This window comes from Lacticaseibacillus thailandensis DSM 22698 = JCM 13996, assembly GCF_001436135.1.
Taxonomy (GTDB): Bacteria; Bacillota; Bacilli; order Lactobacillales; family Lactobacillaceae; genus Lacticaseibacillus; species Lacticaseibacillus thailandensis.
Map to the genome: position 1 here is coordinate 1 of NZ_AYZK01000006.1, position 57,671 is coordinate 57,671.

The 57,671-nt window shown below is 53.1% G+C and carries 51 protein-coding genes; 40 read left to right on the top strand and 11 right to left on the bottom strand.

The window, feature by feature from the left end; translation table 11 throughout:
• The 6 genes from FD19_RS07840 to FD19_RS07865 form a co-directional block, all read left to right on the top strand.
• On the top strand, positions 1–936 hold a 936-nt coding region (locus FD19_RS07840; protein ID WP_156639680.1), incomplete at its 5' end, for an LPXTG cell wall anchor domain-containing protein.
• Positions 937–1,190: 254 nt separating this feature from the next.
• Entirely contained in the window at positions 1,191–1,664 is a 474-nt protein-coding gene (locus FD19_RS07845; RefSeq protein WP_056969640.1) for a PH domain-containing protein, read from the top strand.
• Complete coding sequence (locus FD19_RS07850; protein ID WP_056969642.1) at positions 1,654–3,123, top strand: PH domain-containing protein; 1,470 nt, start codon at positions 1,654–1,656, stop codon at positions 3,121–3,123. The genes FD19_RS07845 and FD19_RS07850 overlap by 11 nt, the downstream gene beginning before the upstream one ends.
• A gap of 126 nt (positions 3,124–3,249) precedes the next feature.
• Complete coding sequence (locus tag FD19_RS07855; protein WP_054750683.1) at positions 3,250–3,735, top strand: S-ribosylhomocysteine lyase; 486 nt, start codon at positions 3,250–3,252, stop codon at positions 3,733–3,735.
• A 470-nt stretch (positions 3,736–4,205) separates the two neighbouring features.
• Positions 4,206–4,694 carry an AP2 domain-containing protein gene (locus FD19_RS07860; protein ID WP_054750684.1) on the top strand — a complete coding sequence of 163 codons (489 nt, stop codon included), beginning with the start codon at positions 4,206–4,208 and terminating at the stop codon, positions 4,692–4,694.
• Positions 4,695–5,142: 448 nt separating this feature from the next.
• Entirely contained in the window at positions 5,143–5,700 is a 558-nt protein-coding gene (locus FD19_RS07865; protein WP_225353536.1) for an alcohol dehydrogenase, read from the top strand.
• A gap of 102 nt (positions 5,701–5,802) precedes the next feature.
• On the opposite strand, the gene FD19_RS09760 is transcribed toward FD19_RS07865, so the two are convergent.
• Complete coding sequence (locus tag FD19_RS09760) at positions 5,803–5,952, bottom strand: hypothetical protein (RefSeq protein ID WP_156639682.1); 150 nt, start codon at positions 5,950–5,952, stop codon at positions 5,803–5,805.
• A 211-nt stretch (positions 5,953–6,163) separates the two neighbouring features.
• On the bottom strand, positions 6,164–6,856 hold the full coding sequence (locus FD19_RS07870; RefSeq protein ID WP_054750686.1) for an N-acetylmannosamine-6-phosphate 2-epimerase: 693 nt from the start codon (positions 6,854–6,856) through the stop codon (positions 6,164–6,166).
• 507 nt (positions 6,857–7,363) lie between these two features.
• Between FD19_RS07870 and FD19_RS07875 the strand changes: the two genes are divergently transcribed.
• Positions 7,364–8,077 carry an EAL domain-containing protein gene (locus FD19_RS07875; RefSeq protein WP_225353537.1) on the top strand — a complete coding sequence of 238 codons (714 nt, stop codon included), beginning with the start codon at positions 7,364–7,366 and terminating at the stop codon, positions 8,075–8,077.
• A gap of 63 nt (positions 8,078–8,140) precedes the next feature.
• On the opposite strand, the gene FD19_RS07880 is transcribed toward FD19_RS07875, so the two are convergent.
• The 3 genes from FD19_RS07880 to FD19_RS07890 all read right to left on the bottom strand — a co-directional run bounded on the left by FD19_RS07880 (position 8,141) and on the right by FD19_RS07890 (position 11,970).
• Positions 8,141–9,109, bottom strand: a complete 969-nt coding sequence (locus tag FD19_RS07880; protein ID WP_054750688.1) for an aliphatic sulfonate ABC transporter substrate-binding protein — start codon at positions 9,107–9,109, stop codon at positions 8,141–8,143.
• Positions 9,110–9,218: 109 nt separating this feature from the next.
• Complete coding sequence (locus FD19_RS07885) at positions 9,219–10,754, bottom strand: AMP-binding protein (RefSeq protein ID WP_056969644.1); 1,536 nt, start codon at positions 10,752–10,754, stop codon at positions 9,219–9,221.
• The gene (locus FD19_RS07890; RefSeq protein WP_235804148.1) at positions 10,747–11,970 is read right to left on the bottom strand and encodes an acyltransferase; all 1,224 of its coding nucleotides are present in this window, start codon (positions 11,968–11,970) and stop codon (positions 10,747–10,749) included. Before FD19_RS07890 ends, FD19_RS07885 begins: the two co-directional genes overlap by 8 nt.
• 292 nt (positions 11,971–12,262) lie before the next feature.
• Here FD19_RS07890 and FD19_RS07895 point away from each other — a divergent pair, with 292 nt between their 5' ends.
• Positions 12,263–14,092, top strand: a complete 1,830-nt coding sequence (locus tag FD19_RS07895) for a heavy metal translocating P-type ATPase (protein WP_056969649.1) — start codon at positions 12,263–12,265, stop codon at positions 14,090–14,092.
• A gap of 491 nt (positions 14,093–14,583) precedes the next feature.
• Here the strand turns inward: FD19_RS07895 and FD19_RS07900 are convergent, their stop codons facing one another.
• The gene (locus FD19_RS07900) at positions 14,584–14,769 is read right to left on the bottom strand and encodes a hypothetical protein (RefSeq protein ID WP_054750689.1); all 186 of its coding nucleotides are present in this window, start codon (positions 14,767–14,769) and stop codon (positions 14,584–14,586) included.
• 182 nt (positions 14,770–14,951) lie between these two features.
• Here FD19_RS07900 and FD19_RS07905 point away from each other — a divergent pair, with 182 nt between their 5' ends.
• Entirely contained in the window at positions 14,952–15,758 is an 807-nt protein-coding gene (locus FD19_RS07905) for a tyrosine-protein phosphatase (protein WP_056969651.1), read from the top strand.
• A gap of 62 nt (positions 15,759–15,820) precedes the next feature.
• Here the strand turns inward: FD19_RS07905 and FD19_RS07910 are convergent, their stop codons facing one another.
• Both FD19_RS07910 and FD19_RS07915 read right to left on the bottom strand, forming a co-directional pair.
• The gene (locus tag FD19_RS07910) at positions 15,821–17,608 is read right to left on the bottom strand and encodes a glycerophosphoryl diester phosphodiesterase membrane domain-containing protein (RefSeq protein WP_056969653.1); all 1,788 of its coding nucleotides are present in this window, start codon (positions 17,606–17,608) and stop codon (positions 15,821–15,823) included.
• A 272-nt stretch (positions 17,609–17,880) separates the two neighbouring features.
• Positions 17,881–18,417 (bottom strand): phenolic acid decarboxylase, encoded by a 537-nt coding sequence (locus tag FD19_RS07915; protein WP_056969698.1) that lies wholly within the window; start codon positions 18,415–18,417, stop codon positions 17,881–17,883.
• Between the two features lie 127 nt (positions 18,418–18,544).
• Here FD19_RS07915 and FD19_RS07920 point away from each other — a divergent pair, with 127 nt between their 5' ends.
• From FD19_RS07920 to FD19_RS09970, 6 genes are all read left to right on the top strand, one after another.
• The gene (locus tag FD19_RS07920) at positions 18,545–19,093 is read left to right on the top strand and encodes a PadR family transcriptional regulator (protein ID WP_054750693.1); all 549 of its coding nucleotides are present in this window, start codon (positions 18,545–18,547) and stop codon (positions 19,091–19,093) included.
• Between the two features lie 164 nt (positions 19,094–19,257).
• Complete coding sequence (locus FD19_RS07925; RefSeq protein WP_054750694.1) at positions 19,258–19,785, top strand: O-acetyl-ADP-ribose deacetylase; 528 nt, start codon at positions 19,258–19,260, stop codon at positions 19,783–19,785.
• A gap of 807 nt (positions 19,786–20,592) precedes the next feature.
• Complete coding sequence (locus FD19_RS07930) at positions 20,593–21,801, top strand: metal-dependent hydrolase family protein (protein ID WP_056969655.1); 1,209 nt, start codon at positions 20,593–20,595, stop codon at positions 21,799–21,801.
• Positions 21,802–21,872: 71 nt separating this feature from the next.
• The gene (locus FD19_RS07935) at positions 21,873–23,552 is read left to right on the top strand and encodes a peptide ABC transporter substrate-binding protein (protein ID WP_056969658.1); all 1,680 of its coding nucleotides are present in this window, start codon (positions 21,873–21,875) and stop codon (positions 23,550–23,552) included.
• A gap of 226 nt (positions 23,553–23,778) precedes the next feature.
• Complete coding sequence (locus FD19_RS07940; protein WP_338034390.1) at positions 23,779–24,816, top strand: M20/M25/M40 family metallo-hydrolase; 1,038 nt, start codon at positions 23,779–23,781, stop codon at positions 24,814–24,816.
• Between the two features lie 30 nt (positions 24,817–24,846).
• Complete coding sequence (locus tag FD19_RS09970) at positions 24,847–25,143, top strand: M20/M25/M40 family metallo-hydrolase (protein WP_338034391.1); 297 nt, start codon at positions 24,847–24,849, stop codon at positions 25,141–25,143.
• Positions 25,144–25,282: 139 nt separating this feature from the next.
• Here FD19_RS09970 and FD19_RS07945 read toward each other — a convergent pair whose 3' ends face one another.
• A complete protein-coding gene (locus tag FD19_RS07945; RefSeq protein WP_054750697.1) occupies positions 25,283–25,693 on the bottom strand; it encodes an iron-sulfur cluster biosynthesis family protein in 411 nt (136 codons plus the stop codon).
• A 214-nt stretch (positions 25,694–25,907) separates the two neighbouring features.
• On the opposite strand from FD19_RS07945, the gene FD19_RS07950 reads away from it, so the two are divergent.
• The 14 genes from FD19_RS07950 to FD19_RS08020 all read left to right on the top strand — a co-directional run bounded on the left by FD19_RS07950 (position 25,908) and on the right by FD19_RS08020 (position 40,606).
• Positions 25,908–26,087 (top strand): ribbon-helix-helix domain-containing protein, encoded by a 180-nt coding sequence (locus FD19_RS07950; protein WP_054750698.1) that lies wholly within the window; start codon positions 25,908–25,910, stop codon positions 26,085–26,087.
• A gap of 295 nt (positions 26,088–26,382) precedes the next feature.
• Positions 26,383–26,694: a PTS sugar transporter subunit IIB gene (locus FD19_RS07955; protein WP_054750699.1), complete on the top strand. Its 312-nt coding sequence runs from the start codon at positions 26,383–26,385 to the stop codon at positions 26,692–26,694.
• A gap of 6 nt (positions 26,695–26,700) precedes the next feature.
• Entirely contained in the window at positions 26,701–27,051 is a 351-nt protein-coding gene (locus FD19_RS07960) for a PTS lactose/cellobiose transporter subunit IIA (RefSeq protein WP_054750700.1), read from the top strand.
• Positions 27,048–28,289, top strand: a complete 1,242-nt coding sequence (locus FD19_RS07965; protein ID WP_056969659.1) for a PTS sugar transporter subunit IIC — start codon at positions 27,048–27,050, stop codon at positions 28,287–28,289. The genes FD19_RS07960 and FD19_RS07965 overlap by 4 nt, the downstream gene beginning before the upstream one ends.
• An 18-nt stretch (positions 28,290–28,307) precedes the next feature.
• Entirely contained in the window at positions 28,308–30,221 is a 1,914-nt protein-coding gene (locus FD19_RS07970; protein WP_054750701.1) for a BglG family transcription antiterminator, read from the top strand.
• 18 nt (positions 30,222–30,239) lie between these two features.
• The gene (locus FD19_RS07975) at positions 30,240–31,688 is read left to right on the top strand and encodes a glycoside hydrolase family 1 protein (protein WP_054750702.1); all 1,449 of its coding nucleotides are present in this window, start codon (positions 30,240–30,242) and stop codon (positions 31,686–31,688) included.
• A gap of 580 nt (positions 31,689–32,268) precedes the next feature.
• Complete coding sequence (locus FD19_RS07985) at positions 32,269–33,552, top strand: carboxylate--amine ligase (RefSeq protein WP_056969663.1); 1,284 nt, start codon at positions 32,269–32,271, stop codon at positions 33,550–33,552.
• Entirely contained in the window at positions 33,542–34,000 is a 459-nt protein-coding gene (locus FD19_RS07990; RefSeq protein ID WP_054750704.1) for a universal stress protein, read from the top strand. Before FD19_RS07985 ends, FD19_RS07990 begins: the two co-directional genes overlap by 11 nt.
• A gap of 300 nt (positions 34,001–34,300) precedes the next feature.
• Positions 34,301–34,894, top strand: a complete 594-nt coding sequence (locus tag FD19_RS07995; protein ID WP_054750705.1) for a TetR/AcrR family transcriptional regulator — start codon at positions 34,301–34,303, stop codon at positions 34,892–34,894.
• Between the two features lie 86 nt (positions 34,895–34,980).
• Positions 34,981–36,045: an AI-2E family transporter gene (locus tag FD19_RS08000; RefSeq protein ID WP_054750706.1), complete on the top strand. Its 1,065-nt coding sequence runs from the start codon at positions 34,981–34,983 to the stop codon at positions 36,043–36,045.
• A gap of 220 nt (positions 36,046–36,265) precedes the next feature.
• A complete protein-coding gene (locus FD19_RS08005) occupies positions 36,266–36,958 on the top strand; it encodes a 2,3-diphosphoglycerate-dependent phosphoglycerate mutase (RefSeq protein ID WP_056969665.1) in 693 nt (230 codons plus the stop codon).
• A gap of 173 nt (positions 36,959–37,131) precedes the next feature.
• Positions 37,132–37,377: a hypothetical protein gene (locus tag FD19_RS08010; RefSeq protein WP_054750707.1), complete on the top strand. Its 246-nt coding sequence runs from the start codon at positions 37,132–37,134 to the stop codon at positions 37,375–37,377.
• Between the two features lie 212 nt (positions 37,378–37,589).
• Entirely contained in the window at positions 37,590–38,480 is an 891-nt protein-coding gene (locus FD19_RS08015; RefSeq protein WP_054750708.1) for a phosphate ABC transporter substrate-binding protein PstS family protein, read from the top strand.
• A 515-nt stretch (positions 38,481–38,995) separates the two neighbouring features.
• A complete protein-coding gene (locus tag FD19_RS08020; RefSeq protein WP_056969666.1) occupies positions 38,996–40,606 on the top strand; it encodes a DUF262 domain-containing protein in 1,611 nt (536 codons plus the stop codon).
• A 189-nt stretch (positions 40,607–40,795) separates the two neighbouring features.
• On the opposite strand, the gene FD19_RS08025 is transcribed toward FD19_RS08020, so the two are convergent.
• Positions 40,796–42,910 carry an AAA family ATPase gene (locus tag FD19_RS08025; protein WP_056969668.1) on the bottom strand — a complete coding sequence of 705 codons (2,115 nt, stop codon included), beginning with the start codon at positions 42,908–42,910 and terminating at the stop codon, positions 40,796–40,798.
• A 328-nt stretch (positions 42,911–43,238) separates the two neighbouring features.
• The gene (gene cls / locus FD19_RS08030) at positions 43,239–44,696 is read right to left on the bottom strand and encodes a cardiolipin synthase (RefSeq protein ID WP_054750711.1); all 1,458 of its coding nucleotides are present in this window, start codon (positions 44,694–44,696) and stop codon (positions 43,239–43,241) included.
• Between the two features lie 274 nt (positions 44,697–44,970).
• On the opposite strand from cls, the gene FD19_RS08035 reads away from it, so the two are divergent.
• The 11 genes from FD19_RS08035 to FD19_RS08085 all read left to right on the top strand — a co-directional run bounded on the left by FD19_RS08035 (position 44,971) and on the right by FD19_RS08085 (position 57,446).
• Complete coding sequence (locus tag FD19_RS08035; RefSeq protein WP_056969670.1) at positions 44,971–46,692, top strand: ABC transporter ATP-binding protein; 1,722 nt, start codon at positions 44,971–44,973, stop codon at positions 46,690–46,692.
• Positions 46,693–48,480, top strand: a complete 1,788-nt coding sequence (locus FD19_RS08040; RefSeq protein ID WP_054750712.1) for an ABC transporter ATP-binding protein — start codon at positions 46,693–46,695, stop codon at positions 48,478–48,480.
• A gap of 134 nt (positions 48,481–48,614) precedes the next feature.
• Positions 48,615–49,301, top strand: a complete 687-nt coding sequence (locus FD19_RS08045) for a VTT domain-containing protein (protein ID WP_054750713.1) — start codon at positions 48,615–48,617, stop codon at positions 49,299–49,301.
• A gap of 138 nt (positions 49,302–49,439) precedes the next feature.
• Entirely contained in the window at positions 49,440–50,159 is a 720-nt protein-coding gene (locus FD19_RS08050; RefSeq protein ID WP_054750714.1) for an ABC transporter ATP-binding protein, read from the top strand.
• Entirely contained in the window at positions 50,159–51,328 is a 1,170-nt protein-coding gene (locus tag FD19_RS08055) for an ABC transporter permease (RefSeq protein ID WP_056969672.1), read from the top strand. The genes FD19_RS08050 and FD19_RS08055 overlap by 1 nt, the downstream gene beginning before the upstream one ends.
• Positions 51,329–51,429: 101 nt before the next feature.
• Positions 51,430–52,122 carry a TetR/AcrR family transcriptional regulator gene (locus tag FD19_RS08060; RefSeq protein ID WP_056969675.1) on the top strand — a complete coding sequence of 231 codons (693 nt, stop codon included), beginning with the start codon at positions 51,430–51,432 and terminating at the stop codon, positions 52,120–52,122.
• A gap of 249 nt (positions 52,123–52,371) precedes the next feature.
• Positions 52,372–55,179: a cation-translocating P-type ATPase gene (locus tag FD19_RS08065; RefSeq protein ID WP_056969677.1), complete on the top strand. Its 2,808-nt coding sequence runs from the start codon at positions 52,372–52,374 to the stop codon at positions 55,177–55,179.
• Positions 55,180–55,414: 235 nt separating this feature from the next.
• Positions 55,415–55,645 (top strand): cold shock domain-containing protein, encoded by a 231-nt coding sequence (locus tag FD19_RS08070; protein WP_056969679.1) that lies wholly within the window; start codon positions 55,415–55,417, stop codon positions 55,643–55,645.
• Between the two features lie 12 nt (positions 55,646–55,657).
• On the top strand, positions 55,658–56,050 hold the full coding sequence (locus FD19_RS08075) for a hypothetical protein (protein ID WP_056969681.1): 393 nt from the start codon (positions 55,658–55,660) through the stop codon (positions 56,048–56,050).
• A gap of 59 nt (positions 56,051–56,109) precedes the next feature.
• Positions 56,110–56,853 (top strand): Cof-type HAD-IIB family hydrolase, encoded by a 744-nt coding sequence (locus FD19_RS08080; RefSeq protein WP_056969683.1) that lies wholly within the window; start codon positions 56,110–56,112, stop codon positions 56,851–56,853.
• Between the two features lie 101 nt (positions 56,854–56,954).
• A complete protein-coding gene (locus tag FD19_RS08085; RefSeq protein WP_054750720.1) occupies positions 56,955–57,446 on the top strand; it encodes a thioredoxin domain-containing protein in 492 nt (163 codons plus the stop codon).
• Positions 57,447–57,671: the final 225 nt, after the last annotated feature.

The window sequence follows — 57,671 nt, forward strand, 5'->3', positions numbered from 1 at the left end:
CACAGTCAGTCCAAGAGTGCTTCATTGAGCAGCTCCGAATCTACGTCAGAGGATAAGAGCGAATCTGAATCGGCAAGTCGTTCACTAAGTGAAAGCATTAGTAAGAACCCATCCGTGACGCCGTCACAATCGGCCTCCGCTTCCAAGAGTGCTAGTGAGAGTACCAGCAAGTCACTGTCTACTTCGATGAGTGCATCTACATCGACGCAGGCATCGCGGAGCCAGTCACTAAGTGCTTCACTGAGCGGCAGTCGTTCAGGTGAACACTCCGGTAGTCAGTCGTTGAGCCTATCACTGAGCGCAAGCCAGTCGAAGTTGACGTCGCAGAGCAAGTCGGCCGACAAGAGTCAGTCCACGAGCGTTTCAACTTCGCAGAGTACGGAGCAGTCACGGAGCACGTCACTGAGTGGGTCGGTTTCTGGCAGCCTGTCGAATTCCAAGGCTAATAGTCAGAGCAAGTCGGTCAGCGTTTCAAACTCGATTGAGACGTCGAAGTCCAAGTCCACTAGTGTTTCTGACAGTCTCAGCACCGTTCAGTCACGCAGCGCTTCGTTGAGCAAGTCTTCGTCCCGTTCTAAGTCCCTGTCGGTAGCGGCTAACCCGAAGCCAGCTAAGTCTCAACAGACTGGCACGACTGGTGGTCACCGTCTACCACAAACAGGTGGGACCTTGCCACAAACTGGCGGTAATGGCGTTTCAGTTGCAACCGGCACTGGTCACTATCTGCCACAGACTGGTGGTAATGGTATTGCGCTGGCCGCTGGCACGACTGGCAGTCACCGTCTACCAGGCACTGGTAGCACAGCCCACGGGCTACACACGTTACCACAAACTGGTGATAGTAATTCCGACCAGTTAGCGGCAATGGGGATCGAACTACTCAGCGTAATCGCTCTGTTGGGATTGATCTTACGTAGGAAGCACCAGGAAGATTAACAATCATCATCGCACCTCGGATGGTGAATAAATGAAAAGACACAACGGTCCATTTCGACCCTTTGACGAGGCGGATGGTCGTTGTGCCTTTTTTGTGTTGCCAAAAGCTGAACCTGTTAAAAATAATGTTTACTGGTGTGAACGAGTATAACTTTTTCCCCGGCTTTTGGTGTTATACTTTGAATAACATTAAAGCGGATGACTATTGAATAACACTGTGCGGAGACTTTACGGACTCTGGGGGAAGAAGAGCAATGCAAACAACACAACAATTACCGGCACAAATCAAGCGAATCTGGGCGCTGAGTGCCGTGGGGTCGTTATGCGCCGGTGTGGTGATTACGGCGGGTTTGGCGGTGGCAAATCACCTATGGTCGTGGCCGCTGTGGTTAGTGTGGGCCGCATTGGGCTTGACCGTGGCTGAATTTTTGGTGGAATTGGCGTTAGTTCCATACCGTTACCGGTTTTCAGAATATTCAATCACGGATAACGCGGTGGAGATCCAGTCGGGCTTCGTTATGCGTAAACGGATTGCCATCCCCATCGCCCGAATTCAGAACGTTACCCTGAAGGCAGGGCCACTGATGCACTGGCAACACCTAGAGCAGGTGGTGATTGCGACGGCCGCGACTACGCATGACATAGAGGGTGTGGAAACGGCGGTCGCCACGCACCTGCGTGAACTGATTATGGCGCGCGCAATGGAGGTACAAGACAATGACCTCTAAACCACGGCACCTGCATCCACTTGCCATGCTAGTTGATAGTATTCAGTTGCTGTGGATGCTGATTGTTTTAGTCTTCGTGGATTTGGTGAGTGATAACGCCGCGCGGGCCAGCCTAATCAACGGGGCCACGCGGTGGTTAGTCCTCGTGATTTTGGCGGTGGTGGCGGCACTCGCGCTATTTGTGGTGCTGCCGTATTGGCGTACTACCTATGAACTGTCCAATCAGGGCATTACCCTCAACCAAGGCGTTCTGCGCCGGCAGCACCGGCACGTCACGTACGCGCGCATCCAGACGGTGCAGCATCTACAATGGTTCTTCATGAAGCCGTTGCACTTGGAAAAGGTGCAGATTGAAACCGCCGCGCGTGGCGGGGGCTCGGGCGAGATTGTACTCACACTAGTGCCGATCGCCGTCGGCCAAGAAATTGAGGCCCGGCACCAGGCTGCGCGGGCCGCCAACCAAACGGCAAATATTGAGGTGCCGGTGGCTCAAGAGATGCCTACCACTCCGGCAGTGCGGGCAACCACCTACCAGCTGCCCATGGACGAGTTAATGCTCTTTGGCATCACGTCGTTGGGGTTCGTACCACTCCTGTTGCTGCTCATCGCGGTGGGGTCACGGGTCAGTGACTTTTTTCCGGGGCTAGTCGACTGGGCTTCCCGGTTGGTTACCCGGTTACCGGTTCTGGCAGTCATCGTCGTCGGGCTCCTCGCGCTGGTGGGCGGGATCATAATCGAGTTCGCACGCATCTTGATCCGTTACTGGGGCTTTACGCTCAGTTTTGACGGTCAGCAGCTGCATTCACGCAAAGGGTTACTGCAAACCAGTACCGTCACGGCGCATGCGCGGCGGATTCAAGCGGTGCGGTACAAACAAAATATTATCCGTCAGTGGCTACACGTGGGGACGGCCCAAGTGATTTTGGCGGCAAACGTGGCCAATAATGAGGATGACAAGGACATGGTCATTTACCCGCTAGCCCACCAGGACAAGGTGTGGATGTTGTTAAGTAAATACGTCAACTGGTTACCAGCCCCGTTACGCGCGCTCCACGTGGTGAGTACGGGATACTGGGCGTTAATTCGTAATGCGATGATTTTACCTGCTATCGTGGTGTTGCCCTGCCTAATTTGGCTACGGCCATGGGGGTGGTTCAGCCTGGCGCTGCTGGTTTGGGGTGGGGTGCAGGGACGTTACGCCGCCACGCGCCGTGGCTACGCCATTCAGGGCCACTTTGCGTGGTTACAAACTGGTCGGTGGTTTGAACGCGAGCTCCTGGTAGTACCGCGCATCCGCGTGCAGTCCCTCACGGTGCGGCAATCCTGGTGGATGGTGCGCACGGGGTTGGCACACGTGCGGGTGATTCTGCGACGGGGCGATGGCGATTACCAAGTGGATCTGCGCTACGTGCCGTTGGCAGTTGGTGACGCGTTGTATCGCTGGTATATCGGCAATTAAAGGCCCAATTAGTTGGACCCTGTGACAGTAAGCGGCATTGGCGGTAGAATAGTATTAATGATTCGCCGTAGTTGAGACGGTCAGCAATTTCCCGACTTTTCGGGGCAGAAAGGAAGCTTTTGATTTATGACTAAGCCACAGACAAAAGTAGAAAGTTTTCAGTTGGACCACACGGCGGTTAAGGCGCCTTATGTACGTTTGATTACCGTTGAGACCGGGAACAAGGGCGACAAGATCAGCAACTTTGACCTGCGCCTCGTTCAGCCAAACGAGAATGCCATTCCTACGGCCGGCCTGCACACCATCGAGCACTTGCTGGCAGGTTTGCTGCGTGACCGCATGGACGGTATCATTGACTGCTCACCATTCGGTTGCCGGACCGGTTTCCACCTGATTACTTGGGGTGAGCACTCCACCACCGAGGTCGCCAAGGCCTTGAAGAGCTCATTGGAACAGATTGCCAATGACATCAAGTGGGAAGACGTTCCGGGCACGGACATCAAGAGTTGTGGGAATTACCGTGACCACAGCCTGTTCTCCGCTAAGGAATGGTCCAAGAAGATTCTGTCCGAAGGTATCTCCGACGACCCATTCCAGCGTAACGTGATTTAATTATCCGGTCTACCAAGTAACGGGGTAGATTTAGCCAAAGCCGCAGTCTGACAGTGTAACGCTGTGTGGACTGCGGCTTTGTTATTGCCAGGGGAACATTAACATAAAATGTCAAAAAATGAGAATTTTGGCTAATGGTTGACCCGTAAGAAATTTTAAAAGTAATGGGCAAAAGGTGGTTCAAATACGGCTAACAAGTGTTATTATTATTGTTAATGAGGGCGACAGGCGCGCACCGTGTGTGGACGTCTGGACAGCTTACCCGTTTTGCCGGGTGAACCAAGTATGACGCGGGGCCCTGAGGTGTTTTGTGTACGCTTTTGCCTATATGATGCAGGCAAGCAGTGGTTATCGCCAGATAACAACTGCTGTTCGCGGTGGGGGTCGCGTGTACACAAAGCCGCGTCATACGTCTTCGGGGAAGTAGGTCACGGTCGAGGTAGCGTGCTGTGATTGAAAGGATGACGAAGATGAAACGAGTTGACATGACCGGACGCACCTTTGCCCGGTTAACCGTGTTGAAGTACGCTGGCAATGATCCGCACACTGGTAACGCCCAATGGCTGTGTCAGTGTGTCTGCGGCCGCCAGGTCGTTGTGGACGGTTACCGTTTACGCAAAGGGATGACTCGCAGTTGCGGTTGTTTACGTTCGGAGGTTGCGCGGCGCAGCATTATGCACAATGAAGCCACGCGCGCTCAAATGCAAACGAAAAACTGCACTGAAGATATTCGTTTCGGCATTATGATGACGCGTCGTCGTAGTAACCACAGCGGGGTTGTTGGCGTTTGTTACGACAAGAAGACCGATATGTGGGTAGCGCGGATGATGTACAAGGGTAAGTTGGTATTGAACCAACGTTCCAAGGACTTCGACACCGCGCGGCGTGCACGAATGGCTGCTGAAATTGAGTACCTGGGGCGGACGCAAAGCGACGCTCTCGAGCAGGCTATTAGCTAATCACAGCACCACACCATTGCGGTGATGATATTTACAATTTGGGGAACGGGTATGATGATGGTCCGCTACTGCACGTGAACGTGTAGTGGCGGACCATTTTGCGTGGTTAGTAGTGTAAGTCATGGTGTGCTTGTTGCAAGCGTACCCGCATGCCGGATGTGTGAAATAGGATAGTACCTGTGACGGTGTCAAGACTGTTTTTTACATTTTTTGTATATGCTCGGTAAATGCGTGGTGACGGAGTTCGTGGAATTGCCAGGCGTTATTTACCTGTAACATAAGCGGGGAAGTAGTGGAAACACGATACTGTCCGTGGCATAATTAGGATAAGGCGGTGAACCAGTCTGGGGGGATTGGTCATTGCTAGTCGTCGGTCGTTTTCAGTACAGCTTGGGGGCTGTACGGGGCCGAGCAACAATACTAGTAACAACAAACGGGAGTGAGTTTATTGACAAGAATTGATTTGACCGGTCAGCGGTTTGGGCGCTTAACGGTGTTCGAATTTGCGAGTCGTAACCCATTGAATGGTAATGCTAACTGGCTATGCCGCTGTGATTGCGGGAACGAAGTGATCGTTGATGGTTACCGGTTGCGGAAGGGCCAAACGCAAAGCTGCGGTTGCTACCGGGCTGAGGTTTCGCGTAAGAACATCCTGTCTCAGGAGAAGACGCGGGCCCAGATGGTCAAGCACCACATCAGCGAGAAGGCGCACGTGGACGGGATGACCGTTTTGCGGAGTACCAACAGCAGTGGCGTGGTGGGCGTCAGCTTTGACAAGCAGTCTTCCAAGTGGGTTGCCCGGATGATGTATGAGGGGCGCCTCGTGCTCAACGAGCAGTTCCACAGTTTTGAGGCTGCATGCAACGCGCGGTTTGCGGCGGAAGAGCGCTACATTGGCCCTGAGAAACTCAACAAGGCGCGTCAGGCCCAGATGATTAAGCTAGCACGGCGGCAGAGCCGTGGCAGTCGGGCCAAGACCAAGCAGGCCGTGGCTGTCGGCAAATAGCCTTAGATTAAACAGATCAAACAAAAAGTGTGGGACGCTGGTCCCACACTTTTTTAATACAATCACGGATTACACTCCGCTTACTAGCACTGGTCGGTGCCGTTACCGGCGTCCTGCCGCACCGCCGTTGACTGCCACCATCAGGAAGGCAATGCCAACGGCGACTGCGATTACGCCAAAGCCGGCGTTGATGAACCCGAGTACAACAAACTTGGTGAGGCCGGCAACAATCTGGTAAATACCGACCCCCATCAGGCATAACCCCAGGAGACCAAGCGTCACAAAAGCCCACGCGTGCATGTTCAATTTATTCACCCCACATGAAGAACCGCGTTGCGCAACTGGATAGCTAGCGCGGCTTTACTGTAGGCAAAGTATGCGCTTACAACCATCCGCATTTCATTCTAACGCAACGGGTCGGCGCGGTGCAACTTACCCAGCGGTGACGTGGCACTAGTCACGCCTAGGCGTGCATTCCTGCAACAAACCGCTGCGTGATCTCCATGGGACGGGTAATGGCGCCACCGACCACGACGGCCAGCGCGCCCACCTCGAGCATACGTTGGGCTTGTTCTGGCTGCTGGACGTGGCCTTCCGCGATGGTCGGCACCCCGGCGGCCGCTAGGCGTTGCACGAGGTCAAACGGTGGAACGGGGATATCCTTGCTGGCCTCAGTGTAGCCACACAGGGTGGTTCCCACGTAATCGCACCCAGCAGTACGCGCCGCGATGCCTTCATCGTAGGTGGCGATGTCAGCCATCAGAAGCTGGTCGGGATACTTGGCTTTGATCGCATGGACAAAGTCGCGGACGCTTTGGCCGTCATGACGCGGCCGGTCAGTGCAGTCGAGCGCAATTACAGCGACATGGGTAGCATGCAGTTCGTCGACCTCCCGCATGGTAGCGGTGATGTAGGGTGCTTCTGGCGGGTAATCCCGCTTGATGATGCCAATAATGGGCAGGTGGACGACTGCCTGGATCTGCTGAATATCGCGGACGGTATTGGCGCGGATGCCGGCTGCCCCGCCCCGGGCAGCGGCCCGGGCCATTAGTGGCATGACGCCACCCTGGGACGTATACAGCGGTTCATCCGGTAGGGCTTGGCAAGACACGATGAGGCGCCCGCCAACAGCCGCGTCAAATTCTTCATGTTTCATGGTCAATTAACCTCCACTGGGTCTAAACCACTCAGCGTACTGGCGGTTTGGACCAATCACTATACTTACAGCATAGCTAACGGGTTGGCCGTAGTAAACCCTTTCATATTGTACTGACCTGAGATTGCAGGACGTGGAGGCGGGTTTTGCCAGCAGTAAAAATTTATCTTGCGGGCCAGCGCGTCGTGGCGGCGTTGCGTGGTTGGGGGTGTGGCGTGCATGTTAGTGAGACGGTAAGCTGTAGTTGTGCCTGTTTTCCCCCAATGAAGCAGGCCGCCCCTGATCCCCAATAGGCGCCGCGCATGATTCCGTGCGTGGCGTTTTGTGGAGATAAAGGCTAATTTAGCCTGGGGTGTAAGTGCCCTACGCGGTAACGTTTGCGGGGCGCAACTCGTTTTGAAATCAACGGGGCCTGGATCCGTAGCTGTTCAACACATTTACTACCTAACTTTATGGGCACCACCAGTTACAGCCATGAATGTGCAAGTATGGGTAGTTAGTGGCATAATGAAATTATTAGCAATTACAATGAGGACTGGTCTGACGCAGATGACGCGCTTTACTTATTTTGCTCAACCCATTGAAAACATCGCCACCAAGCGGGTGATTCTCTATGAATTATTGTTGCGTGAGTGGGACGAAAAACGTTCCGCGTGGCGAGTTCCGTCCAGCTTTGAATTACCTCCCAGCCAGGTGGTGCAACTACTCGCGGAGGCCGTGAAGGAGCTTGATAACCACCACGTTTCGATTAACCTGACGCGGGCGCAGTTTGCCGATGAAAACATGATGCACCAGTTGACCAACTTTGTGCGCCAATACTTGTCACCACGGCAACTTACCGTTGAGCTCGTGGAGTGTCCCGATTTGGAGGTGCTCAAACGGCTGAGCGCGGGCTACCGCAGTGCCGGCGTCCTGTTGGCCATTGATGATGTGGGGTCGGACAACCAGTTTAAGCAGGTGCAGCACCTGCTGCCGTACGTCAATACGATCAAGTTTGCCCTCCAGAACATGCGGAAGCGGGGTGAGCAGCCATCTCCCGAGTGCATCGCCGCCCTCAAGTTCTGGTTTGACCAGGCAGAGGAGCAGCAAATGCTGTTTACCTTTGAGGGTATCGAGACGCCTGCAGACGTGGCGTTAGCGCAACGCTTTCGCATTACTCGTGGCCAGGGATATTACTTTTCTCGGCCCCATGACCCCCAAGAGTTTCATGTGAGTGCTTAATCCAGTCCAGTGCACCAAAAGGCCGCAACTACCAGCGTTGGTAGTTGCGGCCTTTGTTATGCATCAATTACTGTTGTTGACCTTCTTAATGGTGATCTGTTTCTTGGTTACGCCCTGTTCATAGAAGAGGTTGGCAATTGACTGCTCCTCCTTAATTTCGGACTTCGTCACACTACCCATGGCGTAGCTACGCCGGTTGACCATTTTGGCCACGATGGAACGCTTGAGCTTCAGGGCTTTGACCATGAGGGTGATGAGCTTGCTCTTGTGGTTGTTGGCCCACGTCATGTCCTGACCGAGGTACTTCACGACTAACTTGTTGACATCGGTGTGTTCTTGGGCGTAAGCACTGGAAATTAGGTAGTCCCGGTTGTTAACGTTCAGCTGTTGACCGTTGACCAGCATCCGGGCGCCATAGTTGATTTCCGCCTGGGCGGTGTACGGATCCCAGTTGGCCCAGGCGTCGATCTTACCCTTGGCAAAGGCGACGGAGGCCGCCGACTGCGACATATCCTTTAACTTCACGTCGCTCGTTGACAGGCCGGCTTTCTTAATGGCCTTGAGCACCATGTACTGGGAGCTGGTGTTGGAGGTGTACGCAATCGTTTTGCCCTTGAGTTGCTTGAGGCTGGTGATACCGGAGTTTTTGCCCACCACGATGCCACTACCGTTAGCCTTGGAGGACCCCGCCGCAACGAGCGTGACCTTGTGGCCCTGGGAGATGGCGGAGACGGGTGGGGTATCACCCACCCGGGCGTAATCGATGGTGCCAGAACTCATAGCTTCCATTTCCGCCGCCCCGTTTTGGAATTCCTTGAACACGATTTTGTAGCCCTTGGCCTTCATCTTGCGCTTGAAGTCACCGTGGATACGGGCCACGTCGACCGGGTCACCCGCCTGGTAGCCGATCGTAATGGTCTCAAGTGTGCCACTTTTACCGTCGCTCCGGGTGAGGTTCCAGCCCCAGAAAGCAAAGCCGACGACGAAAACTAGGAATATTGTCATTAAGGTGCGGTGCAAAATGCGTTTCATGTATTTACCTCATTTAGTGACCTGTGGACGAAGGTACGCCTTGCAGTCACGGTGTTACCAGTGACCACTATGTAGTGGCCTGCCCGTACTGATTACGGGCAAGCAGGGACTATTTACCGACCGGTTGGCTAGCGGCCAGGGCTTCTAGCTGGCTGGCCAGCTTAGGCCGCATAATCTTGCCGGTAGGGTTCTTCGGGAAACTATCGACAAAGTAGATTTGGGTCGGCCGCTCAAACTTGGCCAGGTGGGCGGCGGTATATTCCTGAATGGCTTGCTGGTGCTGGGCGTGGACGGTGGGATCATCACTGCCATCATTGATGGCGGCGGCGACGGCTTGACCGTAGATCGCGTCTTTGACCCCCACAACAGCACAAGCCTTGACAAAGTTGAGGTCATACAGCGTGTTTTCGACCTTGGTCGGACTGACCTTCTCGCCGCCACGGTTAATGACGTACTTTGCGCGGCCTTCTAGCCACAGGTAACCATCAGCGTCAAAGTAGCCGAGGTCACCAGTCAGCAACCACCCGTGCATGAATTCATCGGGCTTGTGGTCCAGATAGTCGGTGATCACGTGGTCGCCATGAATGACGATTTGGCCGTGCACTCCGGCTTTGGTGGTAAAGTGGTCACCTTCCACGATGGCGACGTCGGTTTTATACGGTTTACCGGCGGAGCCCATCTTGACCGCACCAATTGGGTTTAAGGTACACTGGCTAGTCGATTCGGTCATGCCGTAACCCTCAAGGATGGGCACGTGAAACTTGCTGACGAAGGCTTTATGCCGGTTGATGGTCAACATCGCGGAAGCGCAGCGGACAAACCGCAACTTGTGTTCCGGCCGGTATGCCTTCAGGGCGTTTTCGTTTTGCAGGAGGATGGTGATGATGGTCGGGACGACGGACGTCCAGGTAACGTCGTTGTTCAGCACCTCCGGCCAGAACCGGCGAGCGGAGAACTTTGGCGCCACCACAATTCGGCCGTCAGATAGGAAGGTCGACAACATGATGACTTCCTGGGCGTTAATGTGGAACATCGGCATCACGATCAGGACGGTATCGTCCCGGGTCATCTGGTGACTTTCCAGGTCGTTGTGGGCGGCTTTCCACATCATGTAGTGGTTCAAACCGACCCGCTTGGGCTTGCCCGTGGTACCCGAAGTGTTGAGGATCATGCCCAGCGTCTCGTCGGTTGGTGCAGCGTGACTGGCGGGCGTAGTGTGTTTGGTGTTGCGAATCAATACCAGGTCGGGGAACATCTTCAGCGTGGTCAGGTGCGTGGCGGCGGTGCCGGGCGCACCTTTGAACGCCGCAGCGCGCTCGGGGTTCAGCAGGACGGCGGCGTATTGCGATTCTTCAAAGTCGTTGACCAGCTCAGCGTGGCCCGTGGTGGGGGCGACGGGGTGTGCAGTGGCGCCCATGTGCCAGAGTGCGTGGTTGATGGGAACGTAGACGGGTGAGTTGTCAAGGCTCATAAAGACAACGTCGTCACGACCAACATTGGCGGCGCGCAGGGCGTCCGTGAGCACGTTGATGTCGTGCTGCAGGTCCCGGCCGGTAAACCAGGTATCACTGGCCTCGTCCTTGATGATGGCCCGGTCCAGGTTGGCCTGGAGGTGACTGGTAAGTTCGTCGGTTAATTTAGTCATTTGCAGTGGCCTCTTTTCTAAAGAGTTTGCGATAAGTTTGTTTTAGTGAGAAGTTCGGGCGGCCAATTAGGATTCCGAATGGTGGCACCTTGTAGCAGAAGTACGATAGGAGCCAAGTACTGCCGAGGGCAAAGATGTAGGCGAACGGAATCGCCGCAATCAGTTGCCAGTCGGTGAGGTTCAGGACGTCAAGGATGCCAATCAGTCCGGTTAGCGCTACCGATTGTAGCAGGTAGACCCCAAAACTGATCTTCGACGACAGGCTGACAAAGTTGCTGAACCACCGCCAGTGCGGCAGGGTGCGGCGCTTAGCATATTCCAGGGAGACCAGGAACGTGGTGATGACCATGAAGCTGGAGTAGACCCCGAGGTATGGCTGATGAATCAGTTCAACGTAGTGCCGGTCGAGCTTGAGGATAAACATGTTGAAGTAGAACAGGCCAAAGGTCCCGACGGCCAGCAACGCAGTGATGCTGTAAATCCACTTAGCACGACTTTGCAGAAACTCGACCACCTGTTTGTAGTGAATGGCCGTGATGGCGCCGCCGAGGAAGTAGAATTGGTAGGAGCCGATAAAGTTGCCATAGTTAGCGAACATGTACGGCCAGCCGGCGTGGCTGATGTACGGAAAGACGTACTTGGCCCACGCCAGGAAGGCCAGCTGAATCCCGCCAGAAATGACGAGCAGGATGAGATGGTTGCGTAACGAGCCCAGCTTGTGGAGGAACCAGACCAGAATGGGAAAAATCAGGTACAGTTGGAACATAACTAATAGGTAGTACATGTAGAACTGGTCGGCGTGCAGGACCGCGTCGATCCACTGGTGGAACCACGAACTAGGCGTGATGGCGGCACCAGTGACCCAGGCGGTGTCGAGGAGGAAGACCCCGTTCCAGACCAGGTAGGGGATACCGGACCCTTTGTACCGCTTATACCAGAATTGTGGCCAGTTGCGGTTCTTATTGTAATGGCCCAAAAACAGCACCAACCCGCTGACGAACATGAAGCCCATCCGGGTAAAGTGCAGAATTAAGTGGGTCCCCAGCATGATGTACCAGGGTCCCGATTGGGCGGTCATGGGCGTCGTGACCGTACTAGTTGCGTGGTTTGCTAGAACCCCAAAGATGAAAATGACGCGCATCAGGTCAACCTCATAGAGGTAGACCCGCTTCTTCTTTGGGGGCTGGCTTGCTGTTTGTGTTGTCGAATTCGCCACCTAGAAAAACCTCCCGATAGTGCTGATATAGTGTGTGTACTGCTGCGTGCCGTCAGGTCAGCACGCCAGATAATTGTGTCAACAGATATTAATTATATATTGTATTCTGAAAATGTGTCGAAATTTTGACCTCATTACGAAAAAAAGGGCAGTGATACCCGGCTATCAGTATCCGCCGCTAACGCTGTACCGATGGGTGTTAGCGCCACGGTTGACTGAGTCTGCACGAGCTTGTAAAATAAGAGTAGTAATTAAACGCATTATAACAAGTTATGGGGAAGGGGCGAGTAACATGCGCGTATTCCGTACCTATTGGCGTTTGTGGTTTGTTTTGGTGGTGGCCGTGGTGGCGGCCGTCGCCGAGTGGGGCTTGGGTCAGCCGTTGGTGGCGGCCACGGTCATCAACGTGGCGGGACTGGCGTTAGCGGCCCTGATGTTTTGGGACATGGTACAAACGCTACGTTCTGGGAAATTTGGCGTGGACTTGTTGGCCATCACGGCCGTGGTGGCTACCGTGGCGGTTGGTGAGTACTGGGCGGCTCTGATCGTACTGCTCATGCTAACTGGTGGTGACGCGTTGGAGGACTACGCCGCGCACAAAGCGAACTCGGAGCTTCGTGAATTGCTCGCGCACACGCCGACCATGGCGCACCGGCAGGAAGCCGGCCAGTTAGTCGACGTGGCCGCGGCGGACGTCCGGGTGGACGACGTCATCGTTGTCCGTCCGGGAGAAGTGGTCCCGGTGGACGGATGTGTTGTCTCCGGCGAGTCACTAGTAGATGAGGCCAACATTACCGGTGAATCGCGCCCCGTAGCTAAGGCGGCGGGTTCCCCATTAATGTCGGAGACCGTCAACGGGGATGCTGCGTTGACGGTGACCGTAACCAAAACCGCGGCGGACAGTCAGTACCAAAGCATTGTGCGGTTAGTTCAGGATGCAGCCAGTCAGCAGGCCCCCTTTGTGCGGCTGGCCGACCGATACGCGGTACCGTTTACGTTGCTGGCGTACTTGATCGCGGGGGTGGCCTGGTACGTGGCTGGGGACCCGGTGCGCTTTGCCGAGGTGCTGGTGGTAGCGTCACCGTGCCCATTGATTCTGGCGGCACCAATCGCGCTGGTCTCAGGGATGAGTCGGACTAGCCGTGAAGGCATCATCGTCAAGTCCGGAGCGGCCTTGGAAAAACTAGCGGCCGCCCGGACTGTGGCTTTTGATAAGACCGGGACGGTGACGCGTGGGGACCTGCGCGTGGTCAGCGTCGAGCCGGCCGTCACGGATGTGGATAAAGCGACGTTGCTGGCCTGGGCGGCTGCGGCCGAGCAGCACTCAGGGCATATCCTGGCGCGGGCGTTAGTGACCGCGGTGGCAGACCAGTCCTTGTTGCTGGCGACGGACGTGGCGGAAACGACGGGTCACGGGGTGACGGCGACCGTCGCGGGGCAAACCGTGGCGGTCGGCCAAGCCGCCTTTGTGCACGCGAGCAACGTCAGTGACCAAACGGCCGTCTACGTGGCGGTGGATGGCCGCTACGTGGGTCGCATCCTCTTTGCGGATACCATTCGTGCCGAGTCCCCAGCCACAATGCGGCGCTTGCACGCGTTGGGTGTGCAGCACTTATTGATGATTTCTGGTGACCGGCAAGCTACGGCGGACGCCGTAGCGGATCAGGCTGGCATCGACACGGTATACGCCGAGCAGCTACCAGCAGACAAAATTGCCGTGCTGAAGAACGTGCCTAAGGAGCAACACCCGGTCATCATGGTTGGTGATGGGGTGAACGATGCGCCGTCGCTCGCCGTGGCCGACGTCGGCATCGCGATGGGCGCACGTGGCGCCACGGCGGCCAGTGAGTCGGCAGACGTGGTGTTGCTACATGATGACCTGAGCCAGGTCGCCACTAGCATTCTGATTGCGCGGGATACGATGGTCATCGCCCGGCAGGCGGTGCTGATCGGAATTGGTATTTGTACAGCGCTGATGTTGGTGGCCAGTACCGGGGTGATTCCGGCGATTATTGGTGCAATGTTCCAGGAAGTGGTCGACACGGTCACCATCCTCTACGCGTTGCGAGCCCGTCACGGTCGGCGGACGGTCGATGCGCATGTGGTGGAGAAGCGAGCGTAGGTTTTGATGTGGTTGTTGCATTCATGAACAACGGTTGTTCACGGTTTATGAACAGATGCTGACAATAACGGCTAAAAGGTGGGTTTTTTGTGCACAAACCGTTGCACTTTGCCTAAAAACGGGTCATAATGTTCATGGTTGATGTGTGTGAGCTGCTGCTGAGCGCCGGTTCGCACATGGGTGGGCAAAAACCTACATATAACGGCTCGTTCGCGATGTTGACGCGGCGGGCCGTTGTCATTTTTTCAGGACAAAAAGTAGTGCGACAAACCGGAGGGCTTGCAGCACTACTTTTTTATTTTCAATTAATACTAGGCCAGGTCACCGTGGTTTGAGCCGGGACCCATGGCCCGGGGTTACCAACGGCACAATAAAGTTCGGTGCGGTTACCCGTTAATTGGCCGGACTGCTTTTCTTCATTTGCCGGGGGCTTTTCAAAAAAACTTGTCGGTCATAATCCAAGGCGAATCGAGTAGAACGGATTAAAGGCCTTATTTAACCATAAAATTGGCAATCAACGCCCCCACGAGGGCGCTGACGGCCGCCGCGATGATGGTGAGGACGATCTCTAGCCACCCGGAGTAGCCGAAATGCTCAAAGGTCATGTACGCGCCAAAGACGCCCAGAAAGGTGACGATACTCAAAATGGTGGAACGCTGCTGTTGCCGGGGTTGCATGGTAGTCCTCCTCATTGGTTACGAGCTTCTACATCATACCCTCATTTTCACGGATGGGGCGGAGTACGTAAAGCGATTGCGTTGGGTATGGCGGTGATGTAAAACTAAGTCACAGGTGGAGATAATTGCACACGCTTTCACGTCACCACAAAATATGCTACAGTTTTCTCGAGGTGATGACATTGACAGTAGCAACCGCCCCACAGCGGGCAATTGATATCCTAGGTTTGGAACACGTCGTGAACACGCGGACCTACCACCATCTACGGACGACCAGTGGCCGGTACCTGCGGCCGCACAAAATTATTCGCGGTGGGCGGCTCACTGAGGCGACCACGCATGATGTGCAACAATTGGAGGCGTTAGACGTTACCGCCGTGGTGGATCTACGCCTACCTAACGAGGCGGGTCAGAACCCCGACGTCAAGTTGTCGGGGGTGCAGTACGTTGCCGCCCCATTGTTTGTTGGCGACCTGAAAATGGAGTCGGATGCCTTGCGGGATTACGTGATCCACCATGAGGACGGGCCAGAGCACATTCGTCGCGGGTACCAGGACCTGGTGGCCAAGCCCGAATTGCAGGAATCGTTACGCCAATTTTTAGTCACGGCTGTCAACACGCCCGGTGCGGTGATGTTCCACTGTTCCGCCGGTAAGGACCGTACCGGTACCGCTGCGGCTTTGCTACTCGGTGCGCTCGGCGTTCCGCGGGACGTGATTCGCCGAGACTACTTGCTGTCCAACCACGAACAGGCGGCAGTCATTAACCAGACATTGGTGGCATTTGCCCAGATGGGGGCGACCCGGCGGATGCTGCAAGACATGCGGGACATGACCGGGGTTCGGGTTGATTATCTCGACACGGCATTGGACTGGGTCGACCAGCATTACGGCAACGTGCGTAATTATGTGGGTGAGCTACTGGGTAACGGTGCGGCCGGCCTGGCCGCATTGGATCATGCTTACCTAGAAGATGAAGCCAATAATTAAACGTTATTCAATCAAGGCGGCGAATCACACCAATGAGGATGCGATGCGCCGCCCTTTTGCGTTCAGTCGACTTCACTTTGTGCGGCCACGTCGTCCAGCGAGTTACTGAAAAACTGCATGCGCTCCGCGTATGACGGGTGGTCATTGTGGGTGCGGATGGTCCGTTGCAACATGCGCAGGTGGTCGGTAATGATGCCGTCAGCGCCGATGAACAGCATTTGCTCCATACTGTCGGCGTCATTAACCGTCCAGGCCCAAACGGCTTGGTGGTGGTTATGCGCACCGTCTACGAAGCTATCATCGAGGGTCGTTTCCTCTAGGGTGTAGGCGTTGGCGTCGGTTTGCTGCAGGACTAGGGCGTACGGCAGGATGAAACTGACGTAGAGGTGCGGAACCCGGCGCCGTAGCGTGGTCACCACGTGGTAATTCAGGGAGTGCACCCGGTCGTGGTGGGCGATGAGCGTATGGGCGTAGCGGTGGATAAAGCGGGTCAGCATGCCACGACTGTCGTGGCTGGTTGTTTTGATTTCCACAATGAGCTTTTGCCCCCGAGCGTCGGCCGCCGCGAGGTAGCTGTCGAGACTGGCCAAATGGGCGTGGTGGCCGTGTTCGTGCACGACAATCCGCTGTAGTTGTTTCAGGGTGAGCTGCTTGGGTGTCTTGTTAATCCCAGCTAGGGTACGCAGATTTTCGTCGTGGAGAACGACAAACTGGTCGTCCTTAGTTTCGTGAACGTCGATCTCAATGTAATCGGGGTGTTCCCGCGCGGTACGCCGCATGGCGGGGATGGTGTTTTGGACGCCATTGTTACCGTCGACCCCGCGGTGGGAGATGGTCAGCGGGTGGTCGGCCGCCGCTCCTTTGAGGTAGACCGCGTTGAAGGCTACCAAGCCCACTAGCGCTCCGGTGACGACCAGGCCCGCAGTCACCAGGGTGCCACGCCGGTAGTGCGGCTGGATACGGGGCAGAACGGGACGGGTAAGTGCGCGCGGTTCAAGCAGAAACAGCAAGCAAGCCGTGCTGCCCATCGCGCCCAAGATGACTTTGCCAACCACCATCAGGGTCATGGTGACAATAGCGGCGGGGTACGCAAACGCGTAGGAATCGCAGAGCTGTTGGATACCGATCCAGGCCTCCGACCACACATACGCGATGGCCCAGACGGTCACGCCGAGTAACGTGGCGCGGACAAAGTAGAACCACCAGTGACCACGGGTAGCGCGCCAACTCTGGCGGGCGGCGGCACGCAGGTGCTGTTGGCCAAGAATGGCGAGTGGCAGGACGCGTAGCCAACGGACGGCGAGGTAGGTCATGATTATGTACAGCAGGCCGACCAGTGCGGCTAGGGGCGGCCGTTCGAGCAGCCACGCAGTGATGAAAATCGGTACGCGAACTTTGGCCAGCAGGCTGGAACCGACGATCAGGCCCGCAGCGGGGATGACAATCAGGCAGTAGGGGGCAAAGAAAAAGAGTGAGGTCCAGCGCAAATGGCGCAGGCTCCCCCAAACGCTTTGCCATAATCCCCGCCAGCCGTGGCCATCGTGCCGGTGGATGCGGTCGACGCCGATCAGGAGCACGGCAAACTGCAGGTAGATCAATACCAGAACGCTGATACCAATTGCCAGTAACCCCACGGTGACGGCCGGATGTTGCAGGGCCACCTGTGGGGCGTTGGTCAACGTCAGGTAGGGCACGCCCCCAGTGACTAGTACTGCCCGGGTGAGCCACCGCAAGATGGGGATGACGAGCAGGCTGAGGAGGACCCCTACCATGTTGATCAGCACGAAGTAACTGACCCAGTGCGCCCAGAATTCGCGGAGGACGGCCGTAATGTAACGCCAAGAATGCATATGTATATCTCCCATCTTGAATACCTAACTATTCTAGCATTGATAACGACGGTTATGGCCTTGGCGATGCAACGCGCTGTCTCCGGTCTGTCACGGGGCTGGGAATAGCCACCGGTGTCGGGCGGCAAGTAATGGTCTTGGCGTCAAAAAAAGCCACGAAGATGCTGTCTTCGTGGTTTTTCCCTGCTGATGTGGGTGTTAACCGGTGTTGTACTCTGCTCCCACTGGGGGGATGGTCTTGGGGTCGCAACTGGGGCGCCACTCACAACGGATTACTTGCTCAGTCGCTTGTAGTTGTCGTCGTAAAACTTACCGGCGCGAATATCGTCAGTCATACCCGCGTAAGGGGCCTCGTTGATGACATCGGTGTTGTTTTGACCGGCATCGCCAATGTAAGTGATTTGGGCAAATTCGGGTACGACCAGCTTGGGGTACGTCTCGTACTTTTCGCGGGCTGCTTCCATCAGGTCAATGTGTTCGTTTTGGTACGTGACCGTGATTTCTGGGTGATCCTGAACCCACTTAGGGAAGAAGATCGTGCCGTTGATCCGGTGGTCGTTGGGCATAAAGTCGAGGGCAACGTCGGTCCCGGTTGGCTCCGTCCAGGCAATCTTGTAAATGCCGGGTACCAGCATCACGATGTTGGCTTCCTGACCCGTGACCCAGCGGCCGGCAACCATGCCGCCATGGATCCGGTAGTCAACGGTGTGGTCATTGTGGGCGTACCATTCGTATTCCCAACCGTTGTCGTAGGTGTAGATAAAGTAGGTGCCCAGGAAATCATCGAGGGTGGCGAACTTTTTGTTCATGTCATTGTGTGCTGTCATTATCGTTACTCCTAATCCAGTATTTTTAAACGTGTAAATATTTACATGTTTTTATCAACTTGATTAATATATACTGGAGGGCAAAGGAAGTCAAGCGGAGGACGCGTACATGGCACAACGAAATACTTTGCAGTACATCATCTTGGGGTTGCTGAGCCAAGCACCCCGCACGGGCTACGAGTTGACCCAAGATTTTGCCCACGAAATTGGTGAGTTTTGGCAGGCGCAGCACAGCCAAATCTACCCGTTGTTGGGCAAGATGGAGGCCCAGGGGCTCATTGCACATACGGTTGAGGTGACGGGCACCAAGCTGGAGAAGAAGCGGTACCGTAACACTGCGGAGGGACAGGCAGTGCTCACGGCATGGGTGGGGTCGCCAACGCCCACCATGGCGACGACCAAGGATGAATTTGTCCTCAAGCTTTACTTTGTGCAACGGGCGGATGATACCCGGCTACCGGGGATGATCAAAGAGCAGCTGAGAATTCACCGCGAGTGGCTGCAGCACCTGGAGGCACGCCGACAGCTACTGTTTGCCGACCCGGACGCAGCCAGTCAACAATTTGGTCACTACCTGATCTTAGACCACGCCTTGACGCGGGAACGCCAATACGTGCAGTGGTTGGAAGAACAATTAGCGCGGTTACCGCATAATTAAGTGTTGTTATGGATTCGGGTCAGCAATCGCCACATAATAGCTGTGGCACTTTGGTACAGACCGCAAAATGACAATCGTTACGGCTGAGTTACAAAGCACGCAAAGCGCTTGGCACCCCCTACTGCAGGCGTTATTATAAATTTAACAATAAAGGGGGTGCAGCCATGAAAATCAATGTTAGTGTGATCCGCGGCGATATTACTAAGAGCCGCAGTGACGCCATCGTGAACGCAGCCAACCCATCGCTGCTGGGCGGTGGTGGTGTGGATGGTGCCATTCACCGTGCGGCTGGACCCCGTTTACAGGCGGCGTGCCGGCGGTTGAACGGGTGTATGGTCGGTGAGGCTAAAATCACACCCGGGTTTGATCTGCGGGCGGCGTACGTGGTCCACACTGCGGGGCCTGTCTGGCAGGGTGGCGGTTACGGTGAAAGTGAGTTGCTGGCGAATAGCTACCGCAATAGTCTACTGGTGGCGGACGCGCACCGGTGCCGGACGGTCGACTTTCCGTCGATCAGTACGGGTGTGTATGGCTTTCCGCTGGTCAAAGCGGCGCCAGTGGCCGTGCGGACGTTAATGGCTACCATGCGCACGTGTCAGTACGTGCGGCGGGTACGTATCGTCGCGTTTGATGCGCACACGTACGAAACGTTTGCGGCGGCCATTGCGGCCAACGCGGAAATGGCAGTGTAGAACCAGCATGGATCAATACCAACAAGTCGTACTCCAATCGGGGGGTGCGATTTTTTAGTGGCTAATTAGTCTAACGAGCGTAATTAATTAGGGCAAGCTTTAACCACCAATTGCGCTATTGAATAGCAATTGATCACTTACATTTTATCTTTTTGTACGTTATATTAAGACAAAATGTGAAAAAGGTGTTGACGACCCTCATTGTTTTGCTATATGCTAATCCCATCCTCGAGGACGAGGAAAATCTTCCACAGTGAAAGGGGCAATTGATTATGACTAAGATCAACCAGATTAGCATCATTATTATTCCGGCGATTATTAGCATTAACGTTGTCCCACACGCTGATGCAGTTAATGAATAATCGTTAGTGGCGGTTTTATGGGACGCCGCCACGACGCTAACGGTTATTCTCCGGGTGGCTGACACCCGGTGCAGTGGGTACGCCCAACACGTACCCGTGGAGGAATAACCATGATGAACCAAAACGTTGAACGCCTAGAAGCAATCCAAATACCCGCAATTACCATGATCGCAAAGGTGATTATTACACCGATTGCAGTCATTCGTTAGTTGCGGGTTTTATTGTCGGCACGAGTGCCGGTGATGAAATAACGCGGATATAGCTGAACTAGGCCGACTCGACGTCAAATAGTGATACGAGCCGGCGCTCTGCACACTGAAATTGGTGGTGGGGCGCCATTTTTCATACCCGTAAACGCCTCAACGTGGGGGATTAGCCGGATAATCGGACCACGACACATATAGTAGTGACCACCATACAAACTTTGAAAGTGAGGAAAAATAACATGACAACAACACTGTATACGCACTTGGCACTTTTTGATGGGGAACACGATGGCTTTACGCCGGATAGCTGGCTGACGGTGGACGACGCGACGGGCAAAGTTGCCGCTACCGGTACGGGCACGGCGCCGACTGCCGATACTACGGTGGATTGCGACGGCCAGTACGTGATGCCGGGGATGATGAACTGCCATGTGCATTTGGGTAGTAACGCCCACCAGTTGGCTGCGAGTGAACGGAGTGAAGCCGAGACCACGTTGCTGGCCCTGCAAAACCTCAAGGACCTGCTTGAATCCGGGGTTACGTACGTCCGTAACCTGTCGACGGATTACGACGTGGACGTCAAGCTACGGAACGCGCAAGCAGAATACGGTTTCCCAGCGCCGCACGTGGTGGCTTCCGGCCGGGCCATGAGTGCGACGGGTGGTCACGGCGACAGCCCACACCACACCGGCAACGAGTCGTACTTGGTGGATTCGCCGGATGAGATGCGTCACGCGGTGCGCCAGGCCTTCAAGAACGGTGCCGATGTGATCAAAATCATGGCAACTGGCGGGGTTATGTCGGTCGCTGACAGCCCGCTGGACGCGGAGTTCACCAAGGAGGAGATGGCGGTTGCGACCCGGGAGGCCCATGCCCGCCGGCGCAAGGTTGCAGCCCACGCGCAGGGCACGTCTGGGATCCGGTTGGCTTTGGAAGCTGGCGTGGATTCAATTGAACACGGCATCTTCCTTGATGAAGAGGAAGCCGAGTTCATGAAGGACCACCAGGTGTACTTAGTCCCGACGTTGAACGCAGTCGAGGGCATCGTAGAACACGGTGCGGGTAAGATCCCGGACTACATGGTGCGCAAGGCGAGCGACTTTGCTCAGGCGTTCTTCAAGAACATGAAGATGGCGGTCAAGGCCGGCGTACCGTTCGCCACGGGGACCGACGCGGGAACGCCGTTCAACGACTTTGCCACCGGGTACTGGGATGAGCTGCACCTGCTGGTACACAAAGTGGGGATGGCCCCGCAGGACGTACTGTACGCGGCGACGCGCAACTCGGCCGATTTGTTAGGGGTCAGCGACGAGTACGGTGCCTTGACGGCCGGCAAGTACGCTGACTTCCTGGTATTGCGGGAGAACCCGCTAGACGATGTGGATGCGGTCCGGCAGGCGGATAAGCAGGTTTACCAAGGAGGCAAGAGGGTGTATCCCCGCGGGTAACCGCAGCACGGTGACATATTAGTCAGTTAACTAATTGGGTTAATACAAACAGTCCATGGGAGGATCTAATTATGAAGACAGTGAATCGTCACAAGGGGAGTTGGCCGGCAAGAGTCGGCTTGTTGGCAGCAACGGCAGCGTCAGTACTGCTGTTAGCTGCCTGTGGCAATAGCAAAGCTAGTGCATCCGCCACCAAGGCCATCACGGTATCCATTCCGAGCCAGCTAGAAACGCTGGACGGGGCGCAGGCGGCCGATACTTCCAGCGGTGAAGTGTTGACCAACGTTGAGGAAGGCTTGGTAGTGATGGGCAAGCACAACAAACTGCAGCCCGGCATCGCTAAATCTTGGACCAAATCCGCAGATGGGTTGACCTACACCTTTGAACTGCGCCACGACGCCAAGTGGGCGGACGGCAAGCCGTTGAACGCCCACGACTTTGTTTATTCCTGGCGCCGGAACGTTGATCCTAAGACCAAAGCGGTCAACGCGTACCGCTACTCCGGTATCAAGAATGCGGACGCCATTAATAGTGGTAAACAGGACCCGTCGACCCTGGGTGTCCAGGCTGATGGTGACTACAAGTTGGTCGTACACCTGGAACACCCAATGGCCACGTTCCTGTCGATGATGCCGAACGCCGAATTTTTGCCGGCCGAACGTAGCGTGGTCACGAAGTACGGCAGTAAGTACGGCACCAACGCCGCCAAGACTGGGTATGATGGCCCGTACACGCTGAAGAGTTGGAACGGGACCAACGATTCCTGGACGCTGGTGAAGAACAATAAGTATTGGAATAAAAAGAACGTGCACCTGGACAAAGTTACATACCAGGTAGTTAAGACCACGTCAACTGGCTTAAATATGTTTGAGTCGGGCCAGCTGGACCAAACCGAATTATCTGGGGATGAGGTCAAAAATGAAAAAAACGACAAGTCATTCAAGCAGGTCCTTTCTGGGGTGGGCACCTACGTGGTCACTAATGAAAAGGCGCCAAGTAACGATACCTTGAAGCGGGCCTTCAACAACGTGGATATTCGCAAGGCGCTGTCGTTATCAATCGACCGGAAGACGTTCACGCAGAACACGTTGGCCGATGGCTCGCAACCGGCACTCGGCTTTGTTTCCCGCGACCTGGGGCAGAACCCGAAGACCGGCACCGACTTTGCTCAGGAAGCCTACGTCAAAAATGACCCGGCCAACAGCGGGGTAAGTTACAACCGGAAGTTGGCACAGCAGTACTGGGCTAAGGGGCTCAAAGAGTTGGGGCTGAACGGTCTCAGCTTCAACCTGACCGTGGATGAGGATGACCAGTGGGACCAGATTTCCCAGTACCTGCAGGAAGCCTGGACGAAGAACCTGAAGGGTTTGAAGGTCACGGTGAAGAAGGTACCTAAGGCGACGCGGGTCAAGGACCTGTTGGGCAATGACTTTGATGTTATTCTGACGAGCTGGAGTCCCGACTACGATCCGACAACGTTCTTGGACATGATGGTCACGGGTAATTCCTACAACTTCGGTGGTTGGAGCAATTCTGAGTACGACAGCCTGATGAACACGGTCCACACGACGGCCAACGAGACCGAGCGGTGGAACGATATGGTCAAGGCGGAGAAGTTGTTAATGAAGGAACAAGGGGTCATCCCACTGTACCAGAACGCGACAAACTACCTGCGGAACACGAAGCTGACCGGCATGGTTGATAATGCGGCCGGCGGCAACCCAGGATGGCGTGGGGTCGATTTGAAGTAGAGAGCGGAGCCCCGCGGGTAAAAGCGCTAGCATAAGGCAGGCTCGCCGAAAGGCCCTGGTTTGGCCTTGGGGGGGGGCATGCCTTATGCGGTAGCTTTTGCGGGGTGCAGCTCGTTTTGACTAGAGAGCGGAGCCCCGCGGGTAAAAGCGCTAGCGTAAGCGGCCTTTGCCCGCACCAGTCCACGCCAAGTACCCTGTACACAAGCATGCAAGGAGGATTAACGTTATGGCAAATACAGAATCAGCAACCAGTACCGAACGGGCCACCGTTGAACAGTTTGCCCGTGATTACTTTGACCATTTGGCACCGTACGTGCGCTTGGAGAGTGTCTCCGCGCAGCACCGCGGCATTCAGGAGACCGCCAATTGGCTGCAACACACCTTCCGCGAGTTGGGTGCCAGTTACGTAACGCAGTGGGATGAGCTGGGCGGCAACCCCGTCGTCTTTGCCCAGTTCCAGGGGGCGTCAGACCACACGATGTTGTTCTACAACCACTACGATGTTCAACCGCCGGAACCCCTCGACGAATGGCACACCGAGCCGTTTGAACCAACCTTCCAGGATGATGGTACCGTGCGGGCCCGGGGGATTGGGGATGACAAAGGTGAACTGATGTGCCGGTTGACGGCCGTACGTTACTTGCAGGATCACGGTGGGCTGCCATGTAACCTTAAATTCGTGGTTGAAGGTGAAGAAGAAGTGGGCTCAGGCCACTTTGCCGACTATGTGCAGCACCACGCGGCGGATTTGGCCGCTGATGTCTGCGTTTGGGAAGGCGGCAGTAAGAACGGGCAGGAACACTTCACCGTGACTGGTGGGGTCAAAGGTATTTTGGCGTTCGACCTCAGCGTGCGGACGGCGGATGTGGACTTGCACTCATCGCTCGGTGCTTACGTTGATAACGCGGCGTGGCGGTTGATCGACGCGTTGCACTCGCTGCGGACGCCCGACCGACGCTTAGCTGTCGATGGGTACTATGATTTGGTCGCACCCATGTCTGCGGCGACCAAGCAGGCGGTTGACCGGATGGACTTTGACGCGGATGGCTTGCGCCAGCGGGCGGGGTTACGGCAACCATACCTACGTGACGACCCTAAGCTGGCGAGCGTGAACGAACCGTCCCTGACCGTGAATGGTTTTAATGCCGGCTATACCGGGGATGGGGTGAAGACCGTCATCCCACGAGAAGCCCACGCCAAGTTAGATTGCCGGCTGGCCCAGGGACAGACTCCGCAGGCCTGCTTTGACCTCATCCGGGCATAGCTCGACCGGAATGGATTCAAAGATGTCGAGATGACTTTTAAGTTGGGGGAGGATCCGTTCCGTTCCGACCTGGAGAATCCATTCTTCCAGGCAGCCACCAACGTCGCCAAGTCGGTGTACGGCGCTGACAACGTACGGGTTGTGCCCAACTCCGCTGGTGGCGGGCCCCAAGCACCCGTAGCCGACACGCTGCATGTGCCAATTGTATCGGTTGGCTGCGGTTACTATGGTAGCGGGGCCCACGCGCCAAACGAAAGCCTGCGTGTCCGTGACTACCAGGAAGGTGCCTGGTACATGGTGGCGTTGATGCGGCAAGTGGGAGCATAATGGCCGCGTGTGGATTGCCCGACTGCAGTGCAACAAAAATACCCCACCGGTAAAGGGGTACCGGTGGGGCGGTTGTTACCATATTATTGAGTTGGGTCATAGCGACCACGGTTGACCGACCGTGGTCGCTTTGTTTGGGCTAGGCACCACAGATGTTAACGCCCAGGGCCTGCATCTGCTGACGCAGTTCCTCAGTGTCCAAGTTCTGGGGTACGTAGCGCGCAACCGTGACGTTACCATCGATAATGCCACTGTCATCGCGCAGTACTAGCGCGGCGTTTTTGTAATCCAGGTTCAGGCCGTTGCCGAGGAACGTACTCTCTTCGCTGCCCGTAGTCAACGCCAGGTTGGCGTTGTTTTCCATCGGATCGGCGTAATCGGGATCTGCATCGTCACGTAGTACTAACTGGAAACTGCTACCAATGGTACAGGTGCCGCCGACCATGGAATACTTGCTGGAGCCGTCGTCCAGCGCAAGGAACACGTTGTCCGTATCGCGAATCTTGTTACGCAAATATTCTTGTGCTGCTGGTTTAATGTTAATCTTCATCCTATCAGCCTCCTCAGGTTGGGGCGTTAGTAACTGGTTCCTATCTACAAGGTATAGTATACACTAACCAAAAGTAAGTAGTCAACTAATGATACGATAGGGATAACTAAGGGTGGATGCCTTAGCAATCGCCAGTTGTGTTAAAATAAAGGCCGTTAGTAAGATGTCTGTAGCTGAGATGCTACGTTTCACGTAGTAGAAGGAGTATGACAATATGACTGAATCCACCGACATCACGATCAAACTACCAGCTGACATTATGGACCAGCTGGCCAAAGAGACCCAGGCGACGGGTGAGAGCAACGCGGAAGTAATTGCGCAGGCGCTGAAAGAATACCTGTACACGCAGCAGCAACAGCGTGAGTTCATCTTTGAGGATGACTGCAACGATTAACATTTAAATCTTAATATCTGTTAAATATCCCAGAGTGATTCTTGTAAAGGATGGCTCTGGGGTATTTTTATGTGATCAAATGAACGCCAACAAATTCTAATTTGAGAAATTAAGCGCAACAACATTTGTGCAAATATCACGGAATGCTTACGTCCACATTTTAATTCTAGGATTATTTTTAATAACAATTTTGTACACTAAAAGTTTCCTACCCCCGGAAACAACTTTGGCTCTAAGCCTAATTGTAAGCGATTACTATTAAAGCGTAGAAAAATTATGACAGGAGGAAATAACTATGGCAAAAGTTTTACTGGTTTGTGGTAGTGGAGCATCAAGCGGTTTTATGGCTGCTGCTGGACGTAAGGCGGCAAAGAAGGCTAAGTCCGATTTGGAGTTTAAGGCGCGTAGTGATTCTGAACTGGGAGACTTTCTCCAGGGGGTAGATTTACTACTAATTGCACCACACCTTAAGTATATGCTGCACGATGCGCAGAAGGAGGCTGATCAGTATGGGGTCAAGGTGGCCATTATTCCTCAAAAGGTATATGGAGCACTTGATGGCGCGGGATTAGTTACTTTTGCAAACGAGGAATTAAACAGGGGATAGGGTCGTATGGAAGCTAAGGAAGAAACGTTACGTGAAAATCTGAATCTCATCTCGATGCAGGTTATTTTACATGCTGGAAATGCTCGTGACACCATCATGAAAGTGTTCGATTTGCTCGCGGGCGATACCGTTGACTTTGAGCAGTTACATCAGTTACTGCACGATGCTAGGCAGGAAATAACCATTGCGCACAAGAATCAAACGGACATGTTGCAGAGGGAAGCAAACGGAGAATACATTCCTTACTCAGTCTTGTTTGGGCATGCGCAAGATACCTTAATGACAATTCAGAGTGAATTGATTATGGCTGAGAAATTGGTGCCGGTATTTAAGTCTTTGAAGGAGGAAAAGTCATGAAGAAGCTGATTACATGGATGACGGATGTATTTGCTCCTAAAGCAAATAAGATTGTCAAAAATCCATGGGTAGCATCCGTGCAAGATTCCATTTTAACAGCGATTCCAATGATTTTCATTGGGTCGTTTGCGACGATATTGTCACTCGTTCAGAACGTTTGGAAGGGATTCCCAGACTTTTCGATGTTGAGTACCTTTAGCTTTGGACTATTCTCATTATTTTTATCCTATTTGTTGCCTGAGGCCATTATGACCCACAAAAACCATAAGGATGTTGCCAAGGCGGCAGGGTTAGCCGGTATTGCATTCTTCTTGTTGGTGACGTATCCCTCGTTTACTAAGGCTGGGAATTTGGTCCTCAATATCAACTTGTTAGGCACTGGTGGGATGCTGGCCGCGCTGGTATCAGGGCTGTTCGTCGGTTTTGTGATGAACATTGCTTCCAAGTTCCAGTTTTTCGGTGAAGACTCCAGTTTGCCTGATTTTGTTGCTACGTGGTTTAACACGTTGATTCCGATTATTGTTGTTTTACTCATTGGATGGCTGTTCACGTTCCAGTTGCACTTCAATATGTCTGCGTCAATTACTAGTGTATTAATGCCGTTAGTTAAGATTGGTGGCAGTTTTGGCGGTTTTGTTTTCATTATTTTCTTGGGCTATTCGTTTTTGTACACTTTTGGTATTTCCAGCTGGATTATTTACCCAGTCGAAATTGCAATTGCCCTGCCAGGTATTGCTGCTAATGCCCAACAGGTAGCTAATGGTGGCGCCCCAACGCATATCTTTGTTGACGAAGTTATCGATATGTTTGTTATTGGTGGTGGCGGTGCAACCTTAGCATTAGCCATTATGATGGCTTTTATGGCCAAATCAGCTCGGATGAAGATGGTTGGACGTGCGGGCTTGATTCCGTCGATTTTTAACATCAACGAGCCAATTGTGTTTGGTGCACCAATTGCGTTCAACCCAATTTTGATGGTGCCAATGTGGATTATGGGACTACTTGGCCCAATTTCAGCATGGGTAGTTATGAAATTGGGCCTTGTACCTATTCCGGCTCACGTGTTTGGACTGTGGTACCTGCCAACTCCTATTTTTGCCTTTTTTGCCACCAAGTCATTGCGCGGTGTGATTTATGTAGTTGTACTATTTATTATTTCTTGGCTTGTTTACTTGCCGTTCTTCCGGGCAGCTGACAGTGTGGCTTTGAAGCAAGAACAGTCGGGTGATGACGAATAAAGTGAGAGAGACCTCAATATGAAACTTCAGGATAGTGATCTAGTTAAGTTCTTGCACGCTCATCGCAATTGGCAATCAGCGCAGACATTAGCAGTTCAATTTGGGGTTAGCACTCGTACAATACGTAACCATGTCAATAGTATTAATGCGTCCTCTTCTGTAATAGAGTCTGGGCAATTTGGCTACCGGATAAAATCACTAAATAGTGCGCTATTAGATACGCCAAAACAAAATATACAAAATCAGCTGTTTGGTATCCTCTTTGCTTCGTCGCAAGGTAGCGTGTCACTTGAATCGGTTATTAACCAAACCTATTTTTCGGAGGCAACGATTAAGGATGCAGTGGCTAAATTTAATCATGAGAACAAAGGAAATGACGTCCAGATAAAATTGAGTAAGGCCATGCTTACTTTGGAGGGCACTGAGTATAGTCGACGTCGCTTATTTCACCGGTTTGCAGGTGAACAGTTAAGGAGTTTAGGTCGTTTACAACCAGGTCCATTTAATTTAGCACATCTAATTCCCAATATTTCGATAGATTCCCTCCAGCAAATTATTACCTCGGTAGTTAACAAAAAGGACTTAGTTATTAATGGTTATGAAATGAATGATTTGCTGCTACACTATGCAATTTCCATCAACCGCATCATGCAGGGTAACAGCTATAGTCAATTTATTCAAAATAAAGGCCTTAAGAGTCGGGAGGAATATGAATTAACGCTCCAGATAACTGACCGCCTTTTTCAACAATTTAACCTTCGATTTAATGAATACGAAGTTAGTGCATTAACCTTGGCGCTGGTGGGTAAAACTATTGCGCGTGATACTAATAAGCAAGGTATAGAGGATTTGGAGCAGTACGTACCCAAACGCGTTGTTGATGCATGCTTGCAAGTGATTGATAAAACCAGCCACGAATATAATTTGCAGCTGAATGATCCTAGCTTTCAAGTACGCTTCATTATTCACGTCAACAACATGGTTAGTCGGGTCAGATTTGGGCAAAGTCCGCAAACTGAGGATTTTAGCCAGCTAACGCAACAGTATCCATTACTTTATGAGATGGCTCTTTACATGCTTGAAGCGTTATCAGATGAGCTGCATTTGACCATTGATCATTGTGAGAGTGTTTATCTATTGTTGCATTTAGGAGCATACCTGGAAAACGATCAACACCACTTAATCAACGCTGTTGTGGTTGTACCAGAGTATTACGATATGGCTACGAGTCTGTTAGAGCGACTTGATGATGTTTTTGGGCATGAGCTTCGAGTTACACAGGTCATGCAGGATATTCCTGGTGGAGGGATTCAGTTTGATTCACGACTCATTATTACTACGCAATCGCTAAAGACGATGCCGGATCAACGGGTAGTGCGGGTATCTCCGTTACTTTCGAGTATCGATATTGCCCGTTTGCATAAGGAAATTGATCAAATTGCACACCAAGATTGGGTGCTAAAAAATATTGGTTACCTTCACCGTTATTTATCGCGAGACCTATTTTTCAACCATATGCAATTTAAAACAAAGCAAGAAGCACTAGATTTTGGCGCACAACAATTTGAGAGTCAGGGGTACACGGATGATAAGTTTATCCACGAAATTTTGAAGCGCGAAAAATTGGCAGCAACAAATTTTGGTAATGTTGCTATTCCGCACACTATGCGTATGAAGGCTAAGCACACAGTTATGTTAGTAATCATGAATGATAAACCTATTAAGTGGAGCGCGGAAAGTAGTTGCAGGTTAATAATCATGATTGCCGTTAGTAATAAAGCGGTCCATGTTTTTGGTGAACTGCTACAGGTCATGATTAGCGCACTATCAATTAAACACAACGTAGAGTTGTTACTAGCGTGTGATGATTACGATCAGTTTGCCACGCAATTTGCAGATATGTTTAGTAAGGTCCGTCGAGAAGATATCTAGTAATGGAGGTTATAGTTAATGGATAAGAATTTATTGCATGCACAAGAAGGATTTCGACCTGATTTTATGTGGGGCGGTGCCATTGCGGCAAACCAGGCTGAAGGTGCTTGGGATGTTGATGGCCGTGGCCCAAGTCAAGCCGACATTATGCTATTACCCGATGAGTATAGTCGGTTGGGTTCTTTTGGGGAAAACGTGACCCGTGAAGAAATTGAGCGGGCACTCAATGATAAACAAGGGAATTATCCTCGGCGTAGAGGAATTGATTTTTACCACACGTTTGCCAGTGATTTGGAAATGATGGCAGAAATGGGCTTTAAATGCTTCAGAACGTCATTTAGCTGGAGCAGGATTTTTCCTCGTGGCGATGAGGGAAGCCCTAACGAAGAAGGGCTTAAGTTTTATGATCGGTTGATTGACAAGATGCTCGAATTACACATTGAGCACGTTATGACAATTTCGCATTACGAAATGCCAACCTACCTCATCACTGAGTATGGTGGGTGGTCTAACCCTAAGCTAGTTGATCTGTTCTTGAAGTTTGCCAAAGTGCTATTGGATCGGTACCAGGATAAAGTTAAATACTGGATTATTTTTAATCAAGTTAACGATGTGTATGGTTGGGGTGAATTCGCAGGCTTGGGTATTTTAAAGGGCGAGCATGCCAATCAGGAGCAGGCTAAGTTTCAGGCTGTTCATCACCAATTTGTGGCAAATGCTAAGACCGTTGAGTATGCACACAGCCTCAATAAGGGCCTGCAAATGGGGATGATGCTGGGTTATACGTCCATGTATCCTCAAAGCGACAAGCCTGAAGACGTCATGGCCGCGTATCAGCTCAATCAGAAAGAGTCCTATTTCTTCACCGACGTGACGGTTTTAGGCGAATATCCAGGCTACATGAAGCGTTACTTCAAGGAGCATGATATCAATCTTAAGGTCACGCAGGACGAATTAGACACTATTCGGCGTAACACGGTTGATTATATTGCCTTTAGTTATTACTCCAGTAGTGTTGTTTCGGCAGATAAGCCTAATGAGCAACAAGCTAATAACCATCTTGATGCGTCCATTTGGGGATGGTCATACGACCCCACTGGGTTCCGCTATGCATTTAACAATCTCTGGGATCGGTACCATCTACCACTATTTGTTGCTGAAAATGGTTTGGGTGCTCTTGATAAGGTTGAAAATGGCAAGATTCATGATTCGTACCGCATCGACTATTTACGTCAGCACATTGCTGCTATGCGGGAGGCGGTCAAGGACGGAGTGAATGTGATTGGTTATGCTTCTTGGGGACCAATCGACATAGTTAGTTATTCACAGGCCGAGATGAGTAAACGGTATGGCTATATTTATGTTGATTTGGATGATAAGGGTAATGGTTCCGGGAAGCGCCTTCGTAAGGACTCCTTTTACTGGTATCAGCGTGTTATTCAGTCTAACGGCGAGGAACTTGAATAGTAGCGAAAATGGCGGGCTTAAATTATAAGCTGCAACGAAAAAGGGGCCGGCGTTTGCTGGCCCCTTTTGTGATCCTTGATATGGTACACGCTGACTTTACCCATCTTCGTTGCACCGTTTATTACTACGTGAGGGCCAGTATCAGTAGCACAGCGATGATGAAAATAGACCACGACACCAGCTTAGTGCTGCTCAGTGTCGAACACGAAGTCTGGCGAGAAAAACTATCCCCGAAAATTATGCCGCTAATACTGAAGTTGACCAGATTGGCGATAATTGGTGCCAGGAGGGCGGCGGTGATTCGTCTGGGCTAATCACTTCCGGCGCGGTCACCTGGGAATCCTGTTCAAAGTGGCCGGCCACTGGCACTGGTTTCCTTCCTCCCTGACTTCGATTTCAGTACATCATTTTTGGTGACTGGCGGAAAAAACTTGGTGTTACCGGTACTTGGCGCTACGCCAGCGACAAGTAGTCCACGACGCACCTGTGTATTATTGAAAGCGCTTGCGTAGGTGGACCGTTCCCTGTGGTATACTAGAACCGCACTATTTGACAGGAAGATACCAAAGGGAGAGTGTTTATGGCTAGTCCAAACGACTATCGGCCGGTATTGCTAGGCAGTGACGCGACCACCTATGGCATGGCGCGTAACTTCTACGCATTAACCGGGCAGCCCGTGGACGCCTTTGCCCGTAACCAACTCGTACCGACGCGCTGGTCGCACATTGTGCACGTTCACGTGGTACCAGAATTAGATCAAGATGCCACGTTTGTGGCGGCAATGCATGACGTAGCGGCACGGTACGACGAGCAGGACGGACCACTGTTGTTGGTGGCTTGCACTGATACGTACGCCGAGTTGGTGGCGCGGCACAAAGACGAATTGGACCCACGGTTTGTTTGTCCCAGCGTCGATTATGATTTACTCAAGCAATTAAATGATAAGGAACAGTTTTACAACCTGTGTGGGGATTATGATCTACCCTACCCAGAAACCAAAATTATTACCCGGGCAATGTACGACAGCGGGGTGGCCATTACGTCACCGTTTAGTTTTCCTGTCATGCTTAAACCTACCGAGTCCGTGGAGTGGCAAGGCATCAACTTTCGGGGTCGGAAAAAGGTGTTTACGATCCACTCCCAGGTGGAGCTCAACACGATCGTGGCCCGTATCTACGAGCAGGATTATAGTTGCGACCTAGTACTACAGGACTTTATTCCGGGGGATGATAGCCACATGCGCGTGATCAACGCGTACGTGGATCAGCAGCATCACGTCAAGCTGATGTCGGTAGGACGGCCGTTACTGGTTGACCCGTCCCCAGCGGCTATTGGGAACGTAATGGCGATGTTGCCAGCATATGATCGCGAGTTGTGCGACCTGGTTCAGCCCTTCCTGGAGGGTATTGGTTACACCGGTTTGGCGAACTTAGACTTGAAGTTTGATGACCGCGACCAGACGTACAAGTTACTTGAGATTAACATGCGGTCAGGCCGTAGCGGTTACTTTCTCACCCTCAACGGCTACAATATTGCCGAGTGGCTGGTGCGGGATTACGTGACCCGTGACCTGGATCAGACCAACACGGTTTACGCACACGACGATCCGCGGCGGGCGTACCTGTGGCTGGGCGTACCGCGGCATATTTTTAAACGGTACACCCCAGACAGCGCGTTGAAGAACCAGGCGTTGACGTTGATCGACCAGGCACATGTGGGCACGACGATTTTTGACCCGCATGACTTTAGCATTCCGCGCTGGGTCCTCTTGCACCGACTATTTTTCGGTTATAATAAACTGTACAAGCGTTATTTTGCTGAACTCAAAGGCAACCTTAAGGAGGTTGAAGCGAATGGTAACTGAAGATGATTTTCAGGTTGAGTCACTACACTTTAAGCGGTTGCTACTGGCGGTCGACGACGATGATGATGAGTCCAGCCGGCGGGCGTTCAACTACGCTTGCACCCTGGCCAAAATCTACGGTATTCCGTTAGGCATCGTGTCGGTGCTGGAAACGGGTGATATGAACATCTTTCAGTCACTGTCACCGGATATCCTGGCGCAGCGGCGGGCAGAAATCACCCACAATCTGGATACCTACGTGGACAAAGCCACGCAGTTCGGGGTTGAGGATGCGCAGCCCATTGTGGCGGAAGGCAAGCCGGGCCGCGTAATCGTTGAAGAAGTAGCGCCGGCATTCAAGCCCGACCTGATCATTGTTGGGACGCATGAGCGCTCCAACAACCACCTGGGCAGTGTGTCTGCGTTTGTCACGCGCAACGCTAAGGCCAGCGTCATCGTGGTACGTTAATTCAGACATTGAATGATAGCCGCCAACACCGGATGGGTGTGGCGGCTATTACTGTTTGGTAGATCAAGTCGATTGGTCAAATATCGGAATTTTAATACCAGTATGAAACCGAAAGTGTTATAAATAACCTGAATCACGGCCCGACATTGAGGACCGCGTAACAACCATAATCACCGCTAGACCACGCATGGGGCGTATCTGTGACACCGCCCCCCTGCTTGTCACGGATATATTGGCGGTATTGATAAAGTGTGGTTTAATGGACAACAAGTAGACATTTACTGGACTGGAGGTGACGGCATGGCAACTGAATATACACGCGAGCAGCAGGCGTTTAGTCGCGAATGTATCCAAGAGGGGTTGTTCCTGCTGATGGAGGACCAGCCACTGGATGAGATTACGGTGAGTGCTATTTCTCAGCGTTCAGGAATTTCCCGGATGGGTTTTTACCGTAATTACAAGTCCAAGCAGGACGTATTGGACGACTACTTTAGCTCCCAGATGGATCATTTGATCGACCAGCTGGGTGAAGTGGAGCCGCTGAACGCGGAAAACATCATTCCCCGTTACTTTGAATTCGTCCGGGATCATTCGACCCGCTTTCGTCTAGCCATTGTGTCCGGTGGGGACCAGATCCTGCATGATTGCTTTGCGCGCACGGTGGGCAAGTTCTTTGACCAGAACGTCAAGCGACCGTGGTTTACCGGGACTTACGCCGAGTTCTGGCAGTCGTTTGTTACCTCAGGGCTTTACGCCGTAACGGTACGGTGGATCGGCGAGAACTTCCTGACGCCAATTCCGGTATTGACGTCGGTGGTCGCCCACCTGGCTGCCCAACCGCCGCGTGATATTTCCAACGTGGCCATTAACTCGACGGCTGATGAAGATGAGTAACCCCACATAGTAATTGACCGCCGGAACTGTACCTAGGTATAGTGCCGGCTTTTTATTTCCGTGTTACTGGGAACTGGAGGATTTACATGACCCCTTACCAACGTTTTGTTCATCACACCCGGGTACGGCGGCTGGCCGTACTGCTCGTTATCGTCATGGTCTTATGGCTGGTCCGTGACCTGATGAGCACGATACTGTTAACGTTCATCTTTACCTTTCTGATTATCCGACTGATTCGCTGGGTGCAGCGGCTCCTCCCACGCCTGCGACCGCTGTTCGTCGTCATTCCGGTGTACTTATTGCTGCTGGCGGCACTGTACTACGTCATTACGCGGTACGCCCCGATGATCGGGGAGCAGAGTTTGCACCTGTTTAATTCGGTCAGCAAGTTTTACAACAGCAAGGCTTTCGATGATAACCAGCTAATCCAGTGGGGGTTGAAGCAGCTATCAAAGATGAACTTGAAGCAACAACTGCAAAACTCCGTCACCACGCTACTCAGCGCGCTCACAAGCATCGGTGGGATGATCGTCACGTTCTTGTTGTCGCTGTTGCTGAGCTTCTTCTACACGATTGAGTTGGATTCGCTCAACGCCTTTGGCCAGAAGTTTTTGGATTCAACGTTCGGCTGGTTCTTTGCCGACGTCAGCTTCTTTGCCAAGAAGTTTATCAATACGTTTGGGATCGTCCTGGAAGCACAAATCGTCATTGCGTTGGTGAACACCACCATCACGGTTATCACCCTCTTATTCATGAAGATGCCGAACATTCCGAGTTTGGGCATCATGGTCTTCCTGTTGTCGCTGATTCCCGTTGCGGGGGCCATTATTTCGGTCGTCCCGCTGTCCATCATCGCGTACACGGTGGGCGGCTGGCAGGACGTCGCGACGATCATCGTGATGATCATCGTCATTCACATCCTGGAATCTTACGTTCTCAACCCGAAGTTTATGAGTAGCCGCACGCAGTTACCGATCTTCTTTACGTTTGTGGTTTTACTGTTTGCTGAGCACATCTGGGGCACCTGGGGTCTGATTGTGGGGATTCCGGTCTTCACCTTCCTGCTCGATATTCTGGGGGTCCAGCAGTCCGGCAAGTCAGGGGCCACGAACAAAGCCGCGGCGCCGGGTCGTGACGTGAGTGACCAGTAGTCGCCGATTAGTGGCGATCACTTTGAAAATAGCTTTGCCGATTACCCCGTTTGCTGGTGGTTTGTCACCGAGTGGGCGGGATTTCGTGCTACCTAGTGGTTCGGTGCGGCTGGTGGCGCCGGCTACAAACGAAGGTGGAACCACTAGGGCAGTTAGTGTAGAATGGGAAGGTAAATGCCAAGCAAGGTTTGGTAACTAAAAAAGTGAGGTAATTGTTAACATGGCAAAATTGGTTCTGATTCGTCATGGTCAATCCGAATGGAATTTGTCCAACCAGTTCACTGGCTGGCACGATGTTGACCTGTCCGAAAAGGGTGTTGAAGAAGCTAAGGCAGCTGGTAAGAAGCTGAAGGAAGCTGGCATCCAGTTTGATCAGGCTTACACTTCCGTTTTGACCCGTGCAATCAAGACGTTGCACTACGCTCTGGAAGAAGCTGACCAGCTTTGGATTCCAGAAACGAAGACTTGGCGTCTGAACGAACGTCACTATGGCGCTCTGCAGGGCTTGAACAAGAAGGAAACGGCCGAGAAGTACGGTGACGAACAGGTGCACATCTGGCGTCGTTCGTACGACGTGTTGCCACCATTGTTGGATGCTGATGACCCAGAGTCAGCAGCACAAGACCGTCGTTACGCTGACTTGGACCCACGGATCATCCCTGGTGGTGAAAACCTCAAGGTCACTCTGGAACGTGTTATCCCATTCTGGGAAGACCACATTGCTCCAGACCTGCTGGCCGGCAAGAACGTTATCATCGCTGCACATGGTAACTCTCTGCGTGCCCTGACTAAGTACATCGAAAACATTTCCGATGCTGACATCATGAACCTCGAAATGGCTACTGGCGAACCAGTTGTCTACGACTTTGATGACAAGCTGAAGGTTACGAACAAGGAAAAGTTAGGCAAGTAATTACCTGATGGATTCGGGAAGCACTCCACTTTCGGGGGGAGTGCTTTTTTGCGCCATGGGTTGGTCCTTACGGGCGCCCACGTGGCCATGCGCAGGCTCTGCGCGGCTGAAGCGCGCGATTGAGGGCTTGGCCGCGCGGCGATTACAGGTCAGAATGATTGGGGAACGTAGCAATGAGTAGTGAAAGTAGTGAAGTAACGCAGATTGAAATGATTCGGATCATCAAGCAGTTTCGGCAACAAGGGTTTCAAGGCAAATACGGTGCCATGCAGCGGGTCGCGGGGAGTGACCACGAGTACTTTGTGGCGCTGACAGACGCGCAGACCGCGATGACCGGACTATTTCGGATCGACCTCACTAGTAACCAGATTGAATTTCAGTACATGCTCGACGAGGACCACGTCTTCGCGGCAGACTAACAACAGTACCACCGTAACGGGGTCCCTCGAGAAGAGGGGCCCCGTTTTTTGCCGGTGGGCGGTTGGACCCGATGTAAAACCCGTGATTGACCGATACAAAGACAACACACTTCTTTACGTACGCATGCAGCGTTCCGTTACACGCCCCGGCTATCATTATCTTTGTAATCGGGATGGTTCTTGTTAATGCACGAAGAAAGAGGTAATTGCTGATGAAGTTAAGTAAGCTTGTCACTGTCGCCGTTGCCTTGGGCGCCATTGTAGTTGGTGGGGTGGTGGCCCATAACGGTACAGTTCAGGTTCACGCGGCCACGGTTTCAGGAAAAACGATCGCCGTGGGGTCAACGGCATTACAGCCGCTGGTTGAGCAGGCCGCGAAGGATTTCCAAACGAGTCACCCTCAGGTTAACCTGTCAGTCCAGGGCGGTGGATCTGGTACTGGCCTCAGCCAGGTGCAGGATGGTTCCGTGGAAATTGGGAACTCGGACATCTTTGCCGCTCAGCAGACGGGCATCAAGGCGGGCAAATTGGTGGACCACAAAGTAGCGGTAGTCGGTATGGCGCCAGTGGTCAACAAGGACGTGAGTGTTCACTCGCTAACCATGAAGCAGTTGCGCGAAGTCTTTACGGGCAAAGTCACCAACTGGAAGCAGTTGGGCGGCGCAAACCAAACCATCGTGGTAGTGAACCGTGCGGCCGGTAGTGGTACCCGAGCCACCTTTGAAAATGCCGTCCTGAAGGGGGCCACGGCCATTAAGACGCAGGAGCAGGATTCTAACGGCGCCGTGCAGAAGGTAGTTGAAAGCACGCCGGGCGCAATCAGCTATCTCGCCTTTGCTTACGTTAATCACGGTCTGCGGGCGGTCAACGTTAACGGTGTTAAGCCCACCGCGGCCAACGTCGCAACGAACAAGTGGCGCATCTGGTCCTACGAACACATGTACACGCCAAAGGGCAAGGACAACAAGGCTGCTGATGCATTCATCAAGTATATCCAGTCCAAGAAGGTCCAGAACACCTTGGTTAAGAAGTTAGGCTACATCAGTATTTCCAAGATGCACGTTCAGATGAACGCGCACAACAAGGTAACGAAGATCCGTTAAGGGGGGATGCCAGCGGCAATCCATTGATTTCTGCCGATTTGTGGATGTTAAGCCCGAACTGTCATTTATACGCTAAAAGCCGCTCAGGGATGGGCGGCTTTTGGTATGTGGTGATAAATTTACGGGTAGATGCTGCCTAATAAGGTAGGTCGTGTTCAAGGGTTTCGTCGAGTAACTTGGTGTCGGACCCAAGCCATAGATTGTAGCGCTTGGGGTGTACGCTCGCGCAATCGCAATATGCCGCTGGTGCCTGAGCAATCAACATCTGCAAGGTTTCTGACTTGTTGGTAAACTTCGTCGTACGTGAGTTGGTGGTCGGGCATTGTGTTTCAGCTCCGTCTTTGAGCTGATCCGAATATTGATCGAATTGGCGACTGAGTAAAGGAGTAATGCATGGCGATGTTCGCGCTGATTTGTTGCCCTCTTTTATGACTGGTTTTTTTGCTGTAAATATGGCAAGCATGCGGTTACAATTAAGGGAGTTAACTAATGGCTCATGGTGATGGAGGGATATTATGACCGAAATGAATTTTGCACGTAAATCGATTCAGAGTTTGCTGACCGAGAATTCCAACTTTGCAGTTCCAGCTTACCAACGCGGTTATGCGTGGGATGTTAACCAGTGGGAGGACTTCTGGTCGGATCTGCAGGAAGTTGTAAGCAGCGATGAGGATGACCATTTTCTGGGCCAAGTTGTTGTTAACAATCTTGACGGACGTGCATACATCGTTGATGGCCAACAGCGCGTAACGACCGTAGTAATCATGTTGGCGCTTCTCCGTGACCAGTTTGCGCACCTAACTGACAGTCCTAAAGCACAGGTTCGTGCCGAAGATATTCAAAATGATTTGATTTGTCGTAATGGCAACTATGTTTTCACACAGTCTGAGCAACTCAGTGACTACTTTCGGCAATTAATTCAGGTGCCCAATGAATTTGAGGCGTATAGCAAGCAGGCTAAAATTGATAGCGAAAAGAATTTTGTTAAGGCCTATAATTACTTCAATAATAAAATTCAAGCCGCATTTAAGACGCGCAAAACTATTCCTGAACGTTTAGAATATTTGGAATTGCAAAAGAAGATGCTGCTGGAGCATGAATTTGTGATGCTAATTTCTACCAACGATGAGTCTAGTGCGTTCATTATTTTTGAAACCCTCAATGCGCGTGGGCGTGATCTCGATAGCTCGGACTTACTTAAAAACCATTTGTTCCGCAAAGCTAAGGGTGATGATACCATCAAGCATTATTGGGATCAGATGATGGATCCTTTGGGGTATAGTTCGTCAGTTGCGACTAAATTTATACGTTCATACTGGAACGCAACTGAACCGTTTACCACGGAAAAGAAATTGTACCGGTCACTTAGCCAAAAAATTCAGACTGCCAACGAAGCTCGTGAATTTGTTAAAAAACTTGCCGAATTGTCTGACTTTTATGTGTCAATCTCCGATCCCAGAAAAGAATCCATCTTTAGTGACCAAGTCGTTATCCGAAATCTTTATGTGCTGAATTTGTTGGGCGCAAAAACTTTCTACCCGCTAATTTTGGTTATGATTGATCGTGATGATACCTTCAATGAACATGATATTGGGGTAGTTTTATTTAAAGTTATTTCCTTTACGGTTCGCAATTTTACAATTGGTGGCCTTGTTGCCAACCAGTATGAGAAGTCCTTTGCAACCATCGCCAATAATCTTTATCGGGGCAGTATTAATACAGTTGCTGAAATTAATCACGCTATCTCGGAGCAAATGACCTCTGATAGGCAGTTTGCCAACGACATCCTTACCGCTTCAGTTAAAACTGAACGAGCAGCGAAGTACATTTTGTCAGAACTTGCATATAGTAACGAAGTTGAAGACATCGATCTGAATGACGTGAAGGTGTTGGAGTTGAATGCGAATGTTGAAGATAGTGATCGTATTGGTAACAAGTTCTTGTTAACTAAAGAAGAGAATAGAAAGGCCAAGCGTTCATTGCGGGCAAAGGCCGACACGGTTGCACATGCCAAGTTTGCGGAGACTCGTAGCCTTGCTGAGAAAGTTAATACTATCGATAGTGATGGTATTGATGCACGGCAAGCTGCGTGGGCGCAAATGGCTGTTACCGTTTGGGCTAGATAAGGCCCACCTCAGGGTCTTATTGCCAATCTGTGGTTCATAATTATGCGACGCTACTAAGGCGTTTATTATTAGACCAATTTTATGTACACCAACGGCCCGGCGCCGTCACCATGCGTGACGTGCACCGGGCCGTTTGGGCGTGATTGTTAATTTGGTGCGGCGGGACACCCTGCCGTGTCCCGTGGACGATTACTTTGTGGTGCTAATAACGATTTGGCCGTTAACCAGGTCGGCCTGCAGCTGTTTAGCATCCAGGTGGTCGAGGTAGAAGTCCGTGACCTTATCGCGGATATTCCGTTCGATGACCCGGCGCAGTGGCCGTGCACCCATGGCTTCGTCATAGCCCTGTTCAATCAGCCAGTTCTTCGCGTCGTCACTGACCGTCAACGTGATGTGCTTCTTCGCCAACGTGGTGTTCACGTCTGTCAACATCAGGTCCACGATCTTGCTCAAGTCATCCTTGGTCAGGTGGCTGAACTCAACGATGCCGTTAAACCGGTTGAGAAATTCAGGACGGAAGTATGGTGCTAGCCGCTTCATCAGTGGCAAGTCCTTGTCCTGCTTGCCAGTCAAGGCTTCTTCACCAAAGCCGGCATTGGAAGTCGCGATGATAACCGTGTTCTTAAAGTTGACCACGTTGCCCTGACCATCCGTCAGACGGCCGTCATCCATGACTTGCAACAGTAGCGTCAATACCTGTGGGTCGGCCTTTTCGATTTCATCGAAGAGGACGATGGAGTATGGGTTCCGACGAACCTTTTCCGTCAGGGTGTTGCCGTTATCGCCGTAGCCCACGTAACCGGCAGTGGTCCCAATCAGCTTCGAAACCGCGGTCCGGTCGGAGTACTCGGACATGTCTAGCCGGATGATGGCATCCTTATTGCCGAAGAGGTCGCGGGCGAGTTGCTTGGCCAGTTCGGTCTTACCGACACCGGTTGGACCAACGAACAGGAAGCTACCAATTGGCCGGTTACCCTCGTCAAAGCCGGCACGGTTCCGCCGGATGGCACGGGCTGCCATGTCTACGGCTTCGTCTTGGCCGATGACCTTACCCTTGAGCCGGTCACCGATACCTTTGAGCCGCTCAATGTCGGATGCACCCATCTGGGCGACCGGAATCCCGGTCAGCCGTTCAACGGCGGCGGCGACGTCATTTGGCGTGGCCGTAGCCTGCTTGGTATCCGCATCGCCGTGGTCGAGCTGCTGCTGAGCCTGTTCCAGTTCGGTCTTCAGCTTAGCGGCCTGTTCGAAGTCTTCCTTCTTGGCCGCGGCGTCCTTCTGTTCGTTGAGGGACTTGATGCGGTCCTCCAGGGCGACTTTGTCCATGACCGGATGCTTAGCGGCTAGGTGTGCCGCCGTCATGTCCAGCAGGTCGATGGCCTTGTCCGGTAGGGAGCGCTGTGGAATGTACTGTACGGAGTAGTCCACAGCGGCGTGCAGTACGTCGTCAGGTAACTGGACGTGGTGATGCTGTTCGTACAGCTTGCGGACACCCTGCAAAATCTTAAAGGTGTCGGCTGGACTTGGGGCATTGATCGTCACGTCGTTGAAGCGCCGTGCCAATGCCGCGTCCTTCATGATGGTGTTACGGTATTCGTCCTGGGTCGTGGCCCCAATCACGGTGATATCCCCACGGGAAAGGGCGGGCTTAATGATGTCGGCCATACCCTTACTGCCGTTTTCTTCACCGCCGGTAGCGCCGGCGCCCAGAACCTGGTGGATTTCGTCAAAGAACAGGATAACGTTCCCTGCGGCTTTGACTTCCTTAATTAATTCCTGAATGTTCTGTTCAAAGGAGCCCCGGTATTGCGTCCCGGCTTCGAGGCTCGAGAGGTCAATCGAATAAATCTGCTTGTCCTTCACGGACTCAGGGACGTTACCTGCAACAATTGCTTGGGCCAGGCCTTCAACAACCGCGGTCTTACCAACACCGGCATCACCGACGAGAATCGGGTTGTTCTTAGTCCGCCGGCTCAGGACTTCGGCGGTCTCCTGAATTTCGTGTTCCCGCCCGATGACCGGGTCGAGCAGACCTTCTTTGGCTTCCGCCGTCAAGTTTCGACCAAGCTTTTCGAGAATGCCGCCCTTCTTGGTTGCCGATTCGCCAGTCTGCTGGACGGGAATCTCGTTGGCGGACTGGACGGGCAACTTGCCGGTGGCGCGGTACTGGGCGAACTCGTCGGGGGTCATTTCGTGGCCGTTGACGATGTAACGGGCAGAACCGTCACTACCCATGCGACGCATTACTTGGTTGAAGAAATCATCCATATCGTTGTTAAAAAATGGGTCTGAAAACTGTGCCATATTACGTTCCTCCTTGAGGGTTGAGTATTTGCTAGGTTTAGTAAACAGGAGTTGCAGTGAGCGTACACCACTCAGGGCATGGAAAAAGGTATCACCGACGTGGGCGGTACCTTGCTGCTGCTTATTAAACTGGCATCCGCAAACAAGTTGCCTAACGTCGTCCTCTTGTTTACATAATGTATTATCGCACCTGTTTAGCACTCTGTCAACTAGAGTGCTAAAAATATGTCAACTTGTTATTTGAAGTGGCGCCAACAAGAGCCCAACGCAAAAAAGCGGCCGGACTTTACGGCAAGTCCGACCGCTAGTAATGGTAGAGCTATTCGCGTTATAGAACGGGTGACAATAAGCGCGAGAAGAGTTGCTTGAACCGGAGCCAACGTCCTTGCGCTGCAATCATGCGGTCGGTCAGTTCGGTGCAGTCTTCCATGTCGCTTTGGTAAATGTCAGCCAACTGCCGCACAATGCTGTGGTCGTACATGAACGTATTGATTTCGAAATTAAGGCTGTAGGAGCGGAAGTCCTGGTTGGCACTCCCGACGCTCGCCATGTCGTCATCCACCAGCATGGTCTTAGCGTGCAGAAAACCGTTGTTGTAAATGTACACGTGGACGCCAAACTGGTGCAGGTAGTTGGCGTAGTACTGTGTCGCCCGGTAGATGAACGGGTGGTCGGGCATGCACGGAATCATGATGCGCACATCGATCCCGGCGGCCGCGGCCATCCGCAACGCCGTGATGACGGCGTCGTCAGGTACGAGGTACGGACTTTGAATCCAGACCCGCCGGCGAGCCGCGTTGATCAGTTTGATGTAACCCAGCTTAATTTGTTCGGTACTGGAATCGGGACCACTGGTCACCAGCTGCATGCTGGTGGTGCCAGAGATTTCTTTGTCCGGGGTGGGAAAGTAGCGGAGGTCATACTGCAGGTGGTCGGCTTGGCCCACGGAGGAGTTCCAGTCCATGATGAACCGCACTTGCAGTAACTGTGCCCCATGGCCGACAATTCGCAGATGGGTATCACGCCAGTAACCGAACTTGGGGGCCCGCCCGAGGTATTGGTCACCAACGTTAAACCCGCCCGTGTAACCAATTTTACCGTCGATGACCACGATTTTCCGGTGATCATGGTAGTTTAACCGGAAGCTCACGATGGCATTACGGCTAGTGACAAAGGGGACGGTTTTCCCGCCCGCGTCGTGGAGGGGCTTAAACCAGTGGTGGGTGGTGCCGTGGGAGCCAAAGGCATCGTAGACTACCCGCACTTCGACGCCTTGACGGGCCTTTTCGACGAGTAAGTCACGCAACTGGGTACCAATTTTGTCCGGGTAGAACGTGTAATATTCGATGTGAATACTGTGGCGTGCCGCCTTAATGTCGGCAAACATGCGCGCAAATTTATCGTTACCATCCGTGATAATCTCGATGGCGTTGCGCCGAATGAGTGGGGCGTTATCTAACTGGCGGAACATTTCGACCGTTGAGGCGCGGTGCTGTGTAATTTCGTCGGTATCCGTACGTTTTAACCGGGGGAGGCTATCCCGCTGGGTATCGATGACTTCTTTGAGCCCAATCCGGTCGGCTGTGCGCAGGCGGAAAAGCTTGGTGTTGCCCAGTCCGCGGCCCGTAAAGAGGTACAGAATAAAGCCGAACACCGGTATAACGACTAGCACCAGGAGCCATGCCCAAGTGGCGGCAATATTACGCTGCGCGTGGAAAACGGTGATGATCGCCGCAACCCAGTCCAACAGCACGATAGCTAGAATAATCCAGTTGACAATCTGCATAAAATAACCCTTTCACTTGACGTTTACGCAGGTAAGTATACCACGCTGATGCTGGCCATCCCATTGGTAGTTGGTGGGATGTACGTCCCAGTCGCGGAAGTGGCGGATTACATCTGGGGCGGGAGACGTACCGCCCCCACGAATTGGATCCAAAGGTAACCACCCATGGTGCAACGGGGACGATTATGCTACATTAGATGAAGATAAGGTTTTAGTGAAATTATGGCGGGGCCATGTAGCTCCGCCTCATTTTACGTTGGGGGAGGTTGTTGCTATGCGGGTCCTTTGGCCATACTTGCGCCGGCATGCCGGTACCGCCGCTGGGGCGGTTATTACCACGATTTTGCAAGCCGCTGCCATTCTGTGGCAGCCATTTCTATTGCAGAAGGTGTTGGCGGCCATCATCGCTAACCAGCAGGCGACCGTACTCACTTTGGGGTTACAGTTGCTGCTGGTGGCACTGCTAGGCATCGTTGCTGGCATCTTCAATACCGTTTGGGCTGCCCAAACCGCCGTGCGGGTTGCCGCAGATATGCGTACGGACTTGTATCAGCGCATTCAACGCTTTGCCTACGCCGATATTGAGGCCTTTAGTGCGTCATCCCTTGGTGTGCGCATGACCAACGACATTAACCAGGTGCAGATGCTCGTCATGTCGATCCTCCAGATCGTTTTGCGGGTCCCCATCACCTTTGCGGGCGCCCTCGCGCTAGCGTTGCTGGCCATTCCTGACCTCTGGTGGTTGCTCCTAGCCATGATTGTGGTGATTGGCGCTCTGGGGGCCTTTATGACCGTCAAAATGGGGGGCTACTTTGGCAAAATTCAACACTACATTGATGAAGTGAACACCATCGCGCGTGAAAACATGATGGGTGTGCGCGTCGTGAAGAGTTTTAACCAGGAAAACGCGCAGATGGCTAAGTTTAACCACGCATCTGGTTTGATGGAGACGCTGAGCATCAAGATTGGGTATGCCTTCGCCGTGATGGTTCCCGGGTTCTTCATGATTGCCAACGTTGTTGTTGGTGTTGCTGTGCTACTCATTGGGAACCAAATTACCAGTCATCCGGCATACTTAGCCGTTATTTCGTCGTTTGTGGGGTACGTGCTCCAGATTTTGTACGCCCTGATGAACGCGGCGTTTATCGCCACCGGGGCGACGCGGGCCTTTGTTTCCCTTGGGCGGATTGGTGAGGTGCTACGGCACGCGCCGTCGATGCTGTTTCCTAACCGGGCGCCCGTGTTGAACCTCGACGGCGGGATCGAGTTGCGGAACGTCACGTTCACCTATCCGGGTGACGACGAACCCGTGCTCAAAAATATCAGCTTCAAAGTCCAACCAGGTGAGATGCTCGGCATCGTGGGTGCGACTGGGAGTGGCAAGTCCACGCTGGCGCAATTACTAGGGCGATTATTCGATCCCGACACCGGTGCCATTTTAGTGGGCGGTCACGACCTACGGGAACTAAACCCACGGAGTATCCGCAAAGCCGTGGCGGTGGTGCTGCAGCGGTCGACGCTGTTTTCGGGTACGATTGCCAGCAATTTGCGGCAAGTTCGGCCGGACGCCACGGTAGCCGACATGGAGTGGGCGGCCAAGATTGCCCAAGCAGCCGAGTTCATCGACCAGCTACCTGAGCGTTTCGACGCGCCCGTGGACGAGCGGGCGGCAAACTTTTCTGGTGGGCAGAAGCAACGGTTGAGCATTACCCGCGGTCTAATTGGGCAGCCAGCCGTACTGGTGCTCGACGACGCGACCAGTGCGTTGGATGCGCGTAGTGAAAAGCGGGTGCAAGAAGCATTGGCGCGGGACCTCGGCCACATGACGACGGTTATTATTGCGGAAAAGATTTCGTCCGTGATGCACGCCGACCGTATTTTGGTCATGGATCACGGTCGCGTGGTCGGCAACGGGACGCATGCCGAGCTGGCGGCGACAAACCGGGTCTACCAAACTATTCTGGATTCGCAGCGTAACACTGAGGAGGTGGGCTAAATGCAAAGTGATTTTCAAATTGCACGTCATTACTTTGGCCACTACCTCAAGCCGTACCCGTGGCAATTGATCATCAGTGTGCTGACTGTGGCCATTTACTGCGGCGCAGCGGTATACACCCCCATTTTACTGGGTCACGCGGTGACGCAACTGACCACCGTACTGGCTGAGTTTCGCGCTCATCAAACCGTCGTTATGGCACCCTTTATCCGGACGGCAGCGACGATGATTACCATTAACGTGGTGGCAGGATTTGCGGATTGCGCCACCTCAGCCATTTTGGGCTGGGTCGCCGGTGTATCAACCTCCCGTATGCGGAGCGAACTATTCGCCAAAATGCAGCGAATTGGGGTCAGCTATTTTGACCGGACTGAGGACGGGGACTTACTGGCCCGGTTTACCAGCGATCTCGATAACATTTTTAATGCCATGAACCAAGTGTTTGTCAACAGTTTCTATTGGTTTGGTTCCCTGATAGGGGTCCTGATCATGATGTTTTCTAGTAACGTCATGATGGGCGTCGTGACGATCATTACTACGCCACTGGCGGTTTTGGTGTGCTGGTTCGTCATCACACACGCCAGCCGGGCGGTCAACGAGCAACAGCGTGCCGTTGGGGCGCTGAACGGCTACATTAATGAACAAATTACCGGTCAGAAGGTCATTATCACCAACGGTTTGCAACAACCGTCAATTGCCGGCTTTACCAGCCGCAACGCGACGGTGCTGCAAGCGGCCCAGCGCGGGCAAATTTGGGCTGGGATGCTGATGCCGGTCATGTCGGGGCTGATGCTCCTGAATACGGCCATCGTTATCTTCTTTGGTAGTTGGTACGTACTGCAGGGCAACATGGCGCTGGGGACCGGGCTGGCCGTGGTGGCCGTCTTTGTCCAGTATGCTCAGCAGTATTATCAGCCAATCATTCAGTTGACCAGCGTGTATAACATCATCCAGCAGGCCGTCACTGGTGCTCGGCGCGTGAGCGAAGTCTTTGCGCAGCCCGATGAGGTCCGGTCCACCGATGGCAAAGTGATTGACGGGGTGCACCACGGCGTTAAGTTGACCGACGTCCACTTTGGCTACCTGCCAGGTGTCGAGATCTTGCACGGCATCAATATTGATGCGCCACGCGGGCACATGGTGGCGCTGGTGGGGCCGACCGGTTCGGGGAAGACCACCGTAATGAACCTGCTCAACCGTTTTTACGATGTCGATACCGGGAGCATTACCATTGATGGCACCGACATTCGCGCACTCGAACTTACCAGCCTGCGGAACAACGTCGGCATCGTGCTACAGGATCCGCAGTTGTTTTCGGGCACCATCCGGGATAACATTCGTTTTGGTGATCCTGATGCTGGGGATGCGGCTGTGATCAACGCCGCCCAGCAGGCCCGCATCCACGATTACATCATGACGTTGCCCGATGGCTACGATACGCTAATTACGGATGAACAGTCCGTCTTCTCTGCCGGACAAAAACAACTGCTGAGTATCGCGCGGACGATTTTGACCGACCCGCCGGTATTGATCATGGACGAGGCCACCAGCAACGTGGATACCGTCACCGAGGCGCAGCTGCAGGCAGCGATGAATGCCGTCACGCGTGGGCGTACCAGCTTTCTGATTGCTCACCGGTTGCGGACCATCGTGCATGCGGATGAGATTGACGTGTTGCGCCATGGCACTATTATTGAACGTGGCACCCATGCGGAATTGATGGCAGCGAACGGCTTTTACGCCCAGTTGTACCGGGACCAGATGCCGGAGTTGGCGACCAACGCGTGAGGGCGCTATTTGCTGGGGCACGAGCACTGGCTGAAACGCAGTTGTCCCAATTGACACCAACGGGCGACTGCATTATTATCATTGGGTCGAGAAAAGGTGAGTGGTAACTCACCTAGATGCTGGGAGGCGATGGTGTGCGGTGGTTACGAACGGATTGGTCAAGCCGGCGTGGGCGTGTCGTCACCATCATCGTCGCACTCGTGCTAGTGGCCATTCTTGGTTACCGTTACTGGGACCAGTTGAATGCCCTCTGGCGGTCGGCGCGCCACTACAAAGCCTGGTTGCTGGCCATGCGGACGTTAGGTCCCGTTGACCTCCTGATTTTTACCGCCTTATTGGTCATTATGGCGAACATCCCGGGAGTACCCATTTCGGTGCTGGCATTCTTTGGTGGTGTTTGTTTTGGCCATTGGCGGGGGTTCATGGTGGACGCCGTGGGGATGACCTGTGGCAACATGCTACAGACCTACTTGTTTGGTCAGGTCGGTCGGAAGCGGCAACCGCCGGATACGTGGCTGTACCGCTTACTCGTCAATGCTCGACGGCCCGAAATTGTGCTGGCGATCGGCTATGCGGTGCCCATGATTCCCACGATGTTTGTTAACGTGGCGGCTAACCGGGTGACCATTACCCGGCGACGTTACGTTGCGGCGTGCGTCCTGGGCACCAGCACCGTGGCCTTTGTGTACGCGTTTGGTGGTGACCTGGTTACAAGTGGGCAGTGGCCGGACGTTTTGGTGGTCGTGATCGTGGCGTGCGTGGCGGCGGCGATTGCGTGGGCTTTCACCCGTGTACGGCGGCATGTGCATAATACTAAATAAATGATTTGCGGGCGTTGTCTGGTTGCAGACAGCGCCTTTTTTTGTGATTTTCCTTGACCCTCACCATGGTTGGGTGTAGTCTTTGCACCGATAGGTTAGTGAGCACTCACTCACCGACAAGACGAGGAGGATACACGTATGGTAGGCGTCATTAAATTGTCAGGACTGACCAAGAAGTTTGGCCAACAAACGGTGCTCAACGGCGTGAACCTGGACTTACAACCTGGGGAGATTTTGGGCCTCATTGGTCCCTCAGGTGCGGGCAAGTCCACGGTCATCAAAACGACACTGGGGATGGAAATCGCTGATAGCGGGAGTGCGCAGGTTTACGGCGCAACCATGCCTAACCGCGCGCTACTGGGGCAAATTGGCTATATGGCGCAATCCGATGCGTTATACACCACACTTACGGGCCGTGAAAACCTCCAGTTTTTTGCGGTGATGAAGAGTCTACCCCAGGATACGCTGACTGCCGAGATCGACCGGGTGGCCCAGGTAGTTGACCTCACTGGTGATCTGGACAAACGGGTATCTGGTTACTCTGGTGGGATGATGCGGCGGTTGTCATTGGCGATTGCCTTACTCCATTCACCACGGTTATTGGTGCTTGATGAGCCGACTGTCGGCATTGACCCCGCCTTGCGGTTACGCATCTGGGACGAATTGCGGCGCGCCGTGGCGGCTGGTAGCAGCGTGCTCATCACGACCCACGTTATGGACGAGGCGGAGAAGTGTGACCGGGTGGCGCTATTGCTAGGCGGCAAAGTTATGGCGTTTGACGCCCCGAATAAATTGGAAGCTGATTATCAAGTGGACACGGTTGAAGAGGTATTTTTGAAGGCGGAGGGCGAACTATAATGCGACGAGTAATTAAATTAATGCGGCGAATTGCCAAGGAATTGCTGCGGGATCCGCGGACCCTCGCGTTAGTCTTTGTTGCCCCGGTCCTGGTAATGTGGTTGATGAGCGTGGTTTTCTCAGTGAACTCCACGACGCACGTGGATGTGGCTACGGTGGGCGTGCAAAGCAGCCTGCGGACCCAACTGAATGACGTAAAACACGTTAGTGCCCACAAGTACACGACGAACCGGTCCGCAAAGGCTGCCTTGAAGTCGGGTAAAGTGGATGCCATCGTCAAGGAGCACGACAGTCGGTTTGACGTCACATACGCCAACACTGATTCGACCAAGACCAGCATGACCAAGCTGGCCTTCCAAAGTAGCATGACGTCTACTACGCTGAAGGAGTTAAGCGCCAAAGTGACTAAGTTGGCTATGGCGAATGCCACGTTGCAGGCGAAGATGCAAGCACAGGTGGCTGCTCAGGGTGCCACTAGTACCACGCCAACCACAACTGCTGGTAAGACTAAACAGACGACCAAGGCCGTTAAGGTACACAACCACTATGTGTACGGGGATAGTAATACCAGTTACTTTGACAAGATCATGCCAATCATGATGGCGTTCTTCGTGTTCCTGTTTGTCTTCTTGGTTTCAGGTATGGCGTTGCTTAAGGAACGGTCAACGGGGACACTGGATCGTGTGTTGGCCACCCCGGTGCGGCGTAGCGAAATTGTCCTGGGCTATTTGGGCACCTACGGGATTCTGGCCTTATTACAGACAGTTGTCATCGTCATTTCGACGGTGTGGTTGCTCAACGTTGAGGTTGTCGGCAACCTAGCCAATGTGATACTCGTCAACGTGCTGGTTGCGTTTGTGGCGGTGACAGCTGGCATTTTCCTGTCCACTTTGGCGGCATCCGAATTCCAAATGATGCAATTTCTGCCCATCGTGCTGGTGCCGCAGATCTTCCTGTCGGGGTTGATTCCGTTGGACGCGCTACCCAAGTGGTTGGACTACTTCAGCTACATTTTTCCGATACGCTACGCGGCCGACGCACAAAATGCCATTATTTTTAATGGTGACGGTTTGAGCAAGATCTGGGTCGACCTAGTGGTATTACTGGCCTTTGCCGTCGTACTCGCCGCGTTAAACGTGGTCGGTTTGAAACGCTACCGCAAAGTTTAAAGACGACAAAACTGGAATTGGCCGCCCGGTGGTAAACTGACTAGAGGGTGATGTGCACATCCAGTTAATACGAATTGATCAACCAATTTGGGGGTACAAACATGACGGAGTCAACGAATAATGTGTTTATGGACTACCGTGAGTGGGTGGCAGCGCAACCCATGCCGCCGGGGAAGCGCAAGGCGCTCCTAGCGGGATTGGCGGTATTCGCGGCTAACGGTTACGATGGCGCCAGCACGCAGCAAATTGCGGATGCGGCAGGCATTAGTCAGGCCACGATTTTCAAGTATTTCAAAACCAAACGTGACCTATTGACGGCCATCGTTACCCCAATTATTACGAATATGTTTGGGGCGTACCAAAGCAGCTTTGTGGACCATTTACCAACAACGGATGATTTACAGACGTTGCTGGATTATGTGGTCACGGATCGGTTGCATTTTTTGCAGGTCAACGCCGACGCTTTCGTGATTCTTTTCTCACAACTACTAACGAACCGGCACTTGCGTGAAGAAGGTTTCACCAAGTGGTTACAGCCAGATAATGGCAATGCCGCCGTGAACAAGGCGGTGGGCACGTTCAAGCATTTGCAGCAGGTGGGCCAAATTCGCCCAGAAATGACGGTTGGCGATGTCATCCGGGCCATCGCGGGACCATTGTTCATTTACTTCTTGCAAGGACACCTGCTCGGTCAGCTTGGTCCTACCGACACGGCCCGCGACTTAGCAGTGCTCAAGCGTACCATTTACAACAGTATGGCCACGCACCCCATTACGGGTGGACCAGCCAAGTAGTTGCTCTCCAGTGACTTTCTGTGCCGATATTGTGCGCACGGACTGGTGATGGTGTTAAAATTACTTTACGTGACCAAAAGGGAATGCCAGCGGTGGGACAATATCACACCGCTGGTTGCAGTTTATGGTCATGTTGTGTTATACCGCTGTATGGTCCAACCTAGCGGCAAATGAACCGCTTTACTTGGCTCTGGCCAAGAATTTGTGTTGTGGCAACGCAACACCACTTTTAGATGAGGTGACAAGCAGATGAGTGAACAAGTTCAGCGTGACGCCAAGAAGACGCCGCAGGACTACGCCAAGGAACCAGTGGCGACGGTCTATCACGACTTTGGTACCAGCGCTGCAGGTCTCGCCAGTGATGAAGCTGCTAAGCGACTCCGTCAGTACGGGCCAAACGAAATTCAGAAGAGCAAAAAGCAATCTCAGCTAAAAGCCTTCTTGAAGAACTTTACGAGCCTGATGGCCTGGCTACTCTGGGTCGGCGGTATTATCGCCGTAGTAGCCGGAATGTTGGAACTGGGGATTGCCATTTGGGCAGTCAATATCATTAACGGGGTGTTCAGCTTCTGGCAGGAACACGCCGCCCAAAAGGCGACCGATTCGTTGATGAAGATGTTACCCACCTATGTAAATGTGCATCGGGATGGGCAACTCAAACAGATCGAAACTACTGAGTTGGTACCCGGCGATGTCTTTGACCTGCAGGCTGGTGACGCCGTGCCGGCGGACGCCATGCTGATTCAGGCTAGTTCGATGCAGGTCGACCAGTCCGCGCTCACGGGGGAATCTGTTCCCGAAAGCAAGAGCGTGGATTACGATCCGGGTGAAGGTCAGTTTGCCGAAGCCAACCTGATCTATGAAGGTACCAATGTTGGTGCCGGGACCGGGACGGCTGTGGCGCTGGCAACGGGGATGACGACCGAATTTGGGAAGATTGCCCAGCTGACGCAGCAACAGTCCCACCAGGACAGCCCGCTGACGCTGGAACTCAACCGGCTGACCCGGCAGTTGTCGATGATCGCCATTGGTATTGGGATCCTCTTTTTCATCCTGGCTATCTTTGTGGTTAAATACCCAGTGGCCAAATCCTTTATCTTTGCCTTGGGGATGATCGTGGCGTTCATTCCTGAAGGGTTATTGCCAACCGTGACGTTGTCCCTGGCCCAAGGGGTGCAGCGCATGGCCAAGAAGCACGCCCTGGTCAAGGACCTGAACTCCGTAGAAACTCTGGGTGAGACGACGGTCATTTGTTCCGATAAGACCGGGACCTTAACTCAGAACCAAATGACGGTCAACCACATCTGGCTACCGTTCCGTGAATACGGCGTGAAGGGGACTGGCTACGTCGCCAACGGGAAGATCCTGCGGCGGGGACACCACGTCCACCTCAAGGACGAACCAGAACTGAAAACATTACTTGAAATTTCCGCCATTGATAACGATACCCGCGTCCAGCCGGGGGATGATCCCCAGGGTGCCCCGAAACTATTAGGGACGCCAACCGAAGCTGCCATGATCATCATGGCCGAAAAGGGCGGCATAGACGCAGATGATCTCAACAAGCAGATGCCGCGCGTGAAGGAACTGACCTTTGATTCCGTCCGTAAGCGGATGTCAACGATCAACAAACTTCCTGATGGCAGTTTGCGGATCAACGTCAAGGGATCACTGGGCGACATGTTGACCCAGTGTGCTACCGTCTTGGACAAAGGCGAGACCATCCGGCCCATCACGGATGCTGATAAAAAGGCAGCCATGAAGGCGGAACAGGAATATGCCGAATCTGGGTTGCGGACACTGGCTGTAGCCTACCGGGATATTCCGGCGGACCAGGTGCCGGCCAACCTGGACGACCTGACGATCGACAACTGTGAAACAAACCTCACGCTCGTGGGGCAGGCAGCCATGGCCGACCCAGCCCGTCCGGAGATTTTCCAGGCGGTCAAGGAATGCCACGACGCGTCGATTCGGATCATCATGGTTACTGGTGACAGTCCGGTGGTGGCACGCAACGTGGCGGCGCAAATTGGCATTGTCTCTAGCAACCAGGCCCGGGTCATTACTGGTAGCGAGCTGGCTGCGATGAGCAAAGACGATTTGAAGGCGGCCTTCAAGGACGAACTCATCTTTGCCCGCGTTGCACCAGAACAGAAGTACAAGATCGTTTCCACCCTGCAAGAAATGGGTGAAATCGTTGCGTCTACTGGTGACGGGGTCAACGACGCCCCAGCCCTCAAGAAGGCTAACATTGGTGTGGCCATGGGGGTTACCGGGACCGACGTGGCTAAAGATGCCGCTGACATGGTGCTGACGGACGATAACTTTGCGTCCATCGTCGCTGCCATTGAGGAAGGCCGGACCGTCTACAGCAACATCCAGAAGTTCTTGACCTACATCCTGAACTCAAATGTGGGTGAAGCCATTCCGTCCGTGCTGTTCCTGCTCAGCCGTGGGTTGATTCCATTACCATTAACCGTTATGCAGATTCTGACCATCGACCTGGGGACCGATATGCTTCCGGCATTGGGCCTGGGGGCTGAACGGGCTGAACCCGGAGCCATGAAGGAACCGCCACGTTCACAGACGTCACACTTGCTGACGAAGAACGTGTTGTGGCGCGCCTTTGCCTGGTACGGAATGATTGGGGCCCTGGTTTCCACCTGTGGCTACTTCTTCGTCAACTACCTGGCTGGTTGGCCAAGTGTGGCCCTGGCGGCCGACGGTACCCGTGGTTATATCACGGCGACGACGATGACGTTGGCCTGTGTCATCTTTGTACAGATGGCCAACGTAATGAACTGCCGGACGCGCAACGCGTCGGTCTTCAGTATTGGCATCTGGAAGAACTTCAAGATCAACGTCGGGATCGTGGTCGAATTCCTCATCCTGATTGCCTTGATGCACGCACCAATTTTGCAGGACGTGTTCCAGACCGGGCCGTTGCACTGGCAGGAGTGGGTCTTCCTCGCCTGCATCCCACTACCGGTGTTCTTCATTGAGGAACTCCGTAAAAAGATTGTGCGGGGGCGGCGTTCGTCAGCACAAGTGGAGTAGGTTCAAGTACGACATTTAGGTATCATAAAGAAATAGCGTTTCTGGGCGACGGTGAATCTGTTGCCTAGAAATGCTTTTTTGGTGGTGGGCATTTTAACAGCCCACTGGTTGATGTTATATTTAAGTTATCGGCGACGTGTCGTTGCTGGGGTGAAGTAGTAAAATTAACGGTGAGGACGGTACCCAAGAGTGTAGAATTGGGTGGCAATACGTTACACGTGAGGAGGCAGGTGCGGTGCAGTTAGGTAAGGTACGTTGGTATGATGCCGGAGTGGGCCGTGGCATCATTGATGCGGATGATGGCAAAGTTGTTTTTTTGCCGTACCACGCCATTGAGGGTACCGATATTAGTCGCTTCCAACTGACCGAAAAACAGCGTGTGGAATTTGACCTGACCAACGAGGCGTTCAGTTTTGACGGCTTAACCGGCCAGTACCGCGCGACCCGGATGCGGCCCGTTAAGTAGGAGTGTAGTTAGATGCGTAAACAAAGCACAAGCTCGATTGTGGGCTTGTGCTTTTTGCTCCTGTTATTCGGGGCTGTAATGGGGAAGCTTGCTCGCTGCGGTGAGGTACGTCTTGCCAGTCCTTATGCTGACTGGTGGTTTCGTGCCATTGCTTTGGTGTTGGTCGCGGTAATGACTTTGCGAATGGCTCGGGCCAACGCGACCCCGTCGTGTGCCGCCGAGGTGTTCTACCCGCATGACGTTATCACCAAAGGTGTGCATGACGTTTTCGGCATTATCGGTATATCGCGCTTCCTCCGAAAAGTCCACATAATTGGGTCTGATTTTTTGTTCGTGGTGCAAGTAATACCGGTCATGGCACCGCTTACCGATAATTTACGTTATAATCGAAGGATAGACTTTTGATATGTTACTGGTGGTACCGGCGGCGTTGACCGTGAGGTGCTACCAGGGAGGAGGGTGTCATGACGATAAAAATGGTTGCAGTTGATATCAATGATACGCTGCTCAATTCACAGGGACAGATGACTGACACCACGGCCGTTGTTTTACAACAGGCTACTAGTCGCGGTGTGAAGGTGGTGCTCACCACTAGTCGCCCATTGTTTGGCATCCGGTCATATTTGCGTGAACTAAATTTGCATGGTGATACCCAGTATGCCATCACTTATAATGGGGCGTTATTGCAAACGCTGACGGGACGGGTACTTAAAGGGCACACCATGCGCCGGGATGATATTGCCACGGTGGCGGAGTTTAGCGTCGCCCACCACATGCACTTTCACTTTCTAGATGAGCAAGGGCATAACTACGTCACCGATAGTTACATTAACCCGTACACGGTACGGCAGGCAGCGGCGAATCACGCTGGCATTCACCACGTGTCGCTGGCGGATATTAGCCCTGATTTTCACGCGGCCAAAATTGTGTTGGCGGGTAATCCGGCCGATATCAGCGCGGTCCAAATGCAATGCATCAACCAGCTAGGGGCGCACTACTACATCGTGCGGACGCGACCGTACTTCATTGAAATTATGAGCCAAACTGCCAACAAGGGCACGGCATTGACCGACCTCGGCGCATACCTCGGAATTGCGGCTGAAGAAACGATGGCCATTGGGGACGGAATGAACGATTTACCCATGTTGGCCAGCGTGGGCGTCCCGGTGGCGATGGGCAATGCGCGGCGAGCGCTGCCACCTTTGTGACTAGCGATAACGATCACAACGGGGTGGCACGCGCCATCCGGCGGTACGTTCTGGGTGTATAATGCGGGCAACGATATTATGAGCAAAGGTAGGTTGAATTCATGACAAAGTTTAGTTTGGATAATGACACCACGTTAACGTACGGTGCCGCGACGGCGCCGGAATCCATCATCGCAATTATTAATCTCGGTTGTGGTGATACGCGTAACTGGTTGGCCCAGGTGCACGAGGACCTGGAAGCGGCCGTGGCCGCGGGTAAGTTGCAGGTACACCTCAAGTTTTGGAATAAGCAGAAGGAGCCATTGCGCGCGGGGAACATTGCCAACGGCTACATTGATTATGCTGATCCTCAAGCGGCTTTGCGCTTGGTGCGGGCGGTGTTCACGCACCAGGATGAGTTGAAGGCGGCTCCGTCCGTTGCGGACTACTTGACCAGCACGTACCACGTGCAGCGACAGGCCAATGCGGACCAAGTCGCGGCCACGGTGGCAGCTGAGGTGGCGGCTAATGGTGTGACCAGTTTGCCCACCGTCGTTTATCACGACCGCCTATATTTCGATGACACGTTAGCGGATCTGCCACACTTTGCTTAAGGTGGGGATGGAGGCAGCACATGACCGACTTGGGTCCCTTACTCATTAAGGGCGGTGTGATTGGTGCTTTGCTGGTTTTGGTCACTTGGTGTCAGTGGGGCCAGGTGGTCAATGGGCTCCTCATTGCCTTGGCCATTGTGATGGTATGGATCCCAAATGGGTGGCTCCGGTGGCGACGGTAAAAAATAAACTGCGACCAATAGCGACTGTGCCCCATAGGTTGTG

Excerpts from the sequence above, each read along its gene's own strand:
- FD19_RS07945 (WP_054750697.1), bottom strand. The coding sequence starts at position 25,693 with ATGAAGATTAACATTAAACCAGCAGCACAAGAATATTTGCGTAACAAG.
- FD19_RS07985 (WP_056969663.1), top strand. The coding sequence starts at position 32,269 with ATGGCTAGTCCAAACGACTATCGGCCGGTATTGCTAGGCAGTGACGCG.
- FD19_RS08020 (WP_056969666.1), top strand. The coding sequence starts at position 38,996 with ATGACCGAAATGAATTTTGCACGTAAATCGATTCAGAGTTTGCTGACC.
- FD19_RS07870 (WP_054750686.1), bottom strand. The coding sequence starts at position 6,856 with ATGAAACATGAAGAATTTGACGCGGCTGTTGGCGGGCGCCTCATCGTG.
- FD19_RS07960 (WP_054750700.1), top strand. The coding sequence starts at position 26,701 with ATGGAAGCTAAGGAAGAAACGTTACGTGAAAATCTGAATCTCATCTCG.
- FD19_RS07975 (WP_054750702.1), top strand. The coding sequence starts at position 30,240 with ATGGATAAGAATTTATTGCATGCACAAGAAGGATTTCGACCTGATTTT.
- FD19_RS07950 (WP_054750698.1), top strand. The coding sequence starts at position 25,908 with ATGACTGAATCCACCGACATCACGATCAAACTACCAGCTGACATTATG.
- FD19_RS07965 (WP_056969659.1), top strand. The coding sequence starts at position 27,048 with ATGAAGAAGCTGATTACATGGATGACGGATGTATTTGCTCCTAAAGCA.
- FD19_RS08005 (WP_056969665.1), top strand. The coding sequence starts at position 36,266 with ATGGCAAAATTGGTTCTGATTCGTCATGGTCAATCCGAATGGAATTTG.
- FD19_RS08065 (WP_056969677.1), top strand. The coding sequence starts at position 52,372 with ATGAGTGAACAAGTTCAGCGTGACGCCAAGAAGACGCCGCAGGACTAC.
- FD19_RS07900 (WP_054750689.1), bottom strand. The coding sequence starts at position 14,769 with ATGCAACCCCGGCAACAGCAGCGTTCCACCATTTTGAGTATCGTCACC.
- FD19_RS07860 (WP_054750684.1), top strand. The coding sequence starts at position 4,206 with ATGAAACGAGTTGACATGACCGGACGCACCTTTGCCCGGTTAACCGTG.
- FD19_RS07885 (WP_056969644.1), bottom strand. The coding sequence starts at position 10,754 with ATGACTAAATTAACCGACGAACTTACCAGTCACCTCCAGGCCAACCTG.
- FD19_RS08000 (WP_054750706.1), top strand. The coding sequence starts at position 34,981 with ATGACCCCTTACCAACGTTTTGTTCATCACACCCGGGTACGGCGGCTG.
- FD19_RS07880 (WP_054750688.1), bottom strand. The coding sequence starts at position 9,109 with ATGAAACGCATTTTGCACCGCACCTTAATGACAATATTCCTAGTTTTC.
- FD19_RS08080 (WP_056969683.1), top strand. The coding sequence starts at position 56,110 with ATGACGATAAAAATGGTTGCAGTTGATATCAATGATACGCTGCTCAAT.
- FD19_RS07915 (WP_056969698.1), bottom strand. The coding sequence starts at position 18,417 with ATGAACAAAAAGTTCGCCACCCTCGATGATTTCCTGGGCACCTACTTT.
- FD19_RS08040 (WP_054750712.1), top strand. The coding sequence starts at position 46,693 with ATGCAAAGTGATTTTCAAATTGCACGTCATTACTTTGGCCACTACCTC.
- FD19_RS07995 (WP_054750705.1), top strand. The coding sequence starts at position 34,301 with ATGGCAACTGAATATACACGCGAGCAGCAGGCGTTTAGTCGCGAATGT.
- FD19_RS07910 (WP_056969653.1), bottom strand. The coding sequence starts at position 17,608 with ATGCATTCTTGGCGTTACATTACGGCCGTCCTCCGCGAATTCTGGGCG.
- FD19_RS09760 (WP_156639682.1), bottom strand. The coding sequence starts at position 5,952 with ATGGGGGTCGGTATTTACCAGATTGTTGCCGGCCTCACCAAGTTTGTT.
- FD19_RS07930 (WP_056969655.1), top strand. The coding sequence starts at position 20,593 with ATGACAACAACACTGTATACGCACTTGGCACTTTTTGATGGGGAACAC.
- FD19_RS08035 (WP_056969670.1), top strand. The coding sequence starts at position 44,971 with ATGCGGGTCCTTTGGCCATACTTGCGCCGGCATGCCGGTACCGCCGCT.
- FD19_RS08010 (WP_054750707.1), top strand. The coding sequence starts at position 37,132 with ATGAGTAGTGAAAGTAGTGAAGTAACGCAGATTGAAATGATTCGGATC.
- FD19_RS07920 (WP_054750693.1), top strand. The coding sequence starts at position 18,545 with ATGGCACAACGAAATACTTTGCAGTACATCATCTTGGGGTTGCTGAGC.
- FD19_RS07935 (WP_056969658.1), top strand. The coding sequence starts at position 21,873 with ATGAAGACAGTGAATCGTCACAAGGGGAGTTGGCCGGCAAGAGTCGGC.
- cls (WP_054750711.1), bottom strand. The coding sequence starts at position 44,696 with ATGCAGATTGTCAACTGGATTATTCTAGCTATCGTGCTGTTGGACTGG.
- FD19_RS07855 (WP_054750683.1), top strand. The coding sequence starts at position 3,250 with ATGACTAAGCCACAGACAAAAGTAGAAAGTTTTCAGTTGGACCACACG.
- FD19_RS07970 (WP_054750701.1), top strand. The coding sequence starts at position 28,308 with ATGAAACTTCAGGATAGTGATCTAGTTAAGTTCTTGCACGCTCATCGC.
- FD19_RS08050 (WP_054750714.1), top strand. The coding sequence starts at position 49,440 with ATGGTAGGCGTCATTAAATTGTCAGGACTGACCAAGAAGTTTGGCCAA.
- FD19_RS08075 (WP_056969681.1), top strand. The coding sequence starts at position 55,658 with ATGCGTAAACAAAGCACAAGCTCGATTGTGGGCTTGTGCTTTTTGCTC.
- FD19_RS08085 (WP_054750720.1), top strand. The coding sequence starts at position 56,955 with ATGACAAAGTTTAGTTTGGATAATGACACCACGTTAACGTACGGTGCC.
- FD19_RS07955 (WP_054750699.1), top strand. The coding sequence starts at position 26,383 with ATGGCAAAAGTTTTACTGGTTTGTGGTAGTGGAGCATCAAGCGGTTTT.
- FD19_RS07990 (WP_054750704.1), top strand. The coding sequence starts at position 33,542 with ATGGTAACTGAAGATGATTTTCAGGTTGAGTCACTACACTTTAAGCGG.
- FD19_RS07895 (WP_056969649.1), top strand. The coding sequence starts at position 12,263 with ATGCGCGTATTCCGTACCTATTGGCGTTTGTGGTTTGTTTTGGTGGTG.
- FD19_RS08060 (WP_056969675.1), top strand. The coding sequence starts at position 51,430 with ATGACGGAGTCAACGAATAATGTGTTTATGGACTACCGTGAGTGGGTG.
- FD19_RS07940 (WP_338034390.1), top strand. The coding sequence starts at position 23,779 with ATGGCAAATACAGAATCAGCAACCAGTACCGAACGGGCCACCGTTGAA.
- FD19_RS08025 (WP_056969668.1), bottom strand. The coding sequence starts at position 42,910 with ATGGCACAGTTTTCAGACCCATTTTTTAACAACGATATGGATGATTTC.
- FD19_RS07845 (WP_056969640.1), top strand. The coding sequence starts at position 1,191 with ATGCAAACAACACAACAATTACCGGCACAAATCAAGCGAATCTGGGCG.
- FD19_RS08055 (WP_056969672.1), top strand. The coding sequence starts at position 50,159 with ATGCGACGAGTAATTAAATTAATGCGGCGAATTGCCAAGGAATTGCTG.
- FD19_RS09970 (WP_338034391.1), top strand. The coding sequence starts at position 24,847 with ATGACTTTTAAGTTGGGGGAGGATCCGTTCCGTTCCGACCTGGAGAAT.
- FD19_RS07850 (WP_056969642.1), top strand. The coding sequence starts at position 1,654 with ATGACCTCTAAACCACGGCACCTGCATCCACTTGCCATGCTAGTTGAT.
- FD19_RS07925 (WP_054750694.1), top strand. The coding sequence starts at position 19,258 with ATGAAAATCAATGTTAGTGTGATCCGCGGCGATATTACTAAGAGCCGC.
- FD19_RS07875 (WP_225353537.1), top strand. The coding sequence starts at position 7,364 with ATGAAATTATTAGCAATTACAATGAGGACTGGTCTGACGCAGATGACG.
- FD19_RS08015 (WP_054750708.1), top strand. The coding sequence starts at position 37,590 with ATGAAGTTAAGTAAGCTTGTCACTGTCGCCGTTGCCTTGGGCGCCATT.